The organism is Streptomyces sp. NPDC029014 (genome assembly GCF_055564695.1).
Genome location: NZ_JBVHVT010000027.1, coordinates 1 through 57,524, shown reverse-complemented (window position 1 = coordinate 57,524; position 57,524 = coordinate 1). Strand labels below are relative to the sequence as shown.

The 57,524-nt window shown below is 71.9% G+C and carries 44 protein-coding genes and 1 pseudogene (1 of these 45 running past the window's edge); 23 read left to right on the top strand and 22 right to left on the bottom strand.

All coding sequences use genetic code 11. The features are described from left to right. The 4 genes from ACZ4VL_RS17040 to ACZ4VL_RS17025 form a co-directional block, all read right to left on the bottom strand. Positions 1 to 2,610: the 5' portion of an nSTAND1 domain-containing NTPase gene (locus tag ACZ4VL_RS17040; protein ID WP_468200308.1), read on the bottom strand. The gene continues 1,533 nt to the left of window position 1, outside the view; the window shows 2,610 of its 4,143 coding nt (coding positions 1–2,610); the start codon lies at positions 2,608 to 2,610; its stop codon lies beyond the left edge, outside the window. Further along, positions 2,603 to 2,920, bottom strand: a complete 318-nt coding sequence (locus tag ACZ4VL_RS17035; protein ID WP_468200306.1) for a CU044_2847 family protein — start codon at positions 2,918 to 2,920, stop codon at positions 2,603 to 2,605. The genes ACZ4VL_RS17040 and ACZ4VL_RS17035 overlap by 8 nt, the downstream gene beginning before the upstream one ends. A 259-nt stretch (positions 2,921 to 3,179) precedes the next feature. After that, a complete protein-coding gene (locus ACZ4VL_RS17030) occupies positions 3,180 to 4,097 on the bottom strand; it encodes an NAD(P)H-binding protein (protein ID WP_468200304.1) in 918 nt (305 codons plus the stop codon). 136 nt (positions 4,098 to 4,233) lie between these two features. Continuing rightward, positions 4,234 to 4,806 (bottom strand): TetR/AcrR family transcriptional regulator, encoded by a 573-nt coding sequence (locus ACZ4VL_RS17025; RefSeq protein WP_468200302.1) that lies wholly within the window; start codon positions 4,804 to 4,806, stop codon positions 4,234 to 4,236. Positions 4,807 to 4,935: 129 nt separating this feature from the next. Between ACZ4VL_RS17025 and ACZ4VL_RS17020 the strand changes: the two genes are divergently transcribed. Further along, entirely contained in the window at positions 4,936 to 5,667 is a 732-nt protein-coding gene (locus ACZ4VL_RS17020; RefSeq protein WP_468200300.1) for an SDR family oxidoreductase, read from the top strand. Between the two features lie 62 nt (positions 5,668 to 5,729). On the opposite strand, the gene ACZ4VL_RS17015 is transcribed toward ACZ4VL_RS17020, so the two are convergent. From ACZ4VL_RS17015 to ACZ4VL_RS16990, 6 genes are all read right to left on the bottom strand, one after another. After that, positions 5,730 to 6,971 carry an aromatic ring-hydroxylating oxygenase subunit alpha gene (locus ACZ4VL_RS17015; RefSeq protein WP_468200299.1) on the bottom strand — a complete coding sequence of 414 codons (1,242 nt, stop codon included), beginning with the start codon at positions 6,969 to 6,971 and terminating at the stop codon, positions 5,730 to 5,732. Continuing rightward, the gene (locus ACZ4VL_RS17010; protein WP_468200298.1) at positions 6,968 to 7,666 is read right to left on the bottom strand and encodes a VC0807 family protein; all 699 of its coding nucleotides are present in this window, start codon (positions 7,664 to 7,666) and stop codon (positions 6,968 to 6,970) included. Before ACZ4VL_RS17010 ends, ACZ4VL_RS17015 begins: the two co-directional genes overlap by 4 nt. Before the next feature lie 255 nt (positions 7,667 to 7,921). After that, entirely contained in the window at positions 7,922 to 10,108 is a 2,187-nt protein-coding gene (locus ACZ4VL_RS17005; RefSeq protein WP_468200296.1) for a TerD family protein, read from the bottom strand. A gap of 123 nt (positions 10,109 to 10,231) precedes the next feature. Continuing rightward, a complete protein-coding gene (locus ACZ4VL_RS17000) occupies positions 10,232 to 11,815 on the bottom strand; it encodes an immunity 49 family protein (RefSeq protein ID WP_468200294.1) in 1,584 nt (527 codons plus the stop codon). Positions 11,816 to 11,853: 38 nt separating this feature from the next. Beyond that, complete coding sequence (locus ACZ4VL_RS16995; RefSeq protein WP_468200292.1) at positions 11,854 to 12,474, bottom strand: hypothetical protein; 621 nt, start codon at positions 12,472 to 12,474, stop codon at positions 11,854 to 11,856. A gap of 73 nt (positions 12,475 to 12,547) precedes the next feature. After that, positions 12,548 to 13,522 (bottom strand): TetR/AcrR family transcriptional regulator C-terminal domain-containing protein, encoded by a 975-nt coding sequence (locus ACZ4VL_RS16990; protein WP_468200290.1) that lies wholly within the window; start codon positions 13,520 to 13,522, stop codon positions 12,548 to 12,550. 168 nt (positions 13,523 to 13,690) lie between these two features. On the opposite strand from ACZ4VL_RS16990, the gene ACZ4VL_RS16985 reads away from it, so the two are divergent. Further along, a complete protein-coding gene (locus ACZ4VL_RS16985) occupies positions 13,691 to 14,800 on the top strand; it encodes an FAD-dependent monooxygenase (RefSeq protein ID WP_468200289.1) in 1,110 nt (369 codons plus the stop codon). A gap of 143 nt (positions 14,801 to 14,943) precedes the next feature. Further along, on the top strand, positions 14,944 to 16,155 hold the full coding sequence (locus ACZ4VL_RS16980; protein ID WP_468200287.1) for an acyltransferase family protein: 1,212 nt from the start codon (positions 14,944 to 14,946) through the stop codon (positions 16,153 to 16,155). 41 nt (positions 16,156 to 16,196) lie between these two features. On the opposite strand, the gene ACZ4VL_RS16975 is transcribed toward ACZ4VL_RS16980, so the two are convergent. After that, positions 16,197 to 18,788: an NACHT domain-containing protein gene (locus tag ACZ4VL_RS16975; RefSeq protein WP_468200285.1), complete on the bottom strand. Its 2,592-nt coding sequence runs from the start codon at positions 18,786 to 18,788 to the stop codon at positions 16,197 to 16,199. Between the two features lie 274 nt (positions 18,789 to 19,062). Between ACZ4VL_RS16975 and ACZ4VL_RS16970 the strand changes: the two genes are divergently transcribed. From ACZ4VL_RS16970 to ACZ4VL_RS16945, 6 genes and pseudogenes are all read left to right on the top strand, one after another. Then, positions 19,063 to 19,380 (top strand): hypothetical protein, encoded by a 318-nt coding sequence (locus tag ACZ4VL_RS16970; RefSeq protein WP_468200283.1) that lies wholly within the window; start codon positions 19,063 to 19,065, stop codon positions 19,378 to 19,380. A gap of 39 nt (positions 19,381 to 19,419) precedes the next feature. Further along, a pseudogene (locus ACZ4VL_RS16965) lies at positions 19,420 to 20,261 on the top strand (class I SAM-dependent methyltransferase). A gap of 550 nt (positions 20,262 to 20,811) precedes the next feature. Beyond that, the gene (locus ACZ4VL_RS16960) at positions 20,812 to 23,244 is read left to right on the top strand and encodes a SpoIIE family protein phosphatase (RefSeq protein WP_468200282.1); all 2,433 of its coding nucleotides are present in this window, start codon (positions 20,812 to 20,814) and stop codon (positions 23,242 to 23,244) included. Between the two features lie 354 nt (positions 23,245 to 23,598). Continuing rightward, positions 23,599 to 24,036 carry a hypothetical protein gene (locus ACZ4VL_RS16955; protein WP_468200280.1) on the top strand — a complete coding sequence of 146 codons (438 nt, stop codon included), beginning with the start codon at positions 23,599 to 23,601 and terminating at the stop codon, positions 24,034 to 24,036. Positions 24,037 to 24,228: 192 nt separating this feature from the next. After that, complete coding sequence (locus ACZ4VL_RS16950; protein ID WP_468200278.1) at positions 24,229 to 24,801, top strand: RNA polymerase sigma factor; 573 nt, start codon at positions 24,229 to 24,231, stop codon at positions 24,799 to 24,801. Then, positions 24,798 to 25,781: a hypothetical protein gene (locus ACZ4VL_RS16945; RefSeq protein WP_468200277.1), complete on the top strand. Its 984-nt coding sequence runs from the start codon at positions 24,798 to 24,800 to the stop codon at positions 25,779 to 25,781. The genes ACZ4VL_RS16950 and ACZ4VL_RS16945 overlap by 4 nt, the downstream gene beginning before the upstream one ends. A gap of 514 nt (positions 25,782 to 26,295) precedes the next feature. On the opposite strand, the gene ACZ4VL_RS16940 is transcribed toward ACZ4VL_RS16945, so the two are convergent. Then, positions 26,296 to 26,958 carry a DUF4232 domain-containing protein gene (locus ACZ4VL_RS16940; RefSeq protein ID WP_468200275.1) on the bottom strand — a complete coding sequence of 221 codons (663 nt, stop codon included), beginning with the start codon at positions 26,956 to 26,958 and terminating at the stop codon, positions 26,296 to 26,298. Between the two features lie 372 nt (positions 26,959 to 27,330). Beyond that, positions 27,331 to 27,972, bottom strand: coding sequence for a class I SAM-dependent methyltransferase (locus ACZ4VL_RS16935; RefSeq protein WP_468200273.1), 642 nt, complete (start codon positions 27,970 to 27,972; stop codon positions 27,331 to 27,333). A 42-nt stretch (positions 27,973 to 28,014) separates the two neighbouring features. On the opposite strand from ACZ4VL_RS16935, the gene ACZ4VL_RS16930 reads away from it, so the two are divergent. Next, the gene (locus tag ACZ4VL_RS16930; protein WP_468200271.1) at positions 28,015 to 29,148 is read left to right on the top strand and encodes an SMI1/KNR4 family protein; all 1,134 of its coding nucleotides are present in this window, start codon (positions 28,015 to 28,017) and stop codon (positions 29,146 to 29,148) included. A gap of 221 nt (positions 29,149 to 29,369) precedes the next feature. Here ACZ4VL_RS16930 and ACZ4VL_RS16925 read toward each other — a convergent pair whose 3' ends face one another. After that, entirely contained in the window at positions 29,370 to 30,341 is a 972-nt protein-coding gene (locus tag ACZ4VL_RS16925; protein ID WP_468200270.1) for a helix-turn-helix transcriptional regulator, read from the bottom strand. Positions 30,342 to 30,668: 327 nt separating this feature from the next. Between ACZ4VL_RS16925 and ACZ4VL_RS16920 the strand changes: the two genes are divergently transcribed. From ACZ4VL_RS16920 to ACZ4VL_RS16905, 4 genes are all read left to right on the top strand, one after another. After that, on the top strand, positions 30,669 to 30,875 hold the full coding sequence (locus ACZ4VL_RS16920; protein ID WP_468200268.1) for a hypothetical protein: 207 nt from the start codon (positions 30,669 to 30,671) through the stop codon (positions 30,873 to 30,875). Positions 30,876 to 30,882: 7 nt separating this feature from the next. Then, positions 30,883 to 31,197: a hypothetical protein gene (locus tag ACZ4VL_RS16915; protein WP_468200267.1), complete on the top strand. Its 315-nt coding sequence runs from the start codon at positions 30,883 to 30,885 to the stop codon at positions 31,195 to 31,197. 313 nt (positions 31,198 to 31,510) lie between these two features. Further along, the gene (locus ACZ4VL_RS16910; RefSeq protein ID WP_468200265.1) at positions 31,511 to 33,187 is read left to right on the top strand and encodes a DUF8189 domain-containing protein; all 1,677 of its coding nucleotides are present in this window, start codon (positions 31,511 to 31,513) and stop codon (positions 33,185 to 33,187) included. Between the two features lie 119 nt (positions 33,188 to 33,306). Continuing rightward, positions 33,307 to 34,758 carry a DUF8189 domain-containing protein gene (locus ACZ4VL_RS16905; protein ID WP_468200264.1) on the top strand — a complete coding sequence of 484 codons (1,452 nt, stop codon included), beginning with the start codon at positions 33,307 to 33,309 and terminating at the stop codon, positions 34,756 to 34,758. 61 nt (positions 34,759 to 34,819) lie between these two features. Here the strand turns inward: ACZ4VL_RS16905 and ACZ4VL_RS16900 are convergent, their stop codons facing one another. Further along, positions 34,820 to 35,608 (bottom strand): SDR family NAD(P)-dependent oxidoreductase, encoded by a 789-nt coding sequence (locus tag ACZ4VL_RS16900; RefSeq protein ID WP_468200262.1) that lies wholly within the window; start codon positions 35,606 to 35,608, stop codon positions 34,820 to 34,822. Between the two features lie 226 nt (positions 35,609 to 35,834). Between ACZ4VL_RS16900 and ACZ4VL_RS16895 the strand changes: the two genes are divergently transcribed. The 3 genes from ACZ4VL_RS16895 (at position 35,835) to ACZ4VL_RS16885 (ending at position 39,214) form a co-directional block, all read left to right on the top strand. Continuing rightward, positions 35,835 to 36,320 carry an Imm50 family immunity protein gene (locus tag ACZ4VL_RS16895; protein ID WP_468200260.1) on the top strand — a complete coding sequence of 162 codons (486 nt, stop codon included), beginning with the start codon at positions 35,835 to 35,837 and terminating at the stop codon, positions 36,318 to 36,320. Between the two features lies 1 nt (position 36,321). Then, on the top strand, positions 36,322 to 36,714 hold the full coding sequence (locus ACZ4VL_RS16890) for an Imm50 family immunity protein (RefSeq protein WP_468200259.1): 393 nt from the start codon (positions 36,322 to 36,324) through the stop codon (positions 36,712 to 36,714). A 643-nt stretch (positions 36,715 to 37,357) separates the two neighbouring features. After that, positions 37,358 to 39,214: a transglycosylase domain-containing protein gene (locus ACZ4VL_RS16885; protein WP_468200257.1), complete on the top strand. Its 1,857-nt coding sequence runs from the start codon at positions 37,358 to 37,360 to the stop codon at positions 39,212 to 39,214. A 113-nt stretch (positions 39,215 to 39,327) separates the two neighbouring features. On the opposite strand, the gene ACZ4VL_RS16880 is transcribed toward ACZ4VL_RS16885, so the two are convergent. Continuing rightward, positions 39,328 to 40,341 carry a polysaccharide deacetylase family protein gene (locus ACZ4VL_RS16880; RefSeq protein WP_468200255.1) on the bottom strand — a complete coding sequence of 338 codons (1,014 nt, stop codon included), beginning with the start codon at positions 40,339 to 40,341 and terminating at the stop codon, positions 39,328 to 39,330. A gap of 280 nt (positions 40,342 to 40,621) precedes the next feature. Between ACZ4VL_RS16880 and ACZ4VL_RS16875 the strand changes: the two genes are divergently transcribed. From ACZ4VL_RS16875 to ACZ4VL_RS16855, 5 genes are all read left to right on the top strand, one after another. Further along, positions 40,622 to 42,172, top strand: a complete 1,551-nt coding sequence (locus tag ACZ4VL_RS16875) for a putative glycoside hydrolase (protein WP_468200254.1) — start codon at positions 40,622 to 40,624, stop codon at positions 42,170 to 42,172. 271 nt (positions 42,173 to 42,443) lie between these two features. Continuing rightward, positions 42,444 to 43,205: an aspartate/glutamate racemase family protein gene (locus tag ACZ4VL_RS16870; protein ID WP_468200253.1), complete on the top strand. Its 762-nt coding sequence runs from the start codon at positions 42,444 to 42,446 to the stop codon at positions 43,203 to 43,205. A gap of 275 nt (positions 43,206 to 43,480) precedes the next feature. Then, positions 43,481 to 44,623 (top strand): methyltransferase, encoded by a 1,143-nt coding sequence (locus ACZ4VL_RS16865; RefSeq protein ID WP_468200251.1) that lies wholly within the window; start codon positions 43,481 to 43,483, stop codon positions 44,621 to 44,623. Continuing rightward, on the top strand, positions 44,620 to 46,326 hold the full coding sequence (locus ACZ4VL_RS16860) for an ABC transporter transmembrane domain-containing protein (protein ID WP_468200249.1): 1,707 nt from the start codon (positions 44,620 to 44,622) through the stop codon (positions 46,324 to 46,326). The genes ACZ4VL_RS16865 and ACZ4VL_RS16860 overlap by 4 nt, the downstream gene beginning before the upstream one ends. Next, on the top strand, positions 46,323 to 48,089 hold the full coding sequence (locus ACZ4VL_RS16855; protein WP_468200247.1) for an ABC transporter ATP-binding protein: 1,767 nt from the start codon (positions 46,323 to 46,325) through the stop codon (positions 48,087 to 48,089). Before ACZ4VL_RS16860 ends, ACZ4VL_RS16855 begins: the two co-directional genes overlap by 4 nt. Positions 48,090 to 48,166: 77 nt before the next feature. Here ACZ4VL_RS16855 and ACZ4VL_RS16850 read toward each other — a convergent pair whose 3' ends face one another. The 6 genes from ACZ4VL_RS16850 to ACZ4VL_RS16825 all read right to left on the bottom strand — a co-directional run bounded on the left by ACZ4VL_RS16850 (position 48,167) and on the right by ACZ4VL_RS16825 (position 55,164). Beyond that, positions 48,167 to 49,369: a cytochrome P450 gene (locus ACZ4VL_RS16850; protein ID WP_468200246.1), complete on the bottom strand. Its 1,203-nt coding sequence runs from the start codon at positions 49,367 to 49,369 to the stop codon at positions 48,167 to 48,169. Further along, a complete protein-coding gene (locus tag ACZ4VL_RS16845; RefSeq protein ID WP_468200244.1) occupies positions 49,366 to 50,694 on the bottom strand; it encodes an aminotransferase-like domain-containing protein in 1,329 nt (442 codons plus the stop codon). Before ACZ4VL_RS16845 ends, ACZ4VL_RS16850 begins: the two co-directional genes overlap by 4 nt. Further along, on the bottom strand, positions 50,691 to 51,917 hold the full coding sequence (dpgC, locus tag ACZ4VL_RS16840) for a (3,5-dihydroxyphenyl)acetyl-CoA 1,2-dioxygenase DpgC (RefSeq protein WP_468200366.1): 1,227 nt from the start codon (positions 51,915 to 51,917) through the stop codon (positions 50,691 to 50,693). Before dpgC ends, ACZ4VL_RS16845 begins: the two co-directional genes overlap by 4 nt. Positions 51,918 to 52,066: 149 nt before the next feature. Further along, positions 52,067 to 52,837 carry an enoyl-CoA-hydratase DpgB gene (gene dpgB, locus ACZ4VL_RS16835; protein WP_468200243.1) on the bottom strand — a complete coding sequence of 257 codons (771 nt, stop codon included), beginning with the start codon at positions 52,835 to 52,837 and terminating at the stop codon, positions 52,067 to 52,069. 72 nt (positions 52,838 to 52,909) lie between these two features. After that, positions 52,910 to 53,992: a 3,5-dihydroxyphenylacetyl-CoA synthase DpgA gene (gene dpgA, locus ACZ4VL_RS16830; RefSeq protein ID WP_468200241.1), complete on the bottom strand. Its 1,083-nt coding sequence runs from the start codon at positions 53,990 to 53,992 to the stop codon at positions 52,910 to 52,912. Continuing rightward, positions 53,989 to 55,164 (bottom strand): glycine amidinotransferase, encoded by a 1,176-nt coding sequence (locus ACZ4VL_RS16825; RefSeq protein WP_468200240.1) that lies wholly within the window; start codon positions 55,162 to 55,164, stop codon positions 53,989 to 53,991. Before ACZ4VL_RS16825 ends, dpgA begins: the two co-directional genes overlap by 4 nt. A gap of 710 nt (positions 55,165 to 55,874) precedes the next feature. On the opposite strand from ACZ4VL_RS16825, the gene ACZ4VL_RS16820 reads away from it, so the two are divergent. Continuing rightward, entirely contained in the window at positions 55,875 to 57,176 is a 1,302-nt protein-coding gene (locus tag ACZ4VL_RS16820) for a preATP grasp domain-containing protein (protein WP_468200239.1), read from the top strand. Positions 57,177 to 57,524 lie beyond the last annotated feature (348 nt).

Below are 57,524 nucleotides of genomic sequence, written 5' to 3'. Positions count from 1 at the left end.
GTCTCCGCCGGCGGCGGCAAGGGTACGGCCGTCAGGGCTGAACGCCAGCGAGAACAGGCCCCCGGCGCTCACGGGCAGTGTGGCGCGGGTCTTCCCCGTGGCCGTGTCCCACAGCCGTGCGCCGTCTGCACTCGCCGTGGCGAGGGTGCGGCCGTCGGGGCTGAACGCCACCGAAGCCACCTCGCCAGGGTGTCCGCGGAGGGTGGCGCGGGTCGTGCCGGTGGCGGTGTCCCACAGTCGTGCGGTGCCGTCGGCGCTTCCGGTGGCGAGGGTGCGGCCGTCGGGGCTGAACGCCACCGAATCCACCGTGTCGGTGTGCCCGGGCAGACGCCGGTACGCCGGGAGGGACGCGTCGGTCCGCAGACTTGCCAGGGCCTCGGGCGTGTGGCTGGCGCGGTACGCCTGGACGGCGAGCAGCGAGGAGAGGTCGGGGCTCACGTCGAGGAGCGTGCGGGACTGCGTGGCGAGCTGCCGGGACAGCGCCGCCTGCCGCTCGTCCACCGCCGCACGCCACTGCAGCACAGCGGTCCCGGCGGCGATCAACGCGAGCCCCAGCAGCGTGGCCAGGACGGCGATGAGATGCCTGCGCCGCCGAGCGAGGACGTGCTGGCGTTCTCGGCTGGCGGCGAGGAAGGTCGCGATGTCTTCTGGCAGACCGCGGTCCTGTGACTTCTCGAAGCCTTCCGCGAGCGCCGTCCCCGCGAGTAGGTCGCCGGGGTCCCTCTTCCCGGCCCAGCGGCGCTGCCGTTCCCAGGTGCGGTTGAGCCACTCCTGGAACTGGCGGTCCTCCTCGACCCACTTCCGTAGCGCACCCCAGTCGCGGATGAGCGCGTCGTGGATCAGCTCTGCCACCGGCTCGCCCGGTGGGGCAGCGGGCCGGTCCGGGTCGCGGAGCGTCTGCGTGGTGATGAGGCGGTGGCGGGTGAGAGCGGCGATGACCGCGTCGAAGTCACCACCGGGTGCACCGTCGGGGCCGGCCGCCAGGTCGCGCAGTTCGTCGAGGGGCGCCTGTGCGCGGACGGCGGGGGTGCGGCGGCTGCGGTCCGCGGGGTGGACCAGGCGGGTGAGGACGCGCCGCGCGATGCGCTGCCGGCGGGGGGACAGCTCGTCGAGGGCGCTGTCGCACCACGTCGTCAGGCTTCCGCTGACCGCTCCGATCTGCCGGTACGCCTCGTGGGTGAGGTAGCCGTCGTGCCGTCGCAGCCACAGCTGTTTGAGCGTCATTTCGAGCAGGGGCAGTACGGTGACCGGTGCCCTGCGGACGGCCGCCGGTTCCGGGCTGCTGGCCAGGACGTCGCTGATGATCTGCTCGGGCAGTCCGGGCTGGAAGCGGAGTCGCACGTTCTCGGCGGGCTTCACGATGATGTCGTGCAGGTCCCGCCGGCTCAGCGTGCCCGGTACGTTGAGCAGCCCCGGGGTGGCGGCCTCCAGCAACCGGGGCGCCAGCGCGGCCAGTTGGGGATAGAAGTCGTCGCGCATGATCAGGATCACGCTGAGTGCGGTGAACGTGTCCGCGACCTGGACGATGTCGTCGACGGTGTCCAGGAACTCCTGCAGCCGGCCGTCGGCGCTCTGCAGCAGCAGCTCTTCGAACTGATCGACGACCAGCAGGACCCGGTGGTGATCGGGCTCGCTGCGCAGCCGTCGGCCGACCGCCGCCATGAGCCCGTCACGCCGGGTCCCGGGCAGGCCGGCCCGCTCGATCTCCGCCGGTAGGTCCTGCCGGGGCCGGGCCAGGACCGGCAGCCACCGGTCGCTTCCCGGAACCTCTCCTCGCGCCAACGCCGGCAGCACCCCCGCCTGGATCAGCGACGACTTGCCCGACCCGGACGGCCCGAGCAGCAGCGTCAGCCGCTGCTGGCGGTCGAGGCCGGCCAGGACCTGGCCCACCGCCTCCTCCCGCCCCTGGAACCAGCGGGCGTGTTCCGCGGTGAACGGCTCCAGCCCCCGGTACGGACACACCTCCAGCGGGGCCAGCTCCGGCATGATCTCCCGCAGCACCTCCGTCGGCGTCACGTAGGCGATGCCCTGTCCCCGGGAGAGCGCGTCGGGCGCCGTGATCTCGGTGAGCATGCCGATGACCAGGCCCGTCACCTCGTCGAGGACCGGACCGCCGCTGAATCCGACGGTGAGGTCGTTGGCCGCGGTCAGCTGGAGACGCACCCCGGCGCGTCCCGAGGGCGCGAGCAGATCGCCCACCCTGCCGAAGCCCAGGTGGCCCTCGCGCGCTGCCTGGGCCGGAAAGCCGTACGACCGCACCTCATGGCCGCGGCAGCCCTCCGCGGAACCCAGGGGAAGCACCCTCGGGCCCGCCGGCGTACCGCGCAGCCGGACGAAGGCGACGTCCTCGTCCTCCGGCGCGCGCCACCGCTCGCGGAGGACCTCCCCCTCCAGCCCGTCCGCACCGGCCAGACGGGGGAAGGCCAGCATGACCCGGTTCCCGGGCCCGCTCCCGGCGGCCAGGACGACGTGCGCACACGTGACCAGAACGTCCTCGGCCACCAGGAAACCCGCCCCGGCCACGCTCCCTTCCGGCCCGAGGACCTGCGCCACCGCCGTGGGCAGCTCCGAGGGAGTCTCCTGGTCAGCCCGGCGTCCGGCGCTAGTCATGGCCGCTCCGCCAGGACATGGTCACCTGGAGGTGGCAGGTGGCCCTGCCCTTGGTGATCACCGCGCCGGCCTCGACCGCGAGGTCCACCCCGAACTCGATCGTGATCTCGTCGGGCCGCGCCTTGCGCAGCTGGTCGAGGGCGGTCTGTGCCGCCCTGGTGACCGGCTCCAGGGCCTCCTGGAACGTGTCCGGGACCTCACGGATGAGATCCCCGGCCCGCCCGGCCTTCACCGGCCCCTCGAACCCGGCCGCCCCCTCCACGAGCACGAAGCCCCCGCCCTCCAGCGGGATCCGGGTCAGAGGTGCCACGACGCCTCCTCGGTTGCTCGCGCGCGCTCACCAGGGCGGTGGGCCCACCGCGACCCACCCCTCGGTTCCGATCCGGCACTCCCGTCGGCGGCACTCACGGCGCCTCCTTGGGGGTCCCTTCACGTTCCCCCGTAGGCGTGCACGGCGCAGCACCGGCGAGGCCGAACGTGTCGGCGGGTGTCGGCGGGTACGGGTCACCGGTCACCGGGACGACGTGGTGGTCGAGCGGTGGCCGGAGGCTCGGCTCGGGTCCGTGGGCTCAGTGGGCCTCGACTGCTTCCGGGGCGGCGAGGACGGCGGGCCTGAGGGTCTGCGCGCACCACTGCGCGAATCCGGTGGCGGGGCCCGCCTGCGGCGAGCGGTCGACGCCCGAGTCCAGGCCCTGGTCCTTGGCGCGCTTCATGTCGACGATGCCCTCGACGAACGCCTCGTTGAGGCCGTACCCGAGCAGGGTGGACCGCAGCTCGTCGAGGGGCTGGCGCCGGTAGCGGACCGGACGGCCCAGCTCCTCGGTCATGATGCGGGCCAGGTCGTCGGGGGACAGTTCCTGCGGGCCGAGCACCGGGACGCTGCCGACGCCGGTCCAGGAGCGGTCCAGCAGCAGCCCGGCCGCCGCCCCGGCGACGTCGGCGACGGCCACGAGCGGGGCCGGACGGTCCGCGGCGACGGTGTCGGTGAAGACCCCGTCGTGGCGGATCGAGTCGGCCTCCTCCAGCAGGTTCTCGAAGAAGGACGGGCAGGCCAGGGCGCGGTAGGCGACGCCGGAGCCGGCGATCAGGTCGTCCATGGCCAGGGAGGCGGTGGCCAGCCCGGCCCGGGCGGCGTGCGGGGTGCCGCGGCCGAGCGCGGAGACGCCGACGACATGGCGGACGCCGTGGTCGGCGAACGCCCGCGCGGCCGGGCGGGTGAAGCCGCTCCACACCTCGTCGGGCGTGGCCGAGGCGTCCGGCGGCACCAGCCAGAAGACGGCGTCGGCCCCGCTGAAGGCGCGCTCGACGGTCGCGGCGTCGCCGTGCGAGCCGGTGACCACCTCGACACGTCCGCGTACGGCCTCGGGGAGCCGGGCAGGGTCGCGGACCACGACGCGCAACTCCTCTCCGCGTGCGGGCGCTGCCTCGACCAGCAGCGACAGCAGCCGCCGGCCGATGTTCCCGGTGGGCGCGGTAATGACGATCATGAAAACCTCGCGGTCTGTATCGGGTCGGTACGCCCCTTCATCGTGCAAACGCCAACCGCACTGCCGCAATGGGAAGTTCGGCATCCCATCATTGCCCGGAACGCAATGATGCTGTTCAGTGGCCCAGTCGCGAGCGTCACGGGCGGGTCTTCAGGCCGTCCAGGGTGAGGTCGAGCAGGCGTTCCGCCTGCTGCCGGTGTTCGGGTCCCGCCGAGGTGAGCGCGATGCCTTCGAGCGCGGCGCCCATGTCGGTGGGGCTGATGTCGTCGCGGATCGCGCCGGCGGCGGCGCACGCGTCCATGAGGGTGCTCAGGGCGTCCCGGATCATTTCCCGGCTGTGGCCGTACGGGCTGTTCCCCGTCGCGGCGATGGCGCGCAGGGCGTCGATCATGCCGTACTTGGTGGTCACGTAGTCCAGGAAGAGGCGGGTCCAGGCGCGAAGGGCCTCCAGGGGCGGCTCCGTTGCCACGAGGGTGGGGGCCGCCTCGCACAGCTGGGCCACCTCGTTGCGGTAGACGGCCTCGACCAGTGCCTCGCGGGTGGGGAAGTTGCGGTACAGCGTGGCGCTGCCCACCTCCGCCTCCTTGGCGATGCGTTCGAGGTGGGCGTCGAGCCCCTCCGTCGCGAAGACGCGCACCGCGGCCCGGAGGATCTTCTCCCGGTTTCGCCGTGCGTCAGCCCGCAACGGCCGTCGTGCTCCCTCGGTCATGGGTGCTCGCCATCCCCTCTCGTCCCAGGCTCTCGATCTTGCTAAGTGGGGGCGTGCCCACTTAGCCTGAATGAAGTGGGGGCTTCCCCACTTCCACTGTAGGTCAGCGCCCGCACGAGAGGACCCGGCATGTCAATCGAGGGCAAGGTCATCGCAATCACGGGTGCCAGCAGCGGCATCGGAGAGGCCACAGCGGTCCACCTCGCCGAACGAGGGGCCCACCTGGTGCTCGGAGCCCGGCGGGAGGACCGCCTGAACGCGGTCGTGGACCGCATCACGGCGCGAGGCGGCTCGGCTGTCGGGCTCGTCGTCGACGTCACGCGCCGCGAGGACCTCAAGCGCCTCACCGATGCGGCGGTCGACCGCTTCGGCCGGCTCGACGTCCTGGTCTCCAACGCCGGCACCATGGCGGTCTCGCCGTTCGACGAGTTGCGCCAGGACGACTGGGACGCCATGGTCGCCACCCACATCACGGGCCTGCTCAACGGCATCGGGGCGGCGCTGCCCGTCTTCCGCCGGCAGCGCTCCGGACAGTTCGTCAACGTCGCGTCCACCGCGGCCTACGTCGTGAAGTCACCCCAAGCCGTCTACGCGGCCACCAAGACGGCGGTGAAGGTGCTGACCGAAGGGCTGCGGCAGGAGTCCGGCCCCGACCTGCGCGTCACCCTCGTCTCGCCGGGCTTCACCCACACGGAGGGCGTGGGCAAGGGGGCGAGCCGGGCAGCGGCGGCGTTGGCCCGGCAGCGCGACGAGATCGCCATGCCGCCTTCCGCCGTCGCCTCCGCCGTCGCTTATGCGATCGAGCAGCCCGACGGCGTCGACGTCAGCGAGATCGTCGTCCGCCCCACGGTGCAGGCGTGACGGCAGCCCCGACTCCGCTCTCCGCGGTGCCGAGGACTGCCGCCGGTTCTGCCCGACGGCCGTCACAGCAGCCGCTCCGCAAGGTAGCGCTGGAACTGCCACAACGGGCGTTCCAAATGGGAGAAGCGGCCGTTGGACGGAGCCGGGTGGGAGGCCAGGCCGCGCTGGACGCCGCGGACGGCCACGAGGTCCTCCTCCTGGATCCGCGCGATCCGGGCACGGATGACGTCCAGTTCCTCCGGGAAGCCGGGGGCGCTGCGCGCTCCGGGCGGGACCATGGCCGTGATCTGTGTGTCGTGGGTGGTGGGGCCGGTGGGCAGCCAGCGGATGCTGACCGCGCTGTCGGGCAGGACCGCCAGGACGAACTGCGGGAAGACACCGGCGATGAGCATGCCCGGCCGCCCCTCCCGATCGGACGGGGAAGCGTGCCTCCCGCGGCCGGTGCCGCCCTGCGCGGGGTCGGACAGCGGCGTGAACATCGTGAACCAGCGGCCGTCGCATTCGTCGACTTCGGTGTCCCGGCCCGGCAGTACGGGATCCAGGGTCGCCGCGTGCGTGCCCATGTGGTGGTAGTTCTCCGAACCGTTCTCCACCGCCACTTTCCAGTTGGCGGGTACGCCTTCCCAGGTCCGGGTGTGGACACCCACCCAGTCCGCGATGCCGTGACCGCTCAGCTGCCGGTCCAGCCCGCGCAGTGCGGGGGCCGCCGGTGCCGCGTCGGGGTCGAGGTTGAGCATGACGAAGCCGTTCCAGACCTCGACGCGGTACCCCGGGAGCCGGCAGCCGGCCCGGTCGAAGTCGACGCGCTGCATCAACGGCGCACCGGCGAGCTGCCCCGCGTAGTGGCCGTTCAGCCGGTAGGACCAGGTGTGGTACGGGCACGTCAGCCGTTTCAGGCAGCCGCGCTCGGGCGTGGTCTCCGGCGGCAGCAGGTCCATGAAGCGGTGGCGGCACACCCGGGACAGGGCGTGGAGCTCGCCCTCCTCGTCCCGGGTGATCACCAAGGGCGTGCCGAGGACGTCCAACCGCAGATAGCTCCCCGGCCGTGGAACGTCCTCGGCCCGTGCCACGCAGAGCCACTCCCGCCGGAAGATCCGCTCGACCTCCCATGCGTAGAACTCGGGGGAGGTGTAGGCGTGGGGTGGCAGCGTCCGGCCGCGTTCCAGCGGGAGCGTGGCCAGGCGCTGCAGCTCGGCGAGCGTCTCACGCAGGCCCGCGGGGGCGGTTACGGGGGCGGATACGGCGGATGCGGGGGCGGACGTGGGGGTGACGGCCCCCTCGGCGGTGGTGTGGTGGACGGTCATGGTGATCGGCCTCCTTTCCTTCCGGTGGTCAGGGGTGTCGAACCGAAGAGGGACAGGGCGTGCCGCCGCCCGTACCGGCGGCTGTAGGCGACGGTGGCGAGGAGGACGGCGCCCTGCAGCGTCAGCCCCTTGGCCCGGTTGAGTACCGGAACCGCCTCCACCGGCAGCAGCAGGGCGAGGAGCATTCCGGCAGCGCCGTCCAGCAGTTGGGCGCAGCCCCACAGCACCGTCAGCCGGGTCAGTCCGCTGCGCAGTGCCGGCGAGGCGTGCCAGGCCGCTTCCCGCGCGGCTGCGCTGGTGGGCGGCTGCCAGGACTGGCCGGCCTGGAAGGCGAAGGGCTTCGACACGAGGAGCGAGCCCAGGATCCACAGTCCGGCAGCCGCCCCGAGCCCGGCGTCCTTGACGAGGATGACCCGCGGACTGCCGGTGAGCAGCGACGTCACGACGCGCACGACCAGCATGCCGATCATGAACGCCTCGAAGCCGTTCACGTGGCGCCGCAGGGCGACCTCGAGGGTCATGCGCACCGCGGGGACCGCCCCGCTGAGTGTCAGTGCCAGCCACTGGCTGTACCCCTGTGACCGCAGAACGTAGAAAACGGCCAGCGGGAGCACCACGGCGACCAGGGTCGTGGTCCCCGCTGCCCGCCAGGTCAGCGTGGCCCGTGTTCCGGTAGGACCGTTCGGTGTTGCCATACCGAAAACCGTAGGGACCGGCGAGGACCACCGAATCGACATGGAGGGCGATATGCGCAGTACATCCTTTGATGTACTGGTTCGCCTCGCCCGCGAGCGCCCTCCGGCGCCCGCCCAGGGGCGGGACGCGACGAAGCAGGGATGCCCGAACGGCATCCCGGCTTCGTAGTCGACGGCGAGGAAAGCGGGGGGACTGGTAGTGGAGTGTTGAGAAGGAAGTCCGCCCATGGCCTCGCCGGGGGCCAACGCTACCAGTCAGGCCGGGATCAGTGCGCGCAGGTTTTCCGGCGTGATGACCAGCGAGTCCGGGTGCAGCCCTTCCGGGCGTTCCAGGCCGATGTACGTGACCGGGCCGTCCGGGACCCGGGGCTGCGTGCCGTCCCACCAGGTGGTGGTCGTGGCGCGGTCGGCCATCAGGTCGACGAGGTGTCGGACCGTCAGCTGGTCGCGTTCGACGATGCCGCGCACCAGCGTGGCGACCGACACCTGGTTCCCCTCGACCCGGTTGGCGTTCGGGTTGCCCTTCAGGTACAGGTGCAGCCACTTCGCGCGCCACCCGCCGTCGTCCCCGCGCAGGAACACCAGCGGCAGGGCGACCCTGCCCGTCCCCCGCAGCTCCGACTTCATGCGCACCGTACGCGGCTCGAAGGGGCGCCCCTGCTGCTCGGAGTCGCGCAGCATGAAGCCGAAGAACGACTCCGCGACCTCCTCGAAGCCCTCCCCGGAGTAGATGTTGACCTGCGGGACGATGAAGTCGCCGCGCACGGCGTCCAGGCGCAGGTTGATGAACTCCGAGGCGCCGTCGGGTGCGGGGGCGTCGGTGATGTCGCCGGAGTGTTCGCCCTCGAGGTCCTGCAGGGCCGTGTACGACAGCCAGGTGACGGTTTCGTACGACGTGTCCAGCATGAGGGCCGACAGGTCGAAGTCGGTGCTGCGCTGCGCCTGCCGCCAGTGGACGAAGAACCGCAGCAGCACCCCGTCGACGGGGGAGAGGGACCCGCGGGGGAGCACGCCGAGCCCGGCGGCCGTCGCCTTGCCGCTGAGCGGCAGCGCGACGTCGAGGACCGCGGGGTCGACCACCAGGTGGCCCGGCTCCGGGAGCCGGCGCCGCGTCTCCGCGTCCAGGGCCGCGACCAGCCGCTTGACGTCGGCTTCCGGCACCGGCGGGCGGGTGTCCGTGGCGACCCAGGCGCGGCCCCCGCGGTTGACGAAGACGCGGCGCCGCACCGCCTCCTGCGTCCGGTTGTGGAAGTGCTCGCGCACGGACAGCAGGACCCGGCCGGAGACCTGAGGGGCGGCCGCCTCGGCAGCGGCCGCGACCGCGTCGCGCTCCTCCTGCCCGGGGCAGGCGCGCAGCAGCCGGTCCAGGGAGCGCACCAGCCGGCCCGGGGCGGCGGCCGCCAGCAGCCGCGCCGCGCCCGTGACGTCGTCGGCGGCGAGCAGTTCCTCGACGCGGCTGTCGAGGGTCCGGGCCTCCTGCTCGCCGCGGGCGACGGCGAACACGTCGGCGGCGTGCGGCCAGCGCGGGTACTCGTGCGGGTGGAGCCGCTCACCGAGGCGCTTGAACGCCTCGCGGTGCGCGGCGACGTCCGCAAGCTTGGCGGGGGACGCGGCGACGACCGCGTCCAGGCCGGCGAGGAGGGCGCGGCGGACCGGCCGGGACGGCGAACGGAACCGGGTCGGCTCGGCGAGGGTCACGTCGCCGTCCGACAGGGCGCAGGCCAGGCGCAGGACGTCGGTGACGGTGTCCACCAGCAGGTCCGCGCCGCGGTCGAGGCGGGCGCGGTTGACGGCGGCGCGGTTCTCCCGGACCGGGATCTCCTCGGGCTGCGGGCCTTCGGCGCAGTGCGCGGCGAGCAGGGCGAGGTCGCGCAGGCCGTCCTCGCCCAGCGGCGTGGCACTGCCCGCCAGCGCCAGGTACAGGGCGGTGACCTCGTCGTCGGGGCTGCCGCCGGCGTGCAGGACGGTCATGCGGTCGCCGCCGGCGGCGATCAGCTCGTCGTGTGCGGCGAGCATCTCCTCGTACGTGTGCTGGTAGGCGCCGTACGTAGGGAGGGTCAGCAGGTCGAGCACACCGGACCGGAGCTGGTCGAGGGTGCCCGCCCGGAAGGCGTCGTCGTCGAGCGCCGCACGGATGCACTGCATCCAGAAGTCGAGCGTGTCCGGCACGTTGGCCGGGAAGTCGACGAAGTACACGTTGTGCGCGACGTGGTCGCCGACCATCGCGCGCACCGTGTCCAGCGTGCGCGCCGAGGTCTCCAGGACGACCTCCTCGGCCAGACCCGAGAGGCGCTCCAGCAGCTCCGCCGAGAGCTTGAAGCCCACGGACATCAGCGCGGCGTCGAACTGCCGCGCCGCGGCGCCGCCCTGGCCTGCGGGACCGGAGGGGGCGGGGAGGCGGTGGGTGTGCCGGATGACCAGGGATTCAAGGGGATGGGACATCCACGAATGGTCCCAGACCACGCCGAACGGCCGCACCCCCGTTTTCGAACGCCGAGGCGGGCCGGCGCAGCCGCCACCCGCCCGCCCGCGTCCCGGGTCCGGCCGCGCCGCCGCCCTACCGGCTCACGGGATGTGCTCGATCCGCTTCCCGTCCAGGAGGTACACCGGCAGGTGCGGATGGTCCGTCGCGACCGGGAACCCGTTCTCGTGCGCCACTGCCGCGATCGCCAGGGGGCCCAGCGCCACGCGGGCGCGCGGGGCCTGCGACGGGCCCCAGTAGCCCGCGTGCTCCGTGACCGCCTCGGCCAGCGCCTGCGCGAAGGCGTCCCGGTCGCCCGTGACCAGGCGGTGGAAGAGCGCGACCGGCTGGTAGTCGATCCCGTTCACGAAGTCCTTCGGGGCACGGGCGATCTGCTCCGGCATCGACGTCCGGATCGTGGCGACCAGCTTCTCCACGACCTCGTCCATGTTCCGCCGCGCGAAGTACGTCTGCAGGGTGTCGATCCAGTGCAGCACGTACTCGTCGACCGAGTCGTCCTCCCGCAGCCGCTCCATCGGCACTCCGCACAGCCGGTCGATCCGCTCCTCCTGGCGGCACACCACCGCCAGGTAGAACGCGTCGAGCCAGGCCCGCGCGTCCGCCGGGGGAGAGGCCGGGAGGGCGGGCAGCCGGGTCACCAGGTCCTCGCCCAGGTAGCACTCCATCGGCTCCGCGACGCCGGTGAACAGCGCGCAGCCGAGCTGCACGGCGGTGGCCCATGCGTCCCAGGTGGTGACGCGCGACGCCTTCGGGTCGTCGGCGCAGCGTGCATGGGCCAGGGCGAGGGCCGCGGCGAAGGCGTCGCCCAGCCCCGACGGGTCCCGCACGACCTCCTCCAGCGCCCCGGCCGCGGCCCGTTCGAGCCCGTCCGCGTCGGAAGGGGTCCGCGCCGCAGGACCGGTGGTCGTCCGCCCGGCGCGGTCCAGGCGGACCAGGCCCTTCATCAGGCCGAGCAGGGGCGGCTCCGGCCGCAGGGAGAAGGTGCGGGTGTTCTCGTCGATGACCGTGAGGGAGGTCAGGCCGCCCCGGTGCCACCAGTAGACCCGGGGGGAGAGGGCGCCCGGCCCGTCCTGGTGGGCCCGGAGGGCGTACGCGGCGAGGTCGTTGAGGGCGTCGACGACGGTGCCGTCGACGATCGGGTGGTACGCCAGCAGGTGCCGGGTCGGTACGACGACCAGCGCGCCCGCCTCCGGCAGCGTCTCACCGGTCAGCCGCCGGACCGTCTCGGCCAGGAACAGGGCACGGCTCGCGACGAACGGGGAATCGCCGTAGAGGGAGTGCAGCGTCGCCCGCCCCTCGAGCGGCACCTCCTCGTAGGTGACCGGCACGTCCATCAGGTTCTCGTAGGCCGCCCCTCCCAGGGCTTCCAGCCCGGCGCGCTCGACATCGGCGTCGGTCAGGATCCGCACGCTGTCCGGCCCGTCGAGGGCGTATGCGAACACCAGCCCCTCCGCCACCACCCGCGCGTAGCGCATGCGGTCCACCAGCTCCGGCGTGAGGGAGTCGACCGGCAGCAGCCGGGCGTGCGCGCCCCGCAACAACTCCTCGGCGCTCTCACCGCCGCGGCCCGCCCGCCGCAGTACGTCGAAGTGCGCGCCCGCCGCACCGGGCGACAGGGCCGGGGCGAAGGCGCCGTCCGGGGTGCCGGGGGTTTGGTCTCGTTCCATCTTCACGACCCTACGACGCACCACTGACAGGATGATCACTAGGGCAGACCCACCAGGCCCCAACCGCGGCGGGCAGCCTCCGTGGTCACGTCGCCCCATTCACGCAGCAGCGCGGTGAAGTCCTCGAAGGTGTCCGGGCGGCCCGCCCAGCCCGCGCACTCGGCCGCGAACGGCGCGCGCAACGCCTCGAGGTGGGGCTCGACCTGCTTCCAGGCACGGGCCTTGGCTCCGGCTGCCTCCGGCGAGCAGACCAGGAGCAGGTGTGGACGCCAGGGGTCGGTGACCGGCGGGAAGAACCCCCCGCCGCCGGTCAGTGCGGGATCGTCCGCGGGATCCGCGTCCCAGATCAGGCCGCCGAGAAGGGTGTCCATCGGCTCCCGCACGGATGCGTCGACCAGACGGCGTACGTCTTCCCATGCCTCGCCCGCGCGGGCGTGCGGGCGGTAGACGCCGGTGGTGGTGAAGAAGTCGTACTCGGCGCACCATGCCACCACCGGCTCCGGGGGCCACTGCCAGCCACCGGACCGCTCGTAGCCCAGGTGGCCGTCGGCGAGCTCCTGCGGCCAGGTCGCGTCTTGGAGTGCTTCGATCCGGTCATCGACGGGGACGTTGCCCAACTGTTCCCAGTCCGCCATGAACAAGGAGAGATCCAAACCCATCACCGCAGCATAGGCAGCCCCGGACAGCACCGACGTCGACGGCCTGACCGCCGTGTTGGGGGCCGTCTGCTACCTAGCGGGCAGTCGGCTGCGCCTCGACGATGGGGGTCAGGCCGTCGAGGAGCGCCTTGAGGCCGAAGGCGAAGAGCGCGTCGAGGTTCAGGTCGTAGCCGTCCTCGAAGGCTCCGACCACCCTGCTGAAGTTCGGGAAGCGGCCGGATTCCATCAACTCCCGGAGGACCGGGGCGCGGCTGTCCATCCACTGCTCCTCCGACTGGCCCGTGGCGGCTTCGGCGTGCGCTTCCGTCTCCAGGTGCGCCGCCAGGCCCTGGACATGGCTGTAGAGCAGGACGTGAATGTCGAACAAGGCGGTCGGGGCGAGGCCACGGCCGTCGAGGGCGCCCAGGACCCACTCGCCGTGGACCATCAGATTCGGTACGAGCAACGGGCGCGTGAGGGAGCCGAGCTGGGCCAGCCACGGGTGCTTCCGGTACAGGCTCCACAGGGTGCGGGCACCCAGCTCGATGCGGGCACGCCAATCCTCGGGTGCGTCCGCGGGGTAGGTCCCCTCGCCGAACGCGGCGTCGGCCATGTGCAGGACGAGGTCCTCCTTGCTCGCCACATACCGGTAGGTCGACATCACCGGGACGCCGAGCCGGGCCGCGACGCCGCGCATGGAGAGCGCCGAGAGCCCTTCGGCATCGGCGATCTCGACGGCGGTACGGACGATCCGGTCGCGGCTCAGCTCCTGCTCGGGACCGGAACGGGGAACGGAAGCCCGCGGGGCCGCGCCGGAGCCGGCAGGGGCGGGGACGGCTCCGGCCACGACCGTGCCGATCCGGGGCCGGGACTCCACGAGCCCCTCCAGACGCAGGGTCGTCAGGACCTTGGTGGCGGTGGCGAGGGCGACGCCCCACTCCCGCGCGATCTGCCGGGTCGAGGGAACCCGGTCCCCGGGGGCGAGTTCCCCGTCCGCGATGCGCCGACGGATCGCGGTGACGATCCGCAGGTAGGGCGGATCACCAGCTGCGTATGTGGTCTTCGTCACGTCCTGCCACTCCCTGGTCCTGTACTAGTGCAGAGGGTATCAGCGGCGTCGTCGTCCGGAAGGGTCTCTGCTCTAGTACAGGGCTGCGATCGGGCCATTTGAAGGGGCTGCAGGTGCGGCGTACGTTGCAGAACGCGTACACCGTACAGAGCGCTGGAGGAGCCTCTCATGAAGAACGTACTCGTGTCCGGCGGCGGCATCGCGGGATCCGTCCTCGCCTACTGGCTGCGCCGCCGCGGCTTCGCGCCCACGGTCGTCGAACGCGCCCCGGGCCGACGCCCCGGCGGGCAGGCGGTGGACATCCGCGGTGTCGCGCTCGAAGTCGTGGAGCAGATGGGCCTGCTGGGGAAGGCGCAGCGCGCGCGGACCCGGATGCGCGGCATGTCGGTCCTGGATCCCGACGGCCACGAGGTCGACCGTTCCACCGAGGCGACCTTCAGCAGCGGCCGGCTCGACAGCGAAGACATCGAAGTGCTGCGCGAGGACCTGGTGGAGATGGTGTACGAGCACACGCGCGCCGGTGTCGAGTACCTCTTCGGCGACAGCATCACCGCACTCGACGAGGACGAGACCGGCGTGCGCGTCGACTTCGCGCACGGGCCGTCCCGCACCTTCGACCTCGTGGTGGGGGCCGACGGCCTCCACTCCACCGTACGACGCCTGGCCTTCGGTCCGGAGGAGCGTTTCGCCCACCACCTGGGCAGCTACCTCTCGGTGTTCAGCGCGGAGAACTTCCTCGCCCTGGACGACTGGCAGCTGTGGCTGCGGGACGGTGACGCGGGCTTCGGCATCATGCCCGTGCGCGGCAACACCGAACTGCGGATCGCCTTCGGCTTCGAGTCCGCCCCTCTCCCGGACGGCCTCCGCGACCGCGACGCCCTCCGGCAGCTCGTCGTGGACAGGCTCGCGTCGATGGGGTGGGAAGGGGCCCGCCTGGCCGAGGCCGCCCGGAAGGCGCCCGACTTCTACTGCGACGCCATGGCCCAGATCCGCATGGACCACTGGTCACGGGGGCGGGTGACGCTGCTCGGAGACGCCGGCTACTGTCCGTCCCCGCTCTCGGGGCAGGGCACGAGCCTGGCCCTCGTCGGCGCCCACGTGCTGGCCGACTGCCTGGCCCGAGCAGCCGGCGACCACCACGTCGCCTATGCCCGCTACGAGCGTCGGATGCGCCCGTTCGTGACCCTCAACCAGGCCCTGGCCACCGAGAATCCCGGGGGACCGGCCTCGGAGGAATCCGTCGCGCACGCCAAGAACGCACTCTCCCTGCACGGCTGACGCCGCGGTCGACGGAGCGCAGCGGGCGGCCGGCACCGTCCTCGGGGATCCGGTCCGGCGTTGGACCTTTGCCTCCCCTCCCCCCGGAGCCGCCAGGGCTGTGGCCAGGGCGTTGCGGTGCGTGAGCTGTACAGTGCCACGCTATGAGTGCGTGGAGACCTCGATCCCGATCGCCGGAACCGTCCGGGCGGAGCCACTGCCCCCCTCGCAGCGCCGAGACGGGCAGCGGCGTCCGACTGGCAGCCCTGGACGGCGTCCGGATCGTCGCCGCGCTCTCCGTCCTCTGCTACCACTACCTCGCCCTGGAGAGCGCCTGGGGGCAGCCGGCCGCCACCGTCTTCCCCATGGCGAGCAAGTGCGCCGCGTACGGCTGGCTCGGCGTCGAGCTGTTCTTCACCGTCAGCGGGTTCGTGATCTGCATGAGCGCCTGGGGCCGCACGGCGGGAGAGTTCGCGGTCTCCCGCATCTCCCGCCTCTTCCCCGCCTACTGGGCGGCCGTGGCCTTCACGGCCACGGTGCTGTTCGCCTGGCCGGAGGTGCGCGGCGTCAAGGCGTTCAGCGACGTCGTGGTGAACCTGTCCATGCTCCAGGGCGGCATGAAGGTGCCGAACATCGACGACGCGTACTGGACCCTCTTCGTCGAGCTGAAGTTCTACGTGCTGTTCGCGCTCGTCATCCTGCGCGGCGTGACCTACCGCAACTGCGTCGTCTTCTGCGGGGTCTGGACCCTCGCCGGCATCGTGGCGCCCACGGCCGACAACGGCCTGCTGTCCTTCTTCGCGATACCGTCGTTCTCGCCGTACTTCATCGCCGGCATAGCCTTCTACCTGATGCGCCGGTTCGGGCCCAACCCCGTCCTGTGGACCATCGCCGGGCTCCAGTTCCTCCTCGCGCAGAGCTACGTCCAGAGCCGCACGATCAGCAACCTGGGGCGTACCGCCGCCTTCGAGCTGCCCGCCTGGCCGGCGCACACGATCATCGCCTGCGGGTTCCTCGTCATGGCCGGCATCGCCCTCGGCGCCTTCGACCGCGTCCAGTGGCGCTGGCTGCCGCACGCCGGAGCGGTCACCTACCCGCTCTACCTCATCCACATGATGGCCGGGCTGACGCTCATCCACCACTTCCGTCACGCCGTCGCACCCGCACCGCTCGTGCTGGGCGTGACCACGTTCATGGCCCTGCTCGCCTGGCTCATCCACCGCCTGGTCGAACGCCCCCTGGGCCGGCTGCTGCGCACCGGTCTGCGCCGCGGCGTGGAGGACATCCGCAGGGGCACCCCGCGCCGGGCGGCGCTCCCCGCGATCCCGGCGCAGCCGCCCGCCCCCGGAACGGAACGCATCCCCGCAGCCCGCTGACCGCCCCGCGCAGCCGGCTCGTCGACGCCCCACCTGCTTCCTCAGGCTGCCGCATCCGGTGCGGCCGGGCCGCCCGTCGGGCGGGCGGCCATGCGGGGGAGGAGTTCCTCGACCGTCGTGTTCAGATGGAGCTGGAGCAGGCGGTGGGGGAAGAAGTAGCCGCTGTCCGTCCGGTGGAGGAGGACGCGCTGCTCCGCCGCGTCCAGGAAACGGCGGTAGCGGTACGGAGTGTGGCCCCGAAAGGCCAGGACCGCCCGGATCGCCCAGTGGCGTACGACGGCCAGGCCGCCGAACCGGAAGCCCCGGACCACGGCGAACAGCACGCCGAGCAGGGCCGCGACGAAGCCGGCCCGGCGCAGTCCGTCGTCGGGTGCGGCCAGACCGATCAGCACCAGCAGGCCGAGGCCGCTCGCGGCCAGCCCCGCGAACCCGTGGACCAGGCAGAAGCGGACCGAGCGGTGGACGCCGTCGTTGGGGCGGGGGCGGCGGTCCCGCAGCGAGGGCTCGAACTGGTTGCCGACGACGTAGATCGTGCCGAGGAACAGGGACGCGACCGGGGCGATCCACGAGGGCTCCGGGCAGAGCAGGTGGACGACGTATCCGAGCAGGAAGATGAGCGCGACCCACATGAACACGGAGAGCGCGCCACGGGCGAGGAGCTGCCTGGCCGGCGTCGAGTAGACCATCCGCTCCCTCACCCGCCAGGTCCACCGCATCTGCTCCACCGGCCGGAAGACGTCGCCGAAGGAGGCCTCCATCTGCGTGAACGTGACCCACATGTAGGCGAGGTCCACCAGCCAGCATCCGGGTGACAGCAGGTCGGCCTCCGCCACGTAGAGCAGCCAGAACAGGATGAGCATCGTCGTGGGCCAGTTGGCCATGACGGGGATGACGATCCCTCCGCGCCTCCTCCCGCTGCGCCGCTCCGCACGACTGCCGTTCTCCTCGCCGTCCTTCTCGCCGGTCTTCCACAGGTACTTCTCCGACTGGTACGCCTGCGCGGCGATGTTCGCCGTCATGGCCAGGGCGAGGGCCCCGGCGTCGCGCACGCTCGTGTGCACCAGGCCGGCCCGGACGGCCACCGCCAGCCACAGCACGGGCAGCCCCAGCGCCAGGGCCGCCATGGTGACGGTCGGGACGATCCGCGGGAGGATCCCCTCGGCGCGGGACAGCCAGCTCAGGTCCAGCCGGTCCAGGTACAGCACGTGCTCGCGGCGCTCGGTGAGGGTGCGGGCCAGCGAGGTGAGGTGGGTGAGGGTCCGCTCGGGGGCGTCGTCCGGCCGCGGTCGGTCCCGCAGCAGGCACTCCCGGGTGTACGCGTCGAAGATCCGGCCGCGGCGCTGGTCGAGGGTGCCCGGTGCGCGGAAGTCGTCCGCCGGCCTGTTGCGGTAGGCGAGGCGGATGAAGGCGAGCATCATCGGCGACTGGAACAGCGGCCACAGGTCCGGATTCCCCTTCAGTGCGGCGTGCACGTCCGCGAGGGCCTCCCGGTCGGCGGCGAGGAAGTCCTGGACGTCCTGCCGGCTGGGCGGCTGGATCTCGACGTAGCGCAGTGCCCGGATGTCCTGGGCGAGGCGGCGCAGGTCGGCCTCGTCGGTGCGGCAGCCGACGGCGAGGCCCGGGCAGGAGCGGCGCAGCCGCCGCAGCTCGGCGACGCACTTGCGCCGGTCCTGCTCCGGCACCTCGTCCAGGCCGTCCAGCACCGGGAGCAGCCGGTGCTCGCCCAACCAGGTCCGCGCCAGCATCCTCGAGACACCGTGGTACTGCTCGTTGACGGCGGCGACCAGCCAGTCCTCTAGGGACTCGCCGCGGTACGTGTCCAGCCGCAGGTAGACCGGGATGTACGGGGGTTCCCGGTCGGCGGGGCCGTCCAGCACCTCCGCGGCCAGCCGGTGGGCGAGCCGGGCGAGCTGGGTGGTCTTGCCCATGCCCGGTCTGCCCAGCACCACCAGTTCGTCGGTGTCCTCGTAGAGCGCGCGGATGCTGGTCACCGGGGTCGGCACCGGTACGGGCTCGGGCCGCCGGACCTTCCTGCCCCGGCGGCCGCGCACGAAGTGCTCGGGCTTCGGTGCCGGCTTCGTGAGGACGGCGAAGCGCGGGGTGAGGTAGTGGTGGGCCTCGGCCCGCTCGATGTCCTCGGCCGTCCGGTCCCGGACCTGTTTGACCAGCCTTCGGTGCAGGCGTATCGCGTACGTGTCACGGCGGGCGCGCACCGGCCAGGTGACGGCCGCGACCACCCACGTCACGACCGCCTGCAACAGCCGGCGCAGGGGGTAGCGGCGCAGGTCCCCGTCCGGGGCGGGCGCCGTCGCGGGCGCACCGGACGCCGGGCCGCTGTCCTCGACCCCGGGAAGCGGCGGATGGGGCTGCTGCTCCTCGTGGTCAGGGTCCTGCTGCTCCGTGGTCGAGGTCTGTTCCGCCCAGGCCTTGTGCCACCGCGGCTCCCACTCGGCGGGATCCCCGCCCAGGGCCGTGACGATGGACAGGAACGGCTGCAGTAGGGGGCGTCTCTTGCCGGAGAAGGATTCGGAGACGTAGGGCGGGCTGAGGTGGGCGGCCTTGGCCAGTGCGGTGACCGTGGGGCGGGCGGCCGGGGCCAGTCCCTCGTAGAGCTCGTCGTGGACCCGGCGCATCAGCGCCGCCCAGGGCCGCAACTCCGGTGCGGCCGCAGCCGGATCCGGGCGCTGTGGGCCGTGTGGCCGGAATCGGCCGCGCTCTGCCATCCGCTCTCAGCGGGGTGCGGTGAGCCGTAGAACGGTGGTTGTCAGGGCATGCCACGGCCTTCGCCGCGCACCGCGCGAAGGCTGCCGTGGCCATCCCGGCACGACACATCCTGGCCAGCGGAGCACCGTCTTGTACGGCCAACCGCCAGGTTCGGGAACTCCGTTACGTTCGAGGAGTCCGTGCATGAACGATCCACGCCTGCTCCCCGCCCTCGGCGGCCTCGCGACGGCTGGGCTGGGGGTGCTGGCCGAGGCCCCCTGGTGGCTCGTCGTGACCCTGGCCTTCGCCGCGCTCCTGGTCCTGCGGGCCGAGGCACTCGTCAACGCCGGCAACGAAGCGCGCCGCGGGCTGCACGAGGGGCGGCTGCTGGGCGCGGTGCCCCGTCGGCAGGCCCTGGACTACCTGAGGGAGGTCAGGCAGGCCCAAGCCGGCTCACCGCCCCCGCAGCCCGATCCGCCCCGTCCGCCCGGTCCGGACACGGGCGGCCCGGAGCAGGGATGACCAGGAGGATCATGTGACGACTAGGGCTAGTCTGCGACGATGGAACGCTCGACCGACGTGCCCGAGAGCTACGCCGCCCGGTGCGCAGATCGGGCCCAGGTGAACGACTACGACGGTTTCTCCGCCGCGTACGCGGCGGAGAACGAGGACGACCTCGTGAACGGGTACGACGAGCGGCCCGCGATGCTGGCCCTCGCCGGAGACGTGGCCGGCCGCCAGATCATGGACGCCGGTTGCGGCGCGGGCCCCTGTCCGCTGCACTGCGCGACCGCGGTGCGGTCGTGACCGGCATCGACGCCAGTGCCGAAATGGTGGCGTCGGTCAGGCGCCGGCTGGGTGACGACGTGGCACTGCACGTTGCCGACCTGTGCGACCCGCTGCCGTTCGCCGACGCCGCGTTCGACGACGTGGTCGCGTCGCTCGTGCTGCACTACATGGAGGACTGGGGGCCGACGCTGGCCGAGTTGCGGCGCGTACTCGGGCCCGGCGGCCGGCTGATCGCGTCGGTGGACCACCCCTTCGTGGCCTACGCGATCCAGGAGCCTCGACCCGACTACTTCGCGAACACCAGCTACATGTTCGACTGGACGTTCGACTGGCGGTCCGTCCCGATGCGGTTCTGGCGCAAGCCGCTGCACGAGATGAACGGTGCCTTCACCTCCGCCGGTTTCCGACTCGCCGCCATCAGCGAGCCGCAACCCGATCCGGTCGCCCGTGAGCTGTTCCCCGACGACTTCCATGACCTTGCGAGCAGCAGGTCGGCAGCCGACACCCATGCCTGGGTGCCGGGTTCGCCCGTCGTGGAGCCGGCCGTGACGGCGACCACGTACTGCCCGCCCGGTTCCAGGACCGCGTACCGGGCCGGGTCCTCGGAGGAGTAGCCGCCCGGACCGCCGCCGCGCCGCACGCTCTGGGTGAGCGGCAGCGGGCCGGGGAAGCTGCCCCTGACGACGTCCAGGACCTTCACATCGGTGGTCAGGTCAGGAACGCGTCGGCAAGGCGCGCGGTGCGGGCGGCCGTCCCCGTCGGACACGACACCCCACCACACGACGCGACGGACGCCGAGCGGGTGGTGATCCGTCCGCCGCTGCCGGTTCCGGCGTGGCTGGAGGGCCGGGGCGGGCACCGGCGGCTACGGTCACTGCGCGAGGACCCGTACGCCGGGCTGCCCCAACCCGACGAACGGGGCAGCGGAGGAGGGGCGGGCTGAAGTGGGCCCGCAGCGCCCCGGAAGTGCCCCCAGAGGGCGAATGCGCAGGCGAGAGCCCGTTCGCCCGACCGTACCCGCCCCGTCACCCTCCGGTCCACACCACGTGGGCGGCTCCGGTTTTCCGGCCCCGCGTGCCGAGTCGCCCGAACGGTCCCGGGCGGGACAGCATGGAGTGAGGGCGGCCGGCGGGACGTCCTCGCGAGGAGGAGGCGACACAGACAGTGACCAGTCATCGCTTTGCGTTCTGCGGGGCTGAGCTTGCCGCCGTCTACGTGGTCGCCGAGCAGGACAGGGAACTGCACCTGGCCGAGCTGACCGGAAACTACCGCGTCCTCTACGGGCTGCCCGCGGTCCTCGCCGTGGCCGGCCACTCGCCCGCCGCCAACGCCTTCCGCTCGGGCCGCCCGCTGTGGCTGAACCCGAAGGAACTCGCGATGTTCATCGAGGAGGACCCCCACTTCGTCCCCACCCGCAACCGGGAGGGCGAGCCCCAGTCGCCGGCCAGGATCTCCCTGGGCGCGCTGCCCCTGGGGCACGGCGACCAGGAGCTCGGGTGCCTGGTCGTGGCCGGCGCGGTCGGCGACGGCTTCAGCCCTGACGACCGCAGCCTCCTGGAGCTGTACGCCGACCAGGTGGCTGCCGGACTCGAGGCGGTCGCCGCACGCCATGCCGGCCGCAAAGCCCCTCAGGCGCACGTGGGGCAGTCGCTGGTGCCCCACCACGGCGGCGCGTTCATCCTCGAACTGAGCACCGGCCGCATGGAGGCCCACGCGCACGTGCTGGAGCTGCTCGGTCTGCCCGCCGACCAGTTCGACGGGCGGGTGGAGACCCTGCTCGCCTGCGCCGTCCCCGATGACATGCCCGCGCTGATGGCGATCGTGGAGCCGGACCGGCTGGACGCCTCCGGACAGCAGCTCGCGTTCCGCATCCGCCGCCCGAACGGCGAGCTGCGCTGGCTGGGGCTGCGCTGCCGCGTGGAGGTGGACGCCGACGGCAAACCGCAGCGCGTCCTGGGCGTCGTGGCCGACGCCACCTACCTGCGGCCCAGCGCCGACGAGGTCTCCCTCGTGCAGCGGCTGTCGGCCACGCTGGCGGGAGCGGCCACCATCCGGGAGGTCAGCCGACTCGTGGTCGCCGCCCTGCGCGAGCCGCTCGGCGCATCCCGGGTCGCGGTCGGCGAAATGGAGCCCGAGCGGCTCATCGTCACCGCCCTCGAACCTCCGGAACCCGACGCCTGGCCCGAGGTCTGGCGCTCGCAATGGCGGTCCGAGTGGCCCGACGTGTCGCTCGGCGACCTCTCCACCCTGCAGAGCGCGGTGCGCGCGGGGCACATGAGCCTGTGGCCGCCGGGTGCGGACCTGGAGCCCGGACTGCAGGGCGTCGGGCCAGGTGGTCTTGCGGTGGTGCCCCTGCCCGCCGAAGGCCGGATGGTCGGGGTGTGCCTGGTGGGGTGGGACGCGGAGCACCGGTTCGGACCGGAGGAGCGGTCGCTGCTGACCGTGATCGCGGGGCTGGCGGGCCAGGCGCTGGTACGCGCCCACGCACTGGACGCGGGCCACGAACTCGCCACCATGCTCCAGCGCAGTCTGCTGCCCCGCACGCTCCCGGAACTGCCGGGCGGGGTCGCCGTCGCCCGCTACCTGCCCGCGACGGCGGGACTGGAGGTCGGCGGCGACTGGTACGACGTCATCCCGCTCCGTGACGGCCACGTGGCGTTCGTCATCGGGGACGTCCAGGGGCACAGCGCTGCAGCCGCCACCATCATGGGCCAGATGCGTACGGCCGTCAGGGCCTACGCGGTGGAGGGCCACCCGCCGGACGTGGTGGTCGCGCGGGCCAACCGGCTGCTCGTCGGCATGGAGACCGACCTCTTCGCCACCTGCGCGTACGTGGACCTCGACATGGAGGAGGGCATCGCCAGGGTCGTACGGGCCGGCCACCTGCCACCGCTGGTGCGCCATCCCGACGGCGTCGCCGAGGAGATGGCGGTCGAGGGCGGGCCCCCACTGGGCGTGCTCGCGGACGCCGAATTCCCCATGACCGAGACGGGGGTGGCCCCCGGAACCCTGCTCGTCCTCCTGACGGACGGCCTGGTCGAGTCCGCCAGACTGCCCCTGGAGGAAGGCATGCGGAGGGTGTGCGACGTGCTCGCCGGCGCCGACCCGGTGGGTGCGGGAGGCGTGGCCGACGAACTGGTCGTCGGTATGGGGCGGCGCGACGACGACGTGGCGCTGCTCCTGCTGCGCTACGACGGCACCGCGGGTCGGCCGAAGCGGACCCACTGGACGGTGTGGCGACTGCCCAAGGCGGTCATGCACGCGCGCCGCTTCACCACGCGCACCCTGCGGTCCTGGGGCGTGGTGGAGGAACTCGACGCGGTACTTCTGGTCGTCTCCGAGCTCGTCACCAACGCCATCGCGCACACCCAGGGCGAGGTGGGGATGGACCTGACCCTGTCGGCGGACCGGCTGCGGGTCGCCGTGAACGACGCGTCGCCGCGCAGCCCCGTCAGACCGGTGTCGGTGAGCTGGGAGTCGACCGGCGGCCGCGGGCTGCTCATCGTCGAGGCGACGGCGATGGCCTGGGGCTCGGTACCGCTGAGCGGCGGCAAGCAGGTGTGGGCCGAGATCCCCCTGCACCGCGCGGACGCCTGACGCCCCGGGCAGGACCCGCCGGGCCGCGGCCCGGACCGAGCCCCCGCACCTCGCGCAGCGGCGGACGGCGCGGTCATCCCGCAACGGAGCCGTCCTCGCCGGCCTCCCGTTCCCCGGAAGTACCGTGCGCTCACAGGGGAATCCGTTCCGGTTGCGGGCCGGGATGCGCTGTAGGAATGTGGTGGGTGAAGGGCCTGGGGGCTGCCGATCAGCTGGTCACAGCGCGGGAGCCGAACCCCGGCCCGGTGCACGGACGGCCCTGCCAAACTTGGCGCTCTCCGAGCCACGCCTGTCGTGTCGGCGTCAGGGTCGGCCCCCACGGAACTACTCGTACGCCAATGAGCAGGTGGTCCCATGTCCACGTGCATGTCCCACATGCCCCGCATCTCCGGCAGGTCCCGCATCCTCGTCGTCACGTCCTCGATCGTCACCGCGGTTCTGGTCGGAGGCCTCCTGACGGCCGGTCCGGCCTCGGCAGCGCCCCCGGTCGGCGCGGTGTCCTTCAGCGGTAAGGTCACCTGCAAGAACGCGTTCCCGGCTCCCAACAACTCCGTCCCCACCCGGGTATCACTGGACAGCAACGAGGACGATGCGTCGGGTCCCACCAACAACCCCACCAACCGCAGGGCGACGTTCGGTCCCATCAGCCTGGACGCCCCGTTGGACTCGCCGTTCAGCCTCACGGCCGACGTCACGTGCAAGGCACCGGGGAAGAAGGCCCAAACGTTCAGCAGGACGATCCCGCTGGACAACCTCACCGAAGGGGATACGGTCCCGCTGAACATCAAGTAGGCGCCCGCACCACGCACCACGCATCACGCATCACACACCGCTGCGCACCGCTCCGTAGGACCGCCGGTCTGACGGAGCGTCTGCGTCTTCCTGCGCCCGGACGACGGCCCCGATGTAACGCACGACGGGGCTCCGACCAAGTACAGGGTGGAGGGGGCCGACCGAGCCCCCCCGCACAGGGGAGGAAATCGGGTGCGCAGCCCACGACACGAGACCGGTCCACCGGATCTCACGACGCCCGAGGGATTCGCGGCGTTCTACGAGGAACACGTCGACGCCGTCCTCGGCTTCGTCACCCGCCGGGTCGCCGACGCCCACCTGGCGGCGGACCTGACGGCGGACATCTTCCTCGCGGCGATGGGATCGGCGGGCAGCTACCGGCACCGCAGGGGAGCGACGGTCGCCTGGCTGTTCGGGATCGCCCGCAACGTCCTGGCAGGCTACGCCCGCGGCCGGGAGCGTGAGAGCGGGGCGCTGGCGCGGCTCAGCGGACGCAGGCTGCTCGACGACGAGGACGTGGCCGCGCTGGAGGAACGGATCGACGCCCAAAGGGCGTTCCGGGCCGTGGCCGAGCGACACGCGGCGCTGTCCGAGCCCCTGCGGGCCGCGCTCGACCTGGTCGTGATCGACGAGCTCACCCCGGCCGAGGCCGCGCAGGCCCTCGGCGTCACCCAGGCGACGGTACGGGTCCGCCTGCACCGAGCCCGCCGCGCGCTGCGCACACCGGTCCCCGCGAACACGCCCGAGCTGGAGGCGATCCGATGAGCAGCAGGCCCCGCGCGTTCGAGGAGCGGCTGAAGGCGGCGTTGCTGGCCCGGCTCCCGGAGGTGGCGCCGGCTCCCGCCTCCACCCGTGTCCGCCGCTACGGCATCCCGCTCGCCGTGGGCGTCGCGACGGCCGCCGTCGCCGCCGTGATGGCTCTGCCGGGGAGTACCCACAACGGCACCCGGCCGGCCGACGGCCCGGCCAAGGCGCCCGAGATCAGGAAGGACCCGGACGGCGCGTTGCGGTTCCGGATGCCGGAGCCGGGCGAGATCCCGGCGCTCGTGGACGCGTTGAAGAACCGGGGAGTCCCGGCGGTGCTGGTCCCCAAGCGGCCTCCGTCGCAGTGCTCCGAACTCGGCGGCGGCTACCGAGGTCCGCAGGCCGACCGCGATGCGGAGCTGCTCCAGAACTCCGCCGACGGCTTCGACTTCAAGGTCGACGCGAAGACGGTGCCGCCCGGCTACTCGCTCACGTTCGACTGGGCGGACTACTACCCGCTGGGCGAGAAGGGGATCAGCTTCGGCGTGATCGAGACCTCGAAGGTCCCGTCCTGCGCGGTCGACCGCTCGGAAGGCCTGGAGGAGCTGCTGAAATCGGGCACCGGCGCCCCCACGGGTGAGCCCGCCGGCACGATCCGGATTCCCATGCCCACGGCCGACGAACTGCCCGAAGTGGTCCGCAGGCTCCAGGCGCAGGGGGTCGCTGTCGTCGTGACGGAGAACAAGCCCAAGGCGGAGTGCCCGCATCCGGGCGGCGGGTACCGCGGTCCCCAGGCCGACCCCGAGGCCGAGTTGTACAGCGGTGGTGGCCGGGGGGAGAGCATCCTGAAGATCAACTCGAAGACGGTGCCTCCGGGGTACACCCTCGTGTTCTTGAAGCCGACGAGCCCGTCGAGCCATGCCCCGCAGGTCGGGGCCGGCGTGAAGGAGACCTCGAAGGTCACGCCATGCGAGATCGACTACTCGCTGAGCGGCAAGTAACGCGCAACAGGGCTCGTCGGGCGCCGGTTCCGGCACCCCGACGAGCCCCCTTGGGAATCACCGGGCACTCTGACGACCGGACGGGCCAGAGGCTCGGCCTGCCCCATATGGAGGCCGCCCCCGGAAGTCGAACTTCACTCCCGTAGCCAGAGCTTGAAAGTAGTTGCGCAGTTCGGTCCCTTCGGTACCTGTTCGGAGCATACGAACCTCACTGACCTGCGCATTTAACAAGGGCTGAAAGAGGCCGAGCCGGCACCGGTTCGACTCTCAGCCCCTGTTGCGCTGGCGTCGGAAGCGAGGTCTCCCGCTCGCGGGGCCCCTCGCGTCAGGCTCCTGGTTGGACCGGGCCGATGACGGTGCCGAGGGCCACCTCGAAGCGGCCTTCGGCAACGGAGGCGCCCGGGATCTCGCCGCCGGGGGCCGCGGAGGGTGAACGACGCCTCGTCCGCCGGAGTGCCGTGACCCTGGTCGGGGACCTGGATGTCGAAGTCACGGATCACGGTGCGCGGGCCGGTTACTTGACGGGGACGGCGTCCTTCGGGGAGGTGTGCCAGTTGGTGACGATCGGGCGGTCGACCGTGATGGTGCCGACCGGCAGGGAGACGGGGTTGGGGTCGTTGTTGCCGATGGCGACGATGATGCTGTCCAGTTCCTTGCCGCCGTTCTCCTTGGTGGTCTTCGGGTTCACCCCGGCGTAGGCGGCCGTGCTCCCGCTCAGCTTGATCTGCTGGCCGGCGGACTGCTCCGCGGGGCCCGCAGCGGTGCCGTCGGAACCGAACGCCACGGTCGGCAGCGCGGCGGGCAGATAGCAGGTGATCCCGGGCTTCGCCTTCGCGGTGATCAGGATGTATCCGCCGGCCTGGCTCTCGGACTTGGTGCTCCAGGCGATGTCGTTGGCGCCGCAGGTCTGCCCGACCGCCTTGCCGTTGCCGGAGCCGGCCCCTTCCGGGGTCCCCTTGCCCGTCGCGGCGGAGCCCTTGCCGTTGCTGCCCTGGCCGGCGTCCGCCGTCGACGAGCCGGCCGGGGTGCCCGTCTTGCCGGCCGGAGCGGTGGCGGAAGAGCCCGGCGCGGCCCCGGTGTCCGTGGCCCCGTCCGAGTTCTGGCACGCCGTCATCAGCATGGCGCCGCCGATGAGGGCTGCGGAGACGAGAAAAGCCTTGCGACGGTTGCCGGACATGAAAGAGCCCCTTGGTGGTCACTGGACGAGGCCGAAGCGGTTTCGGCTCCTCGGCGCTTACTCGATCACTATGAGGGGGCTGTGGGCCGAGCGGCTCCGGACGTCTTCGTTCCAGGACACCGCTGTCGCAGACCGGTGACATGATCACGAAACGGCCCGAGGTGCCCGACCACGAGGTCGGGTTCATGTCCCTGCGTAGCCCGCACACGGCCGCGTTCCATGGCCGGGCACGAGCCGCGCGCGTGTCTGTGGCGGGGTCAGGGTGCGGTCGGCGGTGGTCGGCGGTGGTCGGCGGTGGTCGGCGGCCGGGACCTGGGCCGTCGTCCGGCGCCGGAGAACGCGGAGTCGTCGGACCCCGGACGCGTCTCGGACTCAGACCACCAGGGGCGGGCGGCGGGCCAGCAAGTGGGCGTCGAGGAAGCCCCGCTCGGAGGCCGGATCGTGGAGCAGCCGGGCGAACGTGACGAGGCCGGCCCCGGCCAGCAACTCGGCGAAACGGTCCACCGGCCAGCTGTATGCGGGCGTCACCTTGTGGTCGAAGCGGACCGGCTCCGGTCCGTCGGTCGCGAAGAACGAGACCAGGAGCAGGCCTCCGGGAGCCAGGACACGTACCTGCTCGGCGAGCAGCGCGGGCAATTCCCCCGGCGGGGTGTGGATCATCGAGTAGTGGGCCAGCACCCCGCCGAGCGCGCCGTCGCCGACCGGCAGGGCCTCCATGCGGGCTTCGTCGAACCGCAGCGCCGGATGGACCCGCCGGGCGTGGTCGACCATGGCGGGGGAGAGGTCGAGCCCGAAGGCGTCCAGCCCGAGCTCGTGCAGCATGGCCGTCAGATGTCCGGGGCCGCATCCGACGTCGGCTGCCCGCGGGTTCCCCGCCCCACGTACCAGCTCGGCGAAGGTGCCGATCATGTTCCGCGTGAACGGCCGCGTCTCCAACCGATCAGCGAACATCGAGGCATACAGCTCGACGACCCCGTCGTAGGCCGCCCTCGTCTCGTCCTGGTGTTCCGCCACGGGAAGGAAGCTAACACCCGCGCCGTTCACTACGCTGCCGCGATGACCGCGCAACCGCCCCCGCCGCTGACCCTCGAAACCGCCGGGGACCTCCAGCGCATGCTCCCGGCCGAGATCGGGCCGGGTCTCAGCGAGCGGGAACTCGACGCGGTCGAGGCACGGTTCGGCTTCAGTTTTTCGGCGGACCACCGGGTCTTCCTCGCCGCCGGGCTCCCGCACGGCTCACGATCCTGGCCCGACTGGCGCAACGGCGACCCCGAGGACCTGGCCGGGCGGCTCTCCCAACCGGTCGGGGGTGTGCTCTTCGACGTCGAGCGCAACGGCTTCTGGCACCCCTCCTGGAGTCCGAGGCCCGGACAGAAAACCGAGGCGCTGCGGATCGCACGGTCCGAGTTGGCGACCGTACCGCAGCTGGTCCCCGTATACAGCCACCGTTACCTGCCCGGCAGAGCAGGCGAATACGGCCACCCCGTGCTGTCCGTCCATCAGACCGACGTCGTCATCTACGGGAACGACCTCGCCGACTACGTGCGGCACGAGTTCACGGGCAGTGTTGCCAGCGGTCTCCCGGCCCGCGCGACAGTCGATTTCTGGTCGTACTGTGTCCACGGCGGCCCCGGCACCGACGTCACCCTGCCCACCCCGCACACCTCCTACGCCGTCAGCACTCAGGAGGCTGTCGAGTACCTGCGGATGCTTGCGCTGGAGCGCCTGATCGGCCGACGGCACCACCCGCACCAACTGATCGAGGCAGGGCTCACCGCACTGGCCCTCGACGTCGAGACGGAGTCGCTTCCACTGCTCGCAGGCCTGTCACGCAGTGAGCAGGAGAGCGCTTATGCGCTCTTCGACCGGGTACTGGCCGAACTCGGCCTACCCGTGAGCCTCCCCGTCGACGACAACGACACCGGCCTCCCCTGGGAGGCGGCACGCTGGGAGCTCGTGCGCTGGTGGCTCCGGCTGATCGTGAACGGGAGTCTGGCCCCCGGGGCCGGCGCTGACGTGATCACGTACGAGGGCTGGGACGCACTGGCCCGGCCACAGTCGCTTCGGCCCCTGGCCGACGAGGTCGCCGCGTACAACGACTCGGTGGAGATCCGGCGCGGGACACACGCGCAAGCGATCACCAGGGAGGCCGAACGGCTGCTCGCCGGTCCGTGGCCTCCGCTGGACTGACCGGTGGCGGTGAGGCCGGGCGGCGGCGGGGGTGCCGCCGCCGCGCAGGACGGCCGTGTCGCCCCGGCCCAGAGAATCCCCGGCCATGGCGGCCGGGGACCTTCACCCACCAGATCACGTTGCAGCCGACGGGCGACGCCCGCGCGGACACCGCTGACCTCCCTCCGGCGCCCGCCCGGCATCCCGAAGCCCTCGACGGGGCGACCAGGGCCGGTGACGATTCACAGCCAGCCGCGGTGGGCGGCCTTGATCCCGGCCTCGAACCGGCTGCTCGCGCCCAGGCGTTCCATGATCGAGGACATGTGGCGCCCCACGGTGCGGGAGGAGATGCCGAGGCGTTGGCCGGCCGCGTCGTCGGTGAGGCCGGAGCCGAGCAGGCGCAGCAGTTCGCGCTCGGTGGCGGTGAGGCCGGTGCCGGGGTCCTCCGGTCTGGTGGCGCCGAGCGGGACGGCCGCACTCCAGGACTGCTCGAAGAGGTCCAGCAGCGCGGCCAGGATGCCGGGTTCGGTCACGTACAGCGCGCCCTTGCGGTTGTCCGCCGGGTCGATCGGGACGAGCGCCTGGGCACGGTCGACCACCACCATGCGCGGCGGGATCGAGGGGGCGGTGCGGACCTCGCCGCCGTGGCTGAGCAGCCAGTGGGCGTACGTGGCGACGTACGGCTGGTTCCGTGTGGCGTCCTGGTAGAGCGTTCGCATCGTGATGCCGCGGGCGAACGCCTCGGCGTCAGCGGGCCGGCTGGCGGCGAGGTCCTCGGGGCGCTGCTCGCCGGGCTGACTGGAGAGGACCTCGGCGGTGGCGCTGTGGCCCATCCGTTCGAGGCGGCCGTGGATGGCATCCATGCCGAGCAGGCGCTCACCGTGGGTCGTACGGTGTTCGGCGCGGTCGGCGATCATGCGCGTGACGGCAGCCCGTGACGCCGCCAACTGGGCCTGACGTGAGGCTAGTTCGGCCTCCTGGGCGGAGAGCATGTCGGCCAGGCCGATGTCGGGGCTGACCGCGCGCATCTCCCCGGGTCGCTCGGCGGAGGCCCGGACGAGAGTGAGCCGGCCCAGTTCGTCGAGGTGGTCGTGTACGTCGGCCGGGCTCAGGCCGCACCAGGACGCGATCTCGTCCACGCCGTACGCGGGATGGTCGAGCATCGCCTGGTACACGGCTGCGCCCCCGGCCGTCAGGCCCATTACTTCCAGCATGTCATCCCCCCGAATCACAGGCCGCGGTCGAGCGGCCGCTCGCATCCAAACAGTTCTCCGATGCTCGGTTCAAGATCCAATTGAGGGTGTCCGTGGTGATGCGCGGCATACGGGAGGGCGAATATTGACATGTGCACGACATGATGTCCGGATCCTGTCAGGCCGGTTGGCGACATCCGGAAGCCCTTCCGGCGGTCCCGACGGGTGGCGAAACTATTGATCGCCGCCAGGGAAACAACACCGGACGGCAGCCGAACGAAGCGTCAACCGCGGGACGCCCGGGCCGGCTCAGCACCCCTCTCCGACCAGCAGACAAGGACCCCCACCATGATCCGGACCCGCATCGCCCAGGCCGCCGCGGCTACCGCCGTCTCCCTCACCGCGCTCCTGATCGCCCCGACCGTCGCCTCGGCCACCACCACCGCCACCACCGCCACGACCAACGGGACGGTGCTCGCCACGGCCACCGGGTCGTCCAACACCCTCGGCTGGGGCAGTGGCCCCTCCTCCAACACCCTCGGCTGGGGCAGCTGAGCACGCGATGGACATCGTCTACGCCAGCCTGAAACGCCGACACACCGATGCGGCAGCCGGGGCGAGCGAGGTGGCGGAGGCCGTGGACGCCCTGTGGGCGCACGCCGAACCCGCCGACGGACTCCAGCACGCCAGCGCACAGCCCGCCCGCGACCGGATCGACTTCCTGCTCTACTTGCTCAGCACGGACCCGGCCGACCAGCCCGACGCCGTCGGACGCGCCCACGGCCTGATCTCCCGCTGCCAGCGCACCTCGCCCCTGCTCCGTCGGCAGTACCTGCCGCCGGAACCGCCGGGGCCCCTGGACCGAACCGCGGGCTGACCGCGGCATCCGCCGCCCACCCTCACCTCTCACCGCGCGAAAGGTGCCCGCGCCCCGGGCCGTACGGCTCGCCACTCGCCGCGCCGCGCCGCACCACACCGCCCACGCCCCGCGCCGCCCCGCGCCGCACCGCCCTGCGCCGCACACCGCAGTGCCGCACACCGCACCGCACCTCCGGCCGGGCCCACCATCGCCCGCCGGCACCCGAACTTCCCGCTGCCCCGCCCCCCGGCCGAACCACGCCCATGTCCGGCCCGGCCCGGCGCGTGCCCGCAGCGTGACCACGTCCTTCCCGTCACACCTTGGAGCACTCATGTCCCGCGTCCGTACCCGCCTCGCCTCCTCCGCGACCGCCGTCGCACTCGCCGCCTCCGGCCTCGGCCTCCTGGCCGTCCCCAGCGCCCACGCGGCCACGCTCGGCGATTCGATCGCCGCGACGGCACTGGGCCAGCTAGGCCGCAACGCCTGCGGAAACGGAGCCGCCGGCTACTACGCCTCCGGCACGAACCAGAGCTCCAGCTGCTACAACGGCTCCAGAACCCACGCGTGGTGCGCGGACTTCGCCGGCTGGGTCTGGGCGCAGAACGGCGTCAAGAACCTCGGCAGCCTGAACGACCTCGCCAACAGCTTCAAGACCTACGCGGACAAGAACCAGGGCGGGCTGTCCGGCACCCCGCACGTCGGTGACGCCGTCTTCTTCCACCCGACGTCCTTCAGCGGCACGGACTACGACCACGTCGCGATCGTCACCGCGGTCAACGGCGACGGCACCATCAGCTGGACCGGCGGAAACCAGGGCGGCTACCCGGGCAAGGTCAGCACCAACAGCGCGTCGGGCCGGGTCGGCACGGTCGTGTGGCAGAGCGGCGGCTACAACGTCAGCATCCGCGGCTACGCCAGCCCGGTCGGCGCCGCCACCACGCCGTCGCCCGTCGCCGACCCCGTCGCCCCGCAGGTCACGGACGCCGCGCCGGCCACCGTGTACAACCCCGACAACGGCACCGCCGAGGTCTTCGCGATCGGCACCGACGGCGTGCTGTCCCACGCCTACAGCACGAACGGCGGCCAGTGGAGCGACTGGTACCCGATCGACTCGTCGTTCCGCTTCACCGGTAAGCCGACGGCCGTCTACAACCCGACGAACAAGACCACCGAGGTCTTCGCCATCGGCACCGACGGCGTGCTGTCCCACGCCTACAGCACCAACAGCGGCCAGTGGAGCTCCTGGAGCACCATGGACCCCGGCTACCACTTCACCGGCTCGCCGTCCGCCGTCTACAACCCGTCGGTGAACGCGGTGGAACTGTTCGCGATCGGCACCGACGCCAAGCTCAACCACAAGTACTACGCGAACGGCACCTGGTCGGCCTGGAACACCATGGGCAACTGGACCTTCATCGGCTCCCCCACCGCCCTCTACGAAACCGACAACGGCACCGCCGAGGTCTTCGCGATCGGCACCGACGGCGTGCTGTCCCACTCGTACAGCACCAACGGCGCCCAGTGGAGTGACTTCGCCACGCTGGACCCGAGCTACCGCTTCACCGGCACCCCGGCCGTCGTCTACAACCCGAGCAACAAGACGGCGGAGGTGTTCGCGGTCGGCGCCGCCGACGGCGTCATGTCGCACGCCTACAGCACCAGCGGCGGCCAGTGGAGCGGCTGGACCACCCTCGACACGGGTTACAAGTTCGCCGGCGTCCCGTCGGCGGTCTACAACTCCACCACCAAGGCCGTGGAGCTGTTCGGCACCGGCACCGACGGCATCGTCAACCACAAGTACTACATGGGCGGGGCCTGGTCGAACTGGGAGGCGCTCGGCAACTGGAAGTTCGCCGGCACGCCGGTGGCCCTCAACGAGCCGAACACCAACTCCGCCGAGGTCTTCGGCATCGGCCAGAACGGCGTGATCTCGCACTCGTACACCAGCGCCGGTAGCCCGTTCAGCAGCTGGTACACCCTGGGCACCTGGAAGTTCAACACCCACTGACCCAGGCCGATCCGTCCGCGGCGGCCGGGCCTACCGGGACCCGGCCGCCGCGGACGGCCGCCCCCCGTTCCGGCCTGCGGCCACCTGCCGCCCCCACGAGCTTCCCGAGGACGTTCCCGATGACCCGCACCCCCTCCCTCGCCCGTACCCGTATGGCCACCACCATCGGCGCTCTCGGCCTGGCCGTGGCAGCGGCCATGCTCGGTGCCGGCCCGGCGACCGCCGCCTCGGTGACCACCTGGGACAAGGTGGCCCAGTGCGAGAGCACCGGGAACTGGTCGATCAACACCCGCAACGGCTACTACGGCGGCCTGCAGATCAGCCTGAGCAACTGGAAGTACTACGGAGGCACCGCGTACGCGGCCCGCCCCGACCTCGCGACCAAGCAGCAGCAGATCCTGATAGCGGAGAAGGTCCTGGCCGACCAGGGGACCGGGGCGTGGACCTGCAGCCCGGGTACCGGTCTGGCCACCGACCACGCCAACCCGTATCCGGACGCGACCCCCACCCCGGCTCCGACCCCGACGACGGCCCCCTCGTCGGCGGCGGCCCCCGTCGTCTACAACCCGGACACCAGGACGGCCGAGGTCTTCGCGGTCGGTGCGGACGGTGTGATCTCGCACAGCTACAGCGTCGACGGTGGCGCGTGGTCGGAGTGGTCGACGCTGGACTCTTCGTTCCGTTTCTCGGGTGCGCCGTCGGTCGTCTACAACCCGGTGAACAAGGTGACCGAGGTGTTCGCGACGGGTAAGGACGGCGTGATCTCGCACAACTACCTGTTCAACGGTGGTCGGTGGAGTGGCTGGTCGACGCTGGACCCGTCGTTCCGTTTCTCGGGCAGCCCGGCGGCGGTGTACAACGCGTCGACGAACGCGATCGAGCTGTTCGGTACGGGTACGGACGGCGTGCTGAACCACACGTACAACCTCGGCGCCGGCTCCTGGCAGGGCTGGACCCCGCTCGGCACATGGAAGTTCGCTCGTACCCCCACCGCCGTCTACAACCCGGACACCAGGACGGCCGAGGTCTTCGGGATCGGCGCGGACGGTGTGATCTCGCACAGCTACAGCGTCGACGGTGGCGCGTGGTCGGAGTGGTCGACGCTGGACTCTTCGTTCCGTTTCTCGGGTGCGCCGTCGGTCGTCTACAACCCGGTGAACAAGGTGACCGAGGTGTTCGCGACGGGTAAGGACGGCGTGATCTCGCACAACTACCTGTTCAACGGTGGTCGGTGGAGTGGCTGGTCGACGCTGGACCCGTCGTTCCGTTTCTCGGGCAGCCCGGCGGCGGTGTACAACGCCTCGACGAACGCGATCGAGCTGTTCGGCACCGGTACCGACGGCGTGCTGAACCACACGTACAACCTCGGCGCCGGCTCCTGGCAGGGCTGGACCCCGCTCGGCACGTACCGCTTCGCCGGCAACCCCACGGCCGTCTACGAGTCCGGCACGAACGCCGCCGAGGTCTTCGGCATCGGGGCCGACGGCCTGATCTCCCACGCGTACAGCGCCAACGGCGGCAGCTGGAGCAACTGGACCACGCTCGGCACCTGGAAGTTCAAGACCACCTGACCGAAGCAGCAAGGAACGCGTACCGCCCCGTGGCCGCATCGGCCCCGGGGCGGTACGGGATTCAGAGCGTCGTGATCAGGCCCCCGTCAATGGTGTGGTCGGAACCAGTGGCGTTGCCCGCCCGGTCGGAGGCCAGCAGCACGACGAGGTCGGCGACCTCCTCGGCGCGCGTGAAGCGCCCGGTGACGAGCCGGGCGGCGGTCCTCGCGACGACGTCGTCCGGGGTGTTCCCCGACGCCGTCGCGAGCGTGGCGGCCACGCCCCGGTCCCCGAGCCAGAGGTCCGTCTCGACCGGGCCGGGGCTGACGGTGTTGACGCGTACGCCGCGCGGCCCGAACTCCTTGGACAGCGCCTTCGAGAAGTTGGTGAGCGCGGCCTTCGCCGCGCAGTAGTCGATCACCCCGGGGTCGGGCAGGAAGGCGTTGACCGAGCTGACGTTGACGATGGACGCCGCCCCGCGCTCGACGAGGTGCGGCAGGGCGGCGCGGGCGGTACGGACGGCCGTGAGGAAGTTGATGGTCAGGCCCCAGCTCCAGTCCTCGTCGGTGACCGACAGGAAGCCGCCCAGCCGCGGGCTGACGGCGCCGACGTTGTTGACGAGGATGTCGAGCCCACCGAACGCCTCGACCGCTTCCCGTACCGTGCGCTCCGGTCCGTCCGGGGTGGTCAGGTCGACCGCGACGGGCCGGACCCGCCCGCCGGCCGCCAGTTCGGTCAGCGGGCCGCCCACCGTACGCGCGGCGGCGACCACCCGGGCGCCCTCGTCGGCCAGCGCCCGGGTGATCGCCAGGCCGATGCCCTTGCTCGCTCCGGTGACCACCGCCACCTTGTCCGTGAGATGCAGATCCACGCGGTGCTCCTCGTCGCGATGAGGACCGGGACCCGGCCGCCCGGCCCCGACCACCGAGTGTGCGGGAACACGGCCCCCCGACCGACCTGACAGGGCCACGACGTCAGGCAGGTGGCCCAGCAGCCCGGAGCCCCGTGCCATCGACCGGACTTCGGCTCGCTCGGCGTGCCGACCAGATCGGCGACGACGGTGAAGATCATCGACGGCGCAAAGGCACACTATTACTATGACTTGGATCGATTTCGTAGTGAATGCGGATCTGCGGTCGCACTATGACGAGGTTCCGGACCTGACGGGTGTTCGACTGCGGTCGGTGCATCTGGACGGCTGGGATCCGACCGTCACGTTGCGGCTTGACCTGCCGAGATTTCCCGATCACTGGCAGGGCGGCGGCCCGGGCGACACCATGCAGTGCCACATCCAGTTCTACATGGTCCAGGACTTCCTCATGGAAGGGTGGCGGCCACCGGTCACGGCGGACATCGCACTGCGTGCACTGCCCGAACACCGGCTGGCAGTGGACGTGACAGCCCCTGAAACCAGGGTTTCGTTCACGTCGAACGCGTCGCTCAAGGCAGGCAGGCTCAGCGTCTTCACGCGCGACGCGGATGGCGGCGACAGCGGTCGGCATCATTTCGCCCGGCCCCTCGACACCAAGCTCTACCCGACAGTCCCTCCGACGTACGTCAACACCTTCTATGAGCGTGTGTGAAATGACGGACTCACTTGACTGGCCGGAGCTGCGTGCCTTGTACGGCGCGGCGGTACCTGATCTGAACACCTGCCACTTCTTCTACCTGCACATCGACGAGCGCGACACCTCGGTGACCTTCGGCTTCGAGACCCAGCAGCTTCCCCAGCACCCGAAGCCGGAGTGGGCGGAGAAGACGTACAACACGCTGCGCTTCTGGATCGAGTTCACCGGTGTGGCAGACCTCCGACTGCGTGGCATCCAGGCGGAGGCGGAGCGCTCAGTCCACATCACCGGCGGCAACACACCCGGCTCCCTGCACGTCTCGGTGTGCAGCGGTACCCGCGCCATGGCCTTCACCGCCGCCGCTTCCCAGGTCTCACATACCCGGGTCTACCTGCAGGGACCGGTGTAGCGGCGCTGCTTCGGTACTGGCGTGCTGGCCGCCCCTGCGCGGGACAGCCAGCCGCCTCCGAGCCCGGTGAGCCAGGATGTCGTTGCGCGGTGCGGACGCCGGTGCGCTCACCTCGGAGGCAACCGCACCCGGCCACCCTCCGAGCGGGATCTCCTCCGGACTCCGCAGTGCGAGGCCGCGGAACCGCCGTTTGATCGAGGTGTCCGGACGCGTCACGGATCGCCCGCTTCACGGGTCTGGCCGCCCCGGCGTGTCGCCGCCCGGCGTGCCGCCGGGGGAAGGAGGGCGTGGGCACCATCGCGAAGCGACCGCGCACTTGAGGCCCGTGTCGCGCATGAAGATTTCATGAGAGGCCCAACCCGGTACGCGAACTGATCATCTTCTTCGCCGAGTCCGTCACCACCCCCCTCCGAGGTGACGGCTCGTGAGCGAGGAGGTTCGCATCCCCATGAGGCTGCCCCACAAACGCCGCGCGGATCGCACCGGTAGTCCGGACGACATCGGAAGCCAGGAGCAGGCGGAAGGCTCGAAGCGCACACGGCGCCGTGCCGGCCGAGCGAAGAGCCACAGGAGAGCCTCCCGCAAGGCCCGTCGCCGCCTCGTCGACTTCCCCAGGCGCGGCCGGCGGGGCTGGCGGCGCTGGATGCCCTCCTGGAAACTGACCTCCGGCTTGTTCCTGCTCTGCGCCGGCGCACTCGCCGGCCTCTTCGTCGCCGTCTACAGGCAGGTCGAGATCCCGGACCCCCACGACTCCGCGCGCCGGCAGGCCACCGTCTACTACTGGGCGGACGGCAGCCGGATGGTGAGCGTCGGCGACGTGAACCGGCAGGACGTGAAGCTCTCCGAGGTACCCGAGTTCGTCCAGCACGCCGTCATCGCGGCGGAGAACGCGGACTTCTACCGGGACGCGGGCGTTTCCGTGACGGGCATCGGCCGCGCCGCCGTCAACATCGTCAAGGGCGAGGAGACCCAGGGCGGCTCGACGATCACCCAGCAGTACGTGAAGAACACCTATCTGAGCCAGGACCAGACCGTCCAGCGGAAGATCAAGGAACTCTTCCTCTCCCTGAAGGTCAGCAACCAGCGACCCAAGGCGGAGATACTCGAGGGGTACCTCAACACCTCTTGGTTCGGCCGCGACGCGTACGGCGTCCAGGCGGCCTCGTACGCGTACTACGGCATCCCCGCCAAGGACCTGAACCCCAGTCAGGGCGCCCTGCTGGCCGCTGTCCTCAAGGGCGCGGAGAGCTTCGACCCCTCCCTCAGCGCCGAGAACCACGAACGCGCCGAGGACCGCTGGAGCTGGATCCTGGACCGTCAGGTCGACACGGGGTCGATGAGCGCCGAGGAACGCGCGAAGTACACGGAATTCCCCGAGCCGAAGCTTCCCGTCAAACCGACCAGCCAGGCCGGGCAGATCGGCTACCTCGTCGACATCGCCAACAAGTACCTCAAGGGCCGCGGGATCACGGGCAAGGATCTCGCCAGCGGCGGCTACACCATCCACACCACCTTCGAGAAGGACAAGGTGCTCGCGCTGACCAAGGCCGTCGAGCAGGTACGTGCGGAACGGCTGGACCCGACGAAGCGCCCGGACGACGAACACGTGCAGGTCGGAGCCGCCTCGATACGCCCCAAGGACGGGGCGATCGTCGCGGTCCACGGCGGATCCGACGCGATCGAACACTTCACCAACAACGCGGACACCTCCGGCGTCCCGGCGGCCTCGGCGTTCAAACCCTTCGTGTACGCCGCCGCTCTGGAGAAGGACCTCGAAGACAAGGAGCGCTCCGCCGAGGGTACAGACCGGGACCCCCTGAAACCCACGCCGGTGTCGGCGCCCATGGCATCGATGAACCTCCACTCGGCCCTGGTGGCCTCCGACCACACGCCGTTCGTGGAGATCGGCAAGAAGGTCGGGCTGACGAAGGTCCGAGAGCTCGCGGTCGCGTCGGGACTGCGCGAGGACAGCATGGCCAAGCTGGAACCGACCTTCTCCATCGGTACCTCCACCCCCAGCGCCGTCCGGCTGGCCAGCGCCTACACGACCTTCGTCAACCAGGGCCGGGCCACGGAGCCCTACTCGGTGTCCAAGGTCGAGCGGAACGGCGTTGCGGTGGACGGCCTGGGGCGACCCAAACCGCGGCGGGCGATGAGCTCCGAGGCAGCGTCGATCGTCGGCGCGGCGCTCCGTCAGGTGAGCGGGAGTGCCGTCGGACCGCTGAAGGACCAGCCGACCGCCCCGTCCTGGGCGGGCAGGACCGGTCCGAACGACCGCATGAACTCGGCGTGGTTCATCGGCGCGACGCCGGACCTGAGCACTTCGGTGGCGATGTTCCGTACGAAGCCCGACGTCCCACAACTGCTGCCCATGCAGGGTGTGGGCGGCCCGGATTCCGAGCGGGGCAGTGCCCTCCCGCCGCTGATCTGGAAGGCGTACAACGAGGCGGTGGCGCCCGCGCCGCCGTCCCCGGCGGACGGTCCCCGGAACCGCCCGTGACGCTCGTCACAACTCGCGCCCGTAACGGGCATGGAAGACCCCACCTGGGGCTCCTCCGAGAGGGGGAGCCCCGGGCTCGGCAAGCACGACTCCGCGGCGCCCCGGTGGTCGGGTCAGTACGGCCGGGCCCGCTTCGCGAAGGCCGGCGACAGCTCGTGCTGCAAGGCGCTCGGGAAGGCGACGGTGTTCGGGTCACCGTCCGAGACGTACCGGCTCTTGCCGGCAGCGAGCTTGTCCAGCCAGCGCGACGAACCGAACTCGGCGTCCTCGTCATCGGGTCCGGCCGAGCGGATCCGGGGGATCGCGCCGGGTGCGAAGGCCTTCGCGAACGGCGAGACCGACGGGTTGGCGCCCACGAGGTACACCCCGTCGTACCGGTAGCCCGTTCCGCGCGTGGCGAGCCCGGCCGGCTCGGGCATGGCGCCGAAGGGCAGGGCGAGCGAAGTGACCCGCGTCCCGGGCGCGGCCTTCTCGATCGCCTCCTGGCCGGCCGAGATCGCCCTCGTGGCGTCCGCCCGGTCCAGGGAGCGCAGGTTCTCGTGGCCGCCGGTGTGGTTGGCGACCTCGTGCCCGTGCTGCTTCAGCCAGGTCAGGGCCTTGGCGGAGCCCGTGGCCGAGAAGGCGTCCGCGTTGACGAAGAAGGTCGCCACCGGCTTGAAGGCGGGGTACTTCTTCGCGGTCTCCGCCAGAACGGCGATGGCGGTGTCCTTCGCCGGGCCGCCGTCCGGGCCGAGGCGCACCTGGCTGTTGGTCGAGTCGTCGAAGGTCAGGACCACGGGGTGCGTGCCCGCCGGGATGTCGATGCGGCCCGTCTGGAAGTCCCGTGCCGTCACCGGCACGTAGTCCTCCCGGGCGAGGCGCTCCAACTCGGCCCGGAAGTCGGCCGGGGTGCGGTCGTAGACGCTGGCCGGCTTCTCGCTGAGCTGGTGGTACATCAGCACCGGCACCTGGCCGAGCTCGTTGGCGCCGACTTCCGCCGGGCCCTTCGCGGTGACGGGGCCGGCCGCCGCCGATGACGCGGCCGCACGGCCTCGCCCCGCGGTCGGTGACGGCCCCGTGGAACAGCCGGTGACGAGCAGGGCGGCGGCGCCGGCCAGGGCGCCGAGCGGGACGAGCGGGTGGCGCATCAGAAGCCCCTCCAAGGCGATGTGTCGCGCCATGACTACCTGCGACGGGAGCCCGCATATCGCACTGTCGCCTGCATGGCGTAGCCGCCGCGCCGGAACCGGTCGAGGCCGTTCGTATGAAATATGACCGCAGCAAGGCGACTGGCACACGCAGCGGCAATGAATGGAGGCACATCCGGCCCATGCCCACGGCGCGAAGGACCTCAAGATGTTCCCCACACGCAAGTCGCACTCCAGTTCCCCCCTCCGCCCCCGGCGCCCGGGCCGTCGGCGCGCCCTCATGGCGACGACCGGAGCGGTCGCGCTGGCCGGAGCGGGCGTCGGCGTCTGGACGTTCCTCGCGCCGGGTCCGGACATCCAGGGCGTGAGCGACGGCGTGGTCCTCGACGGGCGCGCGGCCGCACGGGTCAGTGCCTACCTCCCCGCCGACGAGTCCGTCGGCAGGAACGAGCTGCGCGTCACCCTGGACGGTGCGGCGGTCCCCGTCAGAGCCGACGGCGCCCGCATGAAACTCGCCCTTCCGCGCCTCAAGGAAGGCCGGCACACCCTGGTGGTGGCCGGCAGCGGCAGCCTCCCCTTCGCCTCGTACCGCAAGGTCGTGGGCTTCACCGTCGATGCCACGGCCCCCGAGCTGAAGGTGGCCGACCCCCAGATCAAGAACGCCGCCCCCGTGACCATCGCCGGCAGCGCCTCCACCGACGCCCGAGTGAGCGTCAACGGAAAGAACGTCCCCGTCGACAAGGCCGGGGCCTTCAAGGTCACCGTGCCGAAGGGCACACCGCTCGTCACGATCACCGCGGTGGACCGTGCCGGAAACACCACCACCAAGGACGTGTCCGCCCGGGGACGCCGCCCCATGATCCGGGCCGCGCACATCACGGCCATCGGCTGGGGCGACGACAGACTGCGCGGCGACATCCTCGCCCTGGTCCGCAGCGGCAAGCTCAACGCCGTCGAACTGGACGTGAAGGACGAGGACGGCGAGGTCGGGTACGCGTCCCAGGTGCCGCTGGCCCGCCAGATCGGCGCGGCCAAGGGCTACTACGACGCCCGCAAGGCGATCGCCGAGATCCACGCCGCCGGCGCCCAGGCCATCGGCCGCATCGTGGCCTTCCGCGACCCCAAGCTCGCCTCGGCCTCCTGGAAGTCCGACAAGCAGGACCGGCTCGTGCTCACCCCGGACGGAGAACCCTACGACGGCGGCCACTACGGAGCCCTGTCCTTCACGAACTTCGCCAACCCCACGGTCCGCAAGTACAACCAGGACCTCGCCGTCGAAGCAGCCCGGCTCGGCTTCGACGACATCCTCTACGACTACGTGCGCCGACCGGACGGCCCACTGACGGACATGCGCTTCCCGGGCATCGGCACCGCCACGCCCGAGCAGTCCGTCACCTCGTTCGTCGCGGACACCCGGACGGCGCTGCGCCCCCACGCCAAGTACCTCGGCGTCTCGGTCTTCGGTATCGCCGCGACCCGCCCCACCGAGATCGCCCAGGACATCGGCTCGCTGGTCAAGGTCACCGACTACATCGCACCGATGGTCTACCCGTCCCACTGGGGGCCGGGGGAGTACGGCGTCGCACAGCCGGACACCGCCCCGTACGCGATCGTGCAGCGTTCGCTCGCCGACTTCGCCCGCCAGGCGAAGGGCACGCAGACCGAAATCGTCCCGTGGCTGCAGGACTTCTCGATGGGCAGCACCTACGGGCCGGCGGAGGTGGCCGAACAGATCAAGGCCGCGGCAGCGAACAAGATGAACTCCTTCATCCTCTGGAACGCCGGCGCCCGCTACCAGGGCGCGGCACTTCAGAAGATCACCACGCGCTGACGCGGCCGGCGGTACCTCGCGCACTGGACCCCGCCCGGCCCATGCCGCCGGCGGGGCTCCGTGGTGTGGGGAGGGGAGGGGTGGGGTGGGGTGGGGCCGGCCGGCGGCGCTGTGGGGCCAGTGGTGGCGGGTCGGATCGGTACGGGTACTACGCCACACCTGAGGCCCAAAGTGAGCCTTATGGAACTCGAACTCTTTGCTTATTTCGCTTATGGGAGGATGTTCGGTGGTGGGCAGAACGCCGCCCGGAGCGCATGTGAGGAGCGGGGCGATGAAGACGATCGGGCTGATCGGCGGGATGAGTTGGGAGTCGACAGCGGAGTACTACCGGTTGTTGAACGAGTTCACGCGCGACCGGCTCGGGGGGCTCCATTCGGCCCGATGCGTAATCTATTCATTGGATTTCGCAGAGATCGAGCAGTTGCAGGTCCAGGGGCGTTGGGCTGAGGCCGGCGAGATCCTGGCCGCGGCTGCTCGGTCCCTGGAGGCGGCCGGCGCTGACCTGGTACTCATCTGCACCAACACCATGCACAAGGTCGCCGACGTCGTGGGGGCGGCGGTGTCCGTCCCGCTGCTGCACCTGGCCGACGCCACCGCAGACGCCGTACGGGCATCAGGCCTGCGACGGGTCGGACTGCTGGGCACGGCGTTCACCATGGAGCAGGACTTCTATCGAGACCGTCTGGAAGCGGCCGGGCTCGCGGTCCGCGTCCCGGATGCCGACGGACGCGCACTCGTCCACCAAGTGATCTACGAGGAGCTCTGCCTCGGTGTCGTGCGGGACGCATCGCGCACCGGTTACCGGAAGGTCATGGACGACCTCGTTGCTGCTGGCGCCGAAGGCATCATTCTGGGCTGCACCGAAATCGAGCTTCTCATCGGCACCGAGGACAGTCCCGTTCCGCTCTTTCCCACCGCACGACTGCATGCCGAGGCAGCGGTGGACGCGGCGCTGGCCGGCCCCGGGAACGACACCCCCGACCCGCGACGCCCGCATCCCGCTGACAGGAGCGTGAGCACACTTCCTGCGTGAGTCGCGTCGCCCGCGACACGACGGCTGGGTTTCGGGCCGGGCGGCGCACCGTTCCCCTGCACCCGGCGGCGGCCCGGGCAGGTTGCCGGGCACCTTGCCGGCGCCGGTGCGGGACACCCGCCCGCATCGGATGTCCGTCAACGGCCGGATCACGACGATCGTCCTTGCAGGCCCCTGGGGCCTGTGCCAGCATGCGATTTGCGCGATCGTGATCTTGGAACCGGCCGCGGTGCCGGTGAGCGGCCCGCGCCGATCTGTTGACGAGAGGTGCGACATTGAATTCGTCTGCCGACCCCGGGCAGCCCGTTCACACGACCCGGTCCGGCCCCTCCCACCAGCCCTCCGTACCCGCCCAGCCCGGCGGCGGCCCCTTCACCGACCCGGTGACCGCCCCGGCCGCCGACCCCGTCGCCGAGCGCTTCCACTTCCTGGTGAACGCCCCGGCCCTCTTCAACGCCGTCGTCACCGCCCTGGAATGGGACGTCTTCGGCCATCTCGCCGAACACCCCGGCGCGTCCTTCGAGGAGCTGTGCGCGTCCACCGGCGTACCGGCCCACTCCCTGCGGGTCCTCCTGCACGCCGTGTGCACCACCGGCCTGCTGGAACGGAACGCCGACGGCACGTACCACAACGCACGGGCGGCCACGGAACTGCTCGCACCCGACGGCCCCGACAGCTGGCGCCGCATCCTCACCGGCTGGAGGGAGATCTACTACCCCGCCTTCTCCCGGATGAGCGAGGCTCTCGCAGCCGGCACCAACACCGCGCTGGACGACTACCCGGGCGAGGGATCGACGCTCTACCGCCGTCTGGCGCACGACCCGCAGCTGGAGGCGGTCTTCCACCGCAGCATGAGCGCCTTCACCCTCAAGAGCCTCGATGCGCTGGTCGAGTCCGAGGAGTTCGCGACCGTTCGGCACCTCCTCGACGTCGGCGGCGGCGACGGAACCACCAGCGCGCGGCTGACCGCGCGGTACCCGAGCCTCCGCTCCACCGTGTTCGACATCCCGTCGGTCGCGCGGCTGGCGGCCGACGCCCAGGCCGGGGACCGCATCCAGCTGCACCCCGGCGACCTCTTCACGGATCCCTTCCCGGCCGGTGCGGACGCCGTGCTCTTCAGCCACGTGCTGGAGATATTCTCCGGCGAGCAGATCACGGAGCTGCTGGCGAAGGCACACTCCGTCCTCCCTTCCGGCGGAAGGGTGTTCGTCTACGGCTACAACGCCTCCGACGACGAGACCCGGGGATGGTACTCCGCGCGCCTCTCCCTCTACCTCAACGTGCTCGCCAGCGGCCAGGGAATGGCCTACCCGGCCCGCGACTACGAGGAGTGGATGCTCCGGGCCGGCTTCGGCGACGCACGGACGCTCACCGGCTACCCCTACGAGCACGGTCTGACCATCGGCACCAAGCCATGAGCCGGGGTCGCTTCCCCGCAGCCGATCCCGGGCCCCCCGCCACCGCCTCCCCCGTCCGCTACCTGGTCTGGCTGGCCACCCGCCAGCGGGCCAGCCTCGCGCTGGCCACGGTGTTCGGCGTGTTGTGCACCCTGGCACAGGCGCTGGTGCCGGTGGCCATCGGCCTCGGCATCGACCGGGGGCTGCTCCAGCGGGACCGGGGCGCGCTGCTGCTGTGGGGCGGGGCGGTGCTGTCCCTCGGAGTCTTCCAGGCGGTCGTGGGGATGCTGCGCGACCGGGCGTCGACCACCAACCGGTTCGGGGCCGTGTACGGGACCACCCAGCTGGTCGTCCGCCAGGCCACCGAACTCGGTGCGGAACTGCCCCGGCGTGCCTCCACCGGTTCGGTCGTCAGCGTCGGCGCCATGGACGTCGGCCACCTCGGCACCGCCCTGGAGGGCACGGCACGGGGCAGCGGTGCGGTCGTCTCGATCCTCTTCGCGTCCGTGTTCATGCTGGTCACCTCCTGGCAGCTGGGACTGCTGGTGCTGATCGGCGTTCCGCTGATCGCCGCCACCGTGGCCCGGTTGCTGCGCGTGCTGCACGGCCGCCAGCAGCGGCTGCGCGACGAGCAGGGCGCGCTCACCGACCTGTCGGTCGACATCATCGACGGGCTGCGCGTCCTGCGCGGCTTCGGCGGCGAGAAGGTCTACGGCCGCCGCTACCGTGACGGCTCCCAGGCCGTGCGCGCAGAGGGCATGCGGGTAGCGGCCACCGTCGCCGACATCGCCTTCCTGCGCGTGCTGCTCCCCGGGGCCCTGCTGGTCGCCATCGTCTGGCTCGGCGCGTACCAGGTCGGCACCGGCCGCCTCGAACCCGGCCTGCTGGTCGCCTTCTACGGATACGCCGTCTTCCTCACCGACCAGCTGGGGCAGGTCACCACCATGCTCGACCAGCTGACCCGGGCCACCGTCGCGGCGCGTCGGGTCCTGGACTTCCTGGGCCTGGAGCGGGAACTGCCCTCGGGCACCCGGCCGCTGCCGGACGGAGCGGACGACCTCCCGCTGCACGACCCCGACTCCGGCCTGACCGTTCCGCCCGGCCGGCTGCTCGCCGTGGTGTGCGGCTCGGACGAAGACGCCCGGACCCTGGCGGACCGGCTCTGCAGGTACACCGACTCGGCCGTCCGGCGCGGCGACACGCCCCTGGCCGCCCACCGGACCGACGACCTGCGCCGCCACGTGCTCCTGACCGACAACGACGCCACCCTGTTCGCGGGGCGGCTCGGCACGGAGCTCGATCCCCGCGACAGCCGGCCCGAAGACGCCGTTCTGCGAGCCCTGGACGCGGCCTCCGCCCGGGACGTCGTCGACGCCCTGCCCGACGGGCTGGCGCACGAGATCGCCGGCGGACGCGAGTTCTCCGGCGGGCAGCAGCAGCGGCTGCGTCTGGCCCGCGCCCTGCTGGCCGATCCGCAGCTGCTCGTCCTCGTGGACCCGACGAACGCCCTCGACGCCCACACCGAGGGCCGGGTCGCCCGCGGCCTCGGCCCGTACCGCGCCGGCCGGACCACCGTCGTCTTCACCACCAGCCCCATCGTCCTCGACCACGCCGACCGCGTGGTGTTCGTCAAGGACGGCAAGGCCGTCGCCGAAGGGCACCACCAGGGCCTGCTCGCCGACCCCGACTACCGTGCCGTCGTCACCAGGGAGGTCCCGGCATGACCGCCACCGCCGCCCCGCCCGCCGAACGGCTGCCCGTCGCCTCCCCCGAGGAGGTCCGGGCCCGGGCCCGGCGCACCATGCTCAGGCACCGGGGCGCGCTGGCCCGTTCACTGGCACTGCACGCGCTGGCGTGCCTCGCCGCGCTGGCCGCGCCCCAGCTGCTCGGCCGGATCGTCGAGGACGCGGCACGCGGAACGATCGCGGTCACCCCGGTGGCCCTCGCGATCTGCGCCGCGGTGGTCCTCCAGGCGGTCCTGACCCGTTTCGCGCGGCTGGCCTCCCTGCGCCTCGGCGAGACCGTACTCGCCGAACTCCGCGAGGAGTTCGTCGACCGGGTGCTGTCCCTGCCCACCCACACCGTGGAGCGGGCCGGGACCGGGGAGCTGGTCACCCGGACCACCCGGGACGTCGACGTCCTCGCCTTCACCGTGCAACGAGCCGTCCCCGACACCCTGGTGGCGGGCACCACCATCGTCCTGACCATCGGGGCCGTCTGCCTGACCGACCCACTGCTGGTGCTGCCCTGCCTGGTGGCCGTACCGGTCCTGTGGCTGTCCACCCGCTGGTACCTGAGGCGGGCCCGAGCCGGCTACCTGCGGTCGAACTCCTCGTACGCCCGACTGACCGACCACCTCGGCGAGACCGTGGCGGGCGCCCGCACGGTGGAGGCACTCGGGCTCCAGGGGCGGCGGCGCGGACGGACGGACACGGACATCGCCGCCTCCTACGAGGCCGAACTGCACACCCTGAACCTGCGCAGCATCTACCTGCCGATCGCCGACACCGGATACATCCTGCCGGTGGCCGCCACCCTGGTCATCGGCGGGCTGATGTACATCGAAGGGCTGGTCGGCCTGGCCGCCGTCACCGCCGCCACCCTGTACGTCCAGCAGGTGATCGGGCCCGTGGACACCCTGCTGTACTGGATGGACGAACTCCAGGTCGGCGGCGCGTCCATGGCCCGCATCCTCGGCGTGCGCGACGCGGCCGCCGCGGACACCTCCGGCAGGAGCGCCCAGGACACGACGCCGCGCCCTGCTCCCCGGGACGGTGCGATCGACGTACGGGGGGTGCACTTCGCCTACCGGGAGCAGCAGGAGAGCCTGCGCGGCATCGACCTGCGCGTACGCCCCGGTGAACGGCTGGCGGTCGTGGGCCCTTCCGGGGCCGGCAAGTCCACCCTCGGCCGGCTCGTCGCCGGGATCGACACCCCCGGCCGCGGCGACGTCGCCCTGGGCGGGGTGCCCCTGACCGAGCTGTCACCGGCCGCGCTGCGCCGCGGCGTCATCCTGGTCACGCAGGAATACCACGTGTTCCGCGGCACCCTGGCCGACAACCTGCTCATCGCCCGCCCCGACGCGCAGCCCGCGGACCTGGAACGCGCCCTGCGGGCCGTGGCCGCCTGGGAGTGGGCGTCGGCGCTGGGCCTGGACCACGAGGTCGGCTCCGGCGCGGCCGAGCTGTCCCCGGGCCGGGCCCAGCAGCTCGCGTTGGCCCGACTGGTGCTGCTCGACCCGCCGGTCGTGGTCTTCGACGAGGCGACCGCGCTGCTCGACCCGCACACCGCGCGCACGGTGGAACGGGCCCTGGCCGGGCTGCTCAGCGGCACGGTCGTCTCCATCGCGCACCGGCTGCACACCGCCCACGACGCGGACCGGGTGGTGGTGCTGGAGGACGGCCGGATCACCGAGAGCGGGACCCACGACGAACTGGTGGGCCGGGGCGGTGCGTACGCGCAGCTGTGGAAGTCCTGGCACGGGTGAGGTGAGGGCCGCCCGGTGGCCGAACGCCCCTCGCCCCACCGGGCCGCGGGCTCGTCCCACCGGGCCGCGGGCCCGGCTCACCAGGCCACGGGCAGCCGGTGGACCCCGTAGAAGCCCATGTCCTCGCCCAGCGGCACCTCGGACGGCGGCACGGCCAGCCTCAGGCCGGGGAAGCGGGCGAAGAGCGCGGGGAACCCGACCCGCATCTCCGTGCGGGCCAGGTGCTGGCCGATGCACTGGTGCGCTCCGTGGCCGAAGGCGAGGTGACCGGCGGCGGGGCGGGTGATGTCGAGGCGGTCGGGGTCCTCGAACCGTGCGGGATCACGGTTCGCGGCGGAGAGCGAGACCGTCACGGACTGCCCCGCGCGCAAGGTGTGCCCTTCCAGCGTGACGTCCTCCAACGGGGAGCGGGGCACCCCGAAGTGGAAGATGGTCAGGTAGCGCAGCAGCTCCTCCACGGCGTTCCCGGCCAGGGAGGGGTCGGCCGTCAGAAGGGCCAGCTGGTCGGGGTGGGACAGCAGCGCGAAGGCGCCGAGCCCCAGGGAGCCGGCCGTCGTCTCGTGCCCCGCCGACAGCAGCAGGGCGCCCGCGCCGGCGACCTCGGCGGTGGACAGATCGCCCCCGGTGACGAGCGTGCTCAGCAGGTCGTCGCCCGGCGCACGGCGCCGGTGCCGGGCCAGCTCGGTGAGGAAGGCGTCCAGTTCGGCCATCGCGGCTGCGGCTTCCGCGGCGGTCGCCTCGATCCTGAAAAGGGTGGCGCTGCTGCGCTGGAAGCCGGCGCGTTCGGAGTAGGGCACACCCAGCAGCTCGCAGATCACCAGCGAGGGGACGGGCAGCGCGAACCGCTCGACGAGGTCGGCCCGGCCGCCGAGGCCGGCCATCGCCTCCAGGTGCTCGTCGACGATCTGCTCGATCCGGGGCGTCAGGGCCCGGGTCCGGCGGGCGGTGAACCAGCCCATGAGGTGCCTGCGCAGCCGCGTGTGGTGGGGCGCGTCCATGTCGACCAGCCAGCCCGGCAGGGCGGAACTGCCGTAGAACGGGTCCGTCCCCGGCCGGGCCACCGGCACCCGCTTGAGTTCCGAGCGCGCGCTGAAGCGGGGGTCGGCGAGCACCCGGCGGGCCGGCTCGTGGCCGGTGACCAGCCATCCGATGTGGCCGTCGGGGTAGCGCAGGCGGCTGACCGGGCCGCGTGCGCGCATCGCCGTGAGCTCCGGGGGCGGGTCGAACGGGCAGGTCCGGTCCCGGGCAGTGGGGTGGGCCGGAACGGCCCGGCCGCTCATGACCGGGCTCCGGCGGTGGCCGCGGTGCCGGGCCGCGGCCCGGCGTGGGCCCTGAGGAAGGCGACGAGCCGCCGTACGCCCTCGTCGATCTGCTCCGGGTCCAGGTAGCTGCACGACAGGCGCAGCGTTCGGGTGCCTCCGCCGCCCGGATGGAAGGGGGCCATCGGGGTCCACAGGACGCCGTACTGCGCCGCCGAGGTCTCCAGGAGGTCCGTGTCCGCCGGCACCGGCAGCCGCATGCGCACGAAGAACCCGCCGCCGGGCCGGTTCCACTCCACCCCGTCCGGCAGGCCGGCGGCCGTCTCGCGGTCCAGCGCCCGCAGCAGGCGGTCGAGGTTGCGGCGGTAGAGCACGGATCTGGTCCGGCTCAGTTCGGCGAGCGAGCCGCCGTGCTCCAGCAGCATGCCGGCGATCAGTGCCTGGCACACGGGTGAGGTGTTGACCGTGACGGCGGTCTTCAGCCGCGCCAGTTCCGCCGCGAGCGTGACCGCGGAGCCGTCGGCGGTGCGGACGGTCTGGTCGGCGACGACGTAGCCGACGCGGGCCCCGGGGAAGCACACCTTGGCGAACGTGCCGATGTGCACGACCCGCTGTCCGGTGTCCAGGGCCTTGAGAGCGGGCAGTTCGGTGCCCGGGAGCGCCGTGAACCCGTACGCGTTGTCCTCCAGGACGAGGAAGTCCTCCCGCTCGGCCAGCTCCAGCAGCCGCGGACGCCGCCCGGCCGCCATACGGGTGCCGCTGGGGTTGGCGTAGTCGGGGGCGACGTAGCACGCCCGGATCCGGCGGCCGCAGCGGCGGGCCGTCCGACACGCCTCGGCCAGCGCGTCGACGTCGAGGCCGTCGGCGTCCTCGGGGACGGGGACCACCCCGGCGCCGAGCAGACTGGCGGCGCTGGTGATGCCCACGAAGCAGGGGTCCGAGACCGCCAGCAGGTCTTCGGGGGAGGCGATCAGGGCACGCAGCGCCAGGAACATCGCCTCCTGCGCGCCGACGGTGATCACCAGCGTGTCGGGGTCGGCGTCGATGTTCTGGTCGCGGCGGAGGGCCTCGGCCACGATGCCGTTGATCAGGCCCCGGGCGGGCCCGTACTCGTAGAGCAGCCGGGCCGCCCCGTCGGGGGTGCGGCCCGCTGCGGCCGCGTGGGCGGTGAAGCGGTCCAGGTAACGGGAGGTGTCCAGCCCGGCGTAGGGGGCCGGGTGCGGGGCTCCCGGGGCGAAGGAGAGGGCGTCCGGGTACCGGCTCATGATCTCGTTGAGGAAGCCGATCGACTCCAGCACCGGGTCCTGGAGCGAGGCGTGCAGGGCCTCGCGGGCGAGGCACGTCATGGGGTGGCCCGAGCGGAGCGCGCCCAGTGGCGCTCGGTCTTGGCCAGGACGTCGGGGCTGTAGATGCGGCGGGCCTGGACGACCGCGAACTCCGCCAGATACGTGCGCAGGAGGTCCACGGGCTCCTCGGCCAGCGTCAGCATGGCCCGGTTGGCGGCCACGGCCGGGGCGGCCAGGTCGCGTACGGCCCGCTCGGCGGCCTCGTCGAGCGCGGCGGCGGGCAGCACCTCGTCGACCAGCAGGGCCGCCGCCGGGTCGTCGGTGCGGATACGGCGGCCCGAGAGGATGATCTGCCGGGCCGTCCGGGCCCCGGTGAGCCGGGTGAGCCGCAGGTTGCCGAGGCCCGGGACGATGCCCTCGTCGGCGGCGGGCAGGCTCAGGAAGGCGCCCTCCTCGGCGATCACGCGGTCGAGGACGAGCAGGAGCTGCATGCCGCCGCCGATGGCGAACGAGTCGACGACACCCACCCAGGGCTTGCCCGCCGTGGCGGTGCGGCCGACGGCTGGATCGTCGCGGAGCAGACCGCGGGCCATCTTGTTGACGTACCCGAGCTCGCGGCCGAGCAGGAACTCGACGAAGGAGATCGCGCCCGAGCGCAGCTCCTTGAGGTTGATGCCCGCGCTGAAGATCCGCTTCCCGGCGTGGCGCGGGTGGGTCACGGGACCGCCGCGCAGGACCCCGACGCGTACGCGGTCGTCGAGGAGGGCGACGTCGACGGCGGTTTCCAGATCGGCGATGAGCCGGTTGTCCTCGGCGTTGAGGCAGTGCCCGTTGCGGAAGGTGACGTGGGCTGCCTCGCCCCGGCGTTCGAGCAGCACGGCGTCGAGCTCCAGCCGGTCCGCACGGCGGAACTCCGCCAGACGGGCGGCCGAGCCCGGGGCCGGGCACAGCATGCTTTCGATGAGGTGCGCGCCCGCGGTCGGGGACCGCAGCAGGGCCCCGAAGAAGATGCCCTGGTCGATCTCACGGCCTTCCTTGTGGGCCTGGAGGCGTCCCCGTTCCTCAGCGAGTTGGGCGGCGTCCGGCACCAGACCGGGGAAGCGTACGGCGGCCTCGGCGGCCAGGTCGGTGAGCCGGGGCCGCCGCGTGCGCCCGGAGGTGAGGCCGTCGTAGACCGCTTCGGCGTGGCGCGTGAGGAAGGCGTGCCGGGCCGCCCGGCAGCCCGCGTGGAGGCGCGCCGCCTGGTCCGACTCGGCTTCGGTGCGGGCGGGGCGGGGCGGCAGGAGGGCGAGCATCCGTTCGGTTTCGGCGGCGTGGCGGGCGAGGGCGTCGGCGTCGGCGGCGAGGTCGCCACCGAAGCCGGGGGCGCAGGCCGAGAGGTCCTTCTCCTGGTGGCTCGCCCGGTTGCTCGCCTGGTCGCTCGCCCGGTCGCTCACGCGGGCTCTCCCGCCGTGCGGCCCGGCTCCGCGGTGGCCAGGCGGCGCAGTTCCCGGTCGCAGGCGGCCAGGTGGGCGCCGAGCGCGTCGTCGAACTCCAGGCTCTGCGCCTCCAGCAGGAGCTGCCGGCGGATGGCGAGCTCGCGGTCGGAGATCCGGCCCATCAGCACGGTCGCCGTGTGCGCCGCCTCCTCGGTGTCGTCCGTGATCTGGTCGATCAGGCCCAGTTCGCGGGCCCGGCCGGCGTCGATGTCGTCGCCCCACAGCACGATCTGCCGGGCGCGGGCCGCCCCGACCTGCTGGGAGATCCGGTAGACGGCCATCCCGGGCCAGAAGTGACCGTCGTTGACCGGCGCGAGGAGCCGCAGGTCCGGGGCGCCGATCCGGTAGTCGCTGACCAGCAGCAGGTCGAGGGCGGGGCCGCCGCAGGCCCCGGAAGCGACGGCGATGCTCATCGCGGGCAGCCGCTCCAGCCTCCGTACGGCCCTCTCCCAGCGATTGATCTGCTGGATGTCCACCGGGCCCGGCCAGGACCGGGCCCCTGCAGGGGCGTCCGGCAGCCGCAGGAGCACCACCGAGCGGTCGGCCCGTTCCTCGGCCCGGTCGCAGGCGTCGTTGACGGCGGCGGTCAGCTCGGGCAGCGGCTGCCCGGCGTCGAGCTGCAGTGTGACGCGCAGCCCGTCCGAGGTGCCGTCGTCCGCGTTCTTGGCCGTGCCTTGCGCCGGTCCGCCCTCCGCGGGCAGCGGCGGCATGTCGTGCGTCCGCATCGCAGTTCCCTTCGTCGTCATGCCACGTCCAGGTCGTGCCACGTCATGCCGTGCGGGCCCGGGGGCGGTGGGTCACCACCGCGCCAGCGCCATCTCGATCGTCGATCCGGGCCCCATCGTCATCAGCACGCCCAGGTCGCCCCGCCGTACCCCGCCTTCGGACGCCAGCCGCTGGTAGGAGAAGAGGAAGGATCCGCTCGACAGGTTGCCGTGGTCGCGCAGCACGCCGGTGGTGTGCCGTACGTCGTGCCGGGTCAGCCCGAGGTTGACCCGCACGGAGTCCACGACCTTCTTGCCCCCGGAGTGCACCACCCAGTGGTCGATGTCGGAGGTCAGCAGCCCGGTACCGCGCAGCAGCCGCTCCAGCGCCCCCGGCGCGTGGGCGCCGACGACGTACGGGACCTGCGGGTCCAGCCAGAAGCTGAACTTGCCGTGCCGGTCGTCCCAGTCGTAGCGCATGGCGTCGACGGCGTCGGGGATGATGCGGCTGGAGAAGCGGAGCAGGGCCGGCGCGAGCGTCCTGCCGGTGTCCTGCCCCCCGTCACCGGGTGCGGTGACGGCGACCGCCGCCGCGCCGTCGCCGAAGAGGCTGTTGACCACGGAGGAGCGCATGGTGCCGTCGAAGACGTACGCCGCCGAGCACACCTCCACGCACACCAGCAGGGCCAGTTCGCCGGGGTGCGAACGCGCCCAGCCGGCAACCGCGTTCAGGGCGTTCAGACCGGCGTTGCACCCCATGCCCACGACGTCCAGCCGCGCGCACGAGACGTCGATGTCCAGCTCCTTGATGAGCAGGGCGGAGAACCCGGGGGTCAGGAATCCCGTGGACGTGACGCAGCAGAGGTAGCGCACGTCCGACAGCCGGGCGCCGGCGTCCGCGAGGCAGTTCTCGATCGCTCGGCGGCCCAGTACGAGGCCGTGTTCGGTGTGCTTGCGCAGCAGTTCGCCCTGCGATTCCACCACCGGGGAGCCGTCCGGGGCGAGGCCGGGGAGGGTCAGGCCCCGCCGCTCGATGGCGCTGTTGAGGAAGACCGAGCGGACACGGGGATCGGTGACGGCCAGCAGGTCGAGCAGCTCGCGCTGGCTGTAGCTGGTGTCGGGGACAGCCGTGCCGACCCCGGCGAGTCGGGCGGCTCCGGCGTCCGGTCGGGTCATCCGAGGTAGTCCTCCGGGCCGCCTTCGCGCACGGTGTCCAGCGTGAAACAGTGGAAGCCTCCTCCGAACAGCCGCCGGTGCCGGTGCCGGACCGGGACGACCGTGAACCGGTGCTTCTCCAGGGTCCGCACCAGCTCCGGGCAGGCTTCGTTGACCAGGACGGTGTCGGGGCCGGCGGACAGCACGTTGAGATCTATGAACGGGCTGGTCAGCACCAGGTCCTCGTCCTCGTAGCGGGGGAAGTTGTCGGTCTCCGGCGCGGGCGCGACGATCCGGTCCCAGCGCCGCAGCGCCTCGGGCAGCCTGTCGGCGACGGCCTCGGAGCGGACGAGCAGCGTGCCGGGCCGCAGCGCCAGGACCATGCTGTCGATGTGGCTGTCGCTGAGCCGGTGCACACGGTGGATCCGGAACCGGTCCCCCACGTGGCGCTCCAACCAGTCACAGGCCAGGGCATGGTGCGCGGTGGAGACGTTGACCACGAGGTCGCGGCCGAGCCGCAGGACCTGGGCGCCGTCGAACATCATCTCGATGCCCACGTCGTAGGGCGACGGGCTCGGCGTGCCGATGGGTTCCGTGGGCCCGCCGACCGTGCTCTCACGGGCGTAGTCGAGGTCGAACGACGCGTCCGTCATCAGGGGGCGCGGCATCACCGTCCAACGGGCGCCCTGCGCGAAGTACCGCTGGAAGACCGGCGTGAGGAACTGGGTCTCGAAGTAGCGGGAGCGGATCATGGGCGGAGTCTCGATGATCTCGTCGCCCAGGATCAGCGTGTTGTCGCGGATGTTCAGCGGCGGGACGACGGAGGCGGACCAGGCGGGCGTCCGTATCTCGCTGGTGCCGGCATCGAGGTCCATCGGTCGGTGCACCGCGACCCCGAGGTCGGTCAGGGCCGCGGCGATGCCTTCGAGGTCCTCGACGAGCTCGTCCACGTAACGCTGCTTGATGGGCACCCGGCCGCGGCGCACGCCGTCCTGGTCGGTGTCCCCTGCCTTGGCCCCACTGACCGACAGCCGCGGGTAGTACCACTCGGACCGCGAGGAGTTGTCGCCGGCGATGTTGTCGTGGAAGAAGAGGTCGAAGGACAACTCCCGCTCGTGCGACGTGTAGTTGGCCGCCGAGCCGACGACCACTTCCTTGAGGGTGGACCATTCGTCGAAGCTGTTCAGCGTCATCGTGAGCTCCATCGATCGCTTGGTGTGCGCCACCACCGAACCCCGTCGGCTCCGACCAGCCCGGACCGGGTTGTCGCGCTCCCCAGCGTCGGCGCGGTGGCGATCAGCGGCAAGGGGCTTTCGCCGCAGTGGCCGTTTTTCGGTCTCCCCCCGTGAGGGGCGTCCCCCGTCCGGCACGCAGAGGGCGGGTGCGCGCGTGTCGGAGGAATATTCCTGGTCAGTGTGGTCACGCGACCGGCGGAACGGGATTCCTCAGATCTGTTCACGACGGCAACGGGGCATTCGCGAGAAGTGTCTGGATCCATTCACGGACCACCCTTGTGAATGTGATGTGAGTCACACTGACCATCCGGGCGGCGCCCGGTGTGCTTCCATCGGATCCGGCGAGGCCCCCGGCCGACAGGGCGACACCGAGAGCGTCCTTCAGGGCCAACAGCGCTGATTCCCGACGGATTTCCCCCACCGCAACAGGTTCCCCCGACTCTTTCGGAACCCAGGCCTTCCGCACGCCGGAGCCCCGACAACCGGGTTTCTTCGCCCAGGCGGCCCGGCCCGTACCTCCCGCCGCGCACGGCACGACGACGGCGCACGCCGGGATCTCGACCTGTGTGCGCTTGCAATGCATCGCATGCCGCGCGCCGCACGCTCCTGCGCATGCGTCACCCCTTGCCCCCCTTCCCGCACACGGACGACGAGGTGGACACACAGACATGCCCCGGCTCCTGATCGGTAACCGACCGAGTGACGACCTGGTGGGAACGTGGGGCAAGCCCGCCATGGGCTGGTGGGCCCAGCGCCTGCTCTGGTTCGTCCGCGACGGCGACGTCCTGGTGCTGCCCGAGCCCCCGGACGAGGCGTTCCTGTCCTACGTCACCGGACTGACCGGCACGGACCGCACGAGCCTCACCCTCGTGGTCCGGCCGGCCGGGGAGCGCCCCGGGGACTGGCTGCTCGACCCCGAACTGGCGGAGCGAACCAGGCAGGCCCTGGCCGGGCGGCCCGTGGACGGGGTTTTCGCCCTCTGCCCCAACGAGGCGGTGGTCGAACTCGCCAGGGCGGTCGGCGTCGAGGAAGCCGTGCCCGGCCACGCCTTCCTCGACCAGGGCGGCGCCCTGATCGCCGACAGCAAGGCGGTCTTCCGCACGCTCGCCGCCGGCACCGGCCTGCCCCTGCCCGAGGGCGGGGTGTGCGCCAACCAGGAGAGCGCCTACCGCCTGATCACCCGGCTGCTGTCGGCGAACCGGCCGGTGATCCTGAAGAAGGAGTTCCTCGCGGCCGGCAACGGCAACGAAGTCCTCACCCTCACCGAGGACATCAAGGTGAACGGCGCCGGCCGCACGGTCCTCCTGAACGATCCGCGGGAAGCGGTGCGCATCTACCTCAACGAGCGCTGGGACTGGCTCAGCGAGGGCCGCCGCCACCGGGTGGTCGTGGAGGAGTACCATCCCGGCAGCCGGGGCGTCTTCGCCGAGTTCTGGATCGGGGACGAGGAGATCGAGCTCGGCGGCCAGGGTGAGATGGTGGCCGAACCGGTCGCCGACCACTCCTACCTGCCCGCGCCGGACCTGGCGCCCGACCAGGAAGCCGCGCTGATGGCCGGCGGGCGCAGGCTGTGCGAGGTGCTCCAGGCGATGGGCTACCGCGGCGTGCTGAGCGCCGACGCCATCATCGTCACGCGCGGCACCGACCCCGTCGTCCTCTTCACCGAGTACAACGGACTGGTCACCGGCTCGACCCACGTCTACCACCTCGGCAAGCGGCTGGCCGGAGCGGACTACGCCCGCGACCGCCTGCTGGCCGAGTACGTCTCCTGGCGCGTCCCTTCCTTCGCGGAGGCCCGCGAGCACCTGGACAGCGAGGGCATCGCCTACGACCCGGCCACGCGCACCGGCGTCGTGCTGCTGAACTCCTGGCGGGACAACCCGGGCGTCGTCCCCTACTGCCTGATCGCCGAGGACGTCAGCGCCGCGGAGCGCCTGAAGGAGCGGCTCAAGCAGGCCCCCGGGCCCTGAGCCGCCGCCACCCCACAGACCAGTCCGCGGACGGGTCGACCCCTGCCCGCGGACCGGACACCACACCGCCGCACACGGAGAGGAGTGAAAACCATGCAGAAGGAGTTCGAGGACTTCATGCGCCAGTACGAGGCGTCCCGCGCGCGCCTCAACAAGAGCGAGTCCCAGTAAGGGACTCGCACCGGGCCCCGACAGGGGCCCGGTAGCACCGTCACTCCGGCCGAGGGCCGGACCGTTCGTGGGGGGGGGGGACCAAGAAGGACCCCCCACACGAGACCCCCCCCCCCCCCAAGAACCCCCCCCCCCACGGCCCGGAACACAAAACCCCTCCCCCCCCCAGGAGGAAAC

Coding starts and splice junctions, on each gene's coding strand:
- ACZ4VL_RS16820 (WP_468200239.1), top strand. CDS start 55,875: ATGCCCCGGCTCCTGATCGGTAACCGACCGAGTGACGACCTGGTGGGA.
- ACZ4VL_RS17000 (WP_468200294.1), bottom strand. CDS start 11,815: ATGGAACGAGACCAAACCCCCGGCACCCCGGACGGCGCCTTCGCCCCG.
- ACZ4VL_RS16905 (WP_468200264.1), top strand. CDS start 33,307: ATGACCCGCACCCCCTCCCTCGCCCGTACCCGTATGGCCACCACCATC.
- ACZ4VL_RS16860 (WP_468200249.1), top strand. CDS start 44,620: ATGAGCCGGGGTCGCTTCCCCGCAGCCGATCCCGGGCCCCCCGCCACC.
- ACZ4VL_RS17010 (WP_468200298.1), bottom strand. CDS start 7,666: ATGGCAACACCGAACGGTCCTACCGGAACACGGGCCACGCTGACCTGG.
- ACZ4VL_RS16855 (WP_468200247.1), top strand. CDS start 46,323: ATGACCGCCACCGCCGCCCCGCCCGCCGAACGGCTGCCCGTCGCCTCC.
- ACZ4VL_RS17030 (WP_468200304.1), bottom strand. CDS start 4,097: ATGATCGTCATTACCGCGCCCACCGGGAACATCGGCCGGCGGCTGCTG.
- ACZ4VL_RS16895 (WP_468200260.1), top strand. CDS start 35,835: ATGACTTGGATCGATTTCGTAGTGAATGCGGATCTGCGGTCGCACTAT.
- ACZ4VL_RS16885 (WP_468200257.1), top strand. CDS start 37,358: ATGCCCTCCTGGAAACTGACCTCCGGCTTGTTCCTGCTCTGCGCCGGC.
- ACZ4VL_RS17005 (WP_468200296.1), bottom strand. CDS start 10,108: ATGTCCCATCCCCTTGAATCCCTGGTCATCCGGCACACCCACCGCCTC.
- ACZ4VL_RS16920 (WP_468200268.1), top strand. CDS start 30,669: ATGATCCGGACCCGCATCGCCCAGGCCGCCGCGGCTACCGCCGTCTCC.
- dpgA (WP_468200241.1), bottom strand. CDS start 53,992: ATGACCCGACCGGACGCCGGAGCCGCCCGACTCGCCGGGGTCGGCACG.
- ACZ4VL_RS16995 (WP_468200292.1), bottom strand. CDS start 12,474: ATGGGTTTGGATCTCTCCTTGTTCATGGCGGACTGGGAACAGTTGGGC.
- ACZ4VL_RS16925 (WP_468200270.1), bottom strand. CDS start 30,341: ATGCTGGAAGTAATGGGCCTGACGGCCGGGGGCGCAGCCGTGTACCAG.
- ACZ4VL_RS16915 (WP_468200267.1), top strand. CDS start 30,883: ATGGACATCGTCTACGCCAGCCTGAAACGCCGACACACCGATGCGGCA.
- ACZ4VL_RS16850 (WP_468200246.1), bottom strand. CDS start 49,369: ATGAGCGGCCGGGCCGTTCCGGCCCACCCCACTGCCCGGGACCGGACC.
- ACZ4VL_RS16880 (WP_468200255.1), bottom strand. CDS start 40,341: ATGCGCCACCCGCTCGTCCCGCTCGGCGCCCTGGCCGGCGCCGCCGCC.
- ACZ4VL_RS16945 (WP_468200277.1), top strand. CDS start 24,798: ATGAGCAGCAGGCCCCGCGCGTTCGAGGAGCGGCTGAAGGCGGCGTTG.
- ACZ4VL_RS16845 (WP_468200244.1), bottom strand. CDS start 50,694: ATGACGTGCCTCGCCCGCGAGGCCCTGCACGCCTCGCTCCAGGACCCG.
- ACZ4VL_RS16910 (WP_468200265.1), top strand. CDS start 31,511: ATGTCCCGCGTCCGTACCCGCCTCGCCTCCTCCGCGACCGCCGTCGCA.
- dpgB (WP_468200243.1), bottom strand. CDS start 52,837: ATGCGGACGCACGACATGCCGCCGCTGCCCGCGGAGGGCGGACCGGCG.
- ACZ4VL_RS16970 (WP_468200283.1), top strand. CDS start 19,063: ATGAACGATCCACGCCTGCTCCCCGCCCTCGGCGGCCTCGCGACGGCT.
- ACZ4VL_RS16985 (WP_468200289.1), top strand. CDS start 13,691: ATGAAGAACGTACTCGTGTCCGGCGGCGGCATCGCGGGATCCGTCCTC.
- ACZ4VL_RS16890 (WP_468200259.1), top strand. CDS start 36,322: ATGACGGACTCACTTGACTGGCCGGAGCTGCGTGCCTTGTACGGCGCG.
- ACZ4VL_RS16955 (WP_468200280.1), top strand. CDS start 23,599: ATGTCCACGTGCATGTCCCACATGCCCCGCATCTCCGGCAGGTCCCGC.
- ACZ4VL_RS16940 (WP_468200275.1), bottom strand. CDS start 26,958: ATGTCCGGCAACCGTCGCAAGGCTTTTCTCGTCTCCGCAGCCCTCATC.
- ACZ4VL_RS16980 (WP_468200287.1), top strand. CDS start 14,944: ATGAGTGCGTGGAGACCTCGATCCCGATCGCCGGAACCGTCCGGGCGG.
- ACZ4VL_RS16825 (WP_468200240.1), bottom strand. CDS start 55,164: ATGACGCTGAACAGCTTCGACGAATGGTCCACCCTCAAGGAAGTGGTC.
- ACZ4VL_RS16875 (WP_468200254.1), top strand. CDS start 40,622: ATGGCGACGACCGGAGCGGTCGCGCTGGCCGGAGCGGGCGTCGGCGTC.
- ACZ4VL_RS17015 (WP_468200299.1), bottom strand. CDS start 6,971: ATGACCGTCCACCACACCACCGCCGAGGGGGCCGTCACCCCCACGTCC.
- ACZ4VL_RS16870 (WP_468200253.1), top strand. CDS start 42,444: ATGAAGACGATCGGGCTGATCGGCGGGATGAGTTGGGAGTCGACAGCG.
- ACZ4VL_RS16930 (WP_468200271.1), top strand. CDS start 28,015: ATGACCGCGCAACCGCCCCCGCCGCTGACCCTCGAAACCGCCGGGGAC.
- ACZ4VL_RS16975 (WP_468200285.1), bottom strand. CDS start 18,788: ATGCGCCGGGTCCACGACGAGCTCTACGAGGGACTGGCCCCGGCCGCC.
- ACZ4VL_RS17025 (WP_468200302.1), bottom strand. CDS start 4,806: ATGACCGAGGGAGCACGACGGCCGTTGCGGGCTGACGCACGGCGAAAC.
- ACZ4VL_RS17020 (WP_468200300.1), top strand. CDS start 4,936: ATGTCAATCGAGGGCAAGGTCATCGCAATCACGGGTGCCAGCAGCGGC.